A 57,671-nucleotide genomic window follows, 5' to 3' on the forward strand; every position below is an offset into this window, starting at 1 on the left:
GGTGCAACGGCCATTATTTGTTCACCTATACCAAAAAATAAATGGAACAATGGAGACAAGGTCATACGCAATGAAAAAGACTATGGATTGTGGGCAAAGGAAACAGCTGAACAGAGTGGTGCTGCCTATATCGACTTGAATAAAGGGATAGCCGATGAATATGACAAGGAGGGAAAAGCAAAAGTGGCAGCAAGCTTTTTTGTGCCTGATGGCATCCATACCACTTCAGCAGGTGCCACCCAAAATGCCGCTTTCGTTGCCCATGCAATTAAAAAACTCAGGGCATGCCCACTTAAATCCTTCCTTAATATTTAAAACCAACCCTTTCATCCGATGAGATTATCTTTCAAAACCATTACAACCTGCATCCTTTTAGGGTTTGCCACAGCCAGTATACAGGCGCAAACCTATACCATTACCGATTTTGGCGCTAAAGCCGACAAAAACATAAACAATGCCGCGGCTATTCAAAAAGCGATTGATAAGGCAACAATAGCTGGTGGAACTGTGCTGATACCTGCAGGAGTCTTCATGAGCGGAGCCATACAGCTGAAGAGTAACGTGACTTTACAGCTGAATAAAAATGCGGTGTTAAAGGGAATTGCCGACCGTACTGCTTACCCCTCCTATCCCATCACCCATAAACTGCATTCTGTTAGCGGACAGTCAGGTCACGCCTTAATCTATGCCTCCCGGGCGCAACAGATCACCATTACCGGAGAAGGTAAAATCGATGGCAATGGAGAAGATCCTGTATTTGATACAAAAGACAATATGAATACCATGCGTCCCTTTGGTTTACTGATTGAAAGCTGTCAAAACGTTACCATCAGCGGGATACGAATGGAAAACAGCGCCATGTGGATGCAGCGTTATATCAACTGCGATTTTTTAAGGATGACAGGTGTTACCGTTTTTAACCATGCCAATATCAATAACGACGGGGTAGACATCGACGATTGCCATAACGTAATCATCTCAGATTGTGTTATTGATGCGGATGATGATGCACTCTGTTTTAAATCGGAGGGTGACAGGGGGGTAAAAAATGTAGTGGTAACGAATTGTATTCTTGCTACGCATGCCAGTGCTTTTAAGTTTGGGACAGGAAGCACCGGAGGGTTTGAATCGGTTCAGTTTTCCAATACCGTAATCCGCCAGTCGCTGGCCAGTAACATGAAGCATCCCTTTAAACAAAAATCAGGATTGACAGGCATAGATATCGCCAGCGTTGACGGTGGATTGGTCAGGGACATCAACATTTATAACATCAGTATAGACAGCCTGGAGAATCCCATCTTTATGAAACTGGGCAACCGGATGCGGCGGACGGCAGCTACACCCGCGAAAAAAATGGGTGCTATAGAAGGAATTCATTTCAGTCAGATCAGCATTAAAAATGCCGGCCCCTCTCCTGTTACCCTCACGGGATTCCCGGAAAACTATATCACTGATATCAGCTTCAGGGATATTTTTATTGAGCATCGCGGAAGCGGGACAGCAAAAGATACTTCGCTGGTTGTTCCGGAAAATGCTGATCAGTATCCGGGAACCAGGGTATTCAGAAGAACGCTGCCGGCAAGTGCCTTTTATATCCGACATGTTAAAAATATCAGTTTCCATACAGTCCAGCTTGGGTTTATTGGTCATGATGAACGCGCGGCTTTTGTTTTTGATGACGTGGAAGGTTTAGAATTTACGGGATTGAAGTATAGAACTTTGAGTCCGGTACCCCATATCATGGTCCTTAAGGATAGCAAATCGGCCGTAATTTCATTTTCCCCTTTAAGTCCGGGTAAAGTTCAACAGCTCAATTCAAGTGGAATTATCCTGAATAAATAACGTTTTCAGCCCTATTTATCTGACTCAACAAATATAAAATTATGAACAAATTTATTTTAACAGTTTTAGCCCTTATGGCCATTTCGGAAGTAAAGGCGCAGGTATTTTCCCAGGATTTCAACTCCAGCACAAAGCTTAAAGATTATGTCAAAAAAACAGCACCCAACAGCGGGCAGCTGAATGCAGCCGGTGCGGATGGCGAAGGAAGTGTGGTGATTGAAAATGGTAAATTGAAGCTCAGCAAACCCGGAGCAGGTGGACGCCCTTTCCTCCTGCGCAGTACACCGCTGGATATCCCCTCTCAATTTTTATCCTTTTCATTCAAAATTGACGTGAAAGCGAAAGGAGATGCTACGGCTTACCTTGCTTTGGGCAATGGGTTTAGCCAGGAAGCACTGCCGGATGAAGTATCCAAATGCGCTGTCCGTCTGCTGATTAAACTTTTACCGAAAGGATTTTCATTGAGAAATACCAATCAGGCACAGGATGGCCCTAATCAATATACGGGTGAACAACAGATCCAGTGGTTTGTCAACAGGTCAGGAAAATCACAGACGTATACAGCCCCTGATGGATCGGTACAGACCCTTGCCGCAGAAAGATGGGATCTCTGGATCGGAACGACCAAAGAATTTGATGGGGCCGGATTTACGAATACCAAGCAGCCTATGGATAACTTTAAATTCAGCTTCCTTTCCTCAGAAGGCGAGATCCTGCTGGATGACATGGTCATCAAGGATTTAGGAAAACAACCCTCATAAATGGCAAAGTAATGAAACCATCATCACCTCTACACAACAAATACCTGCTCATGAGAACCATAAGCATTGGAATTCTGCTTTTATGCATGGTCATTGGACTTACGGCCTTTCACCAGGACAAGCCCCTGAAACTATTCCTGTTGGGCGACAGTATCTCTTTGCAATACGGGACATACCTGGAAAAGTACCTGAAAGGAAAGTTTACCATCGACAGGAAAGGTTCGCAGGAAAAAGCAATGCAAAACCTGGATATACCGGTGGATGCCAATGGCGGAGACTCAAAAATGGTACTGGACTATCTCCGTACACGGGAAAATGACCCCAGCTTTCAACCTGACCTGATGTTACTGAACTGTGGGCTACATGACATCAAACGTCATCCTGCCACGCATCAAATTGCAGTTGATTCCATCAGTTACCGTGAAAACCTGGAAGCCATCTATCAGCTGCTGTCCAGAAAAAAAATCCCGCTGGTATGGGTCAGGAGCACAGATATCCTTGATTCACTCCATGCGGCAAAAAGCAAGGCTTTTGACCGTTATGCAAAAGATATAGTGCAATACAATGCCATAGCAGACCGCGTTTTCAGCAAACACCAGGTTCCGGTGATCGACCTGTATACCTTTACCAGAAAATTCGGGGATGACCGTTTTGCTGACCATGCACATTATATTCCACGAGTGATCGATGCGCAGGCAGTATACATTGCCGGGTTTTTAAAGCAGTGGGGTGCAAAAACGAAATAATTGTCAGGCTATAACCACTCTTATTAATGGCCGGAAAATATGTTCCGGCTTTTTTTGTCAAATGTAAGCGGCTTGTACAGGACTAAAGGCCTTTTACAGGTTAAGAAGGGTGGTTAAATACGAGATATAACACTAACATATCAAAAGTGGCCCCTGCCAGCCGGGTTTTCAGGATAGCAATTCCCCGCATTTTCTGGTTGTATACCGTACTCACTTTAATATTCAGTTCATCGGCAATTTCCTGGGGTTTCATATCCTCCTCATACAACATCCGGATCACTTTCCCACATTGTTCCGGCAGGTTATTGATTTCTGTACGCAGCTCATTGAGTACCTCCGCATAAATGATTTCCCGGATAACCGGCTCATCAAATTCTTCGTTCCTGACAAACATGGCCGTTTCCCTTTTCAGTTTCCGCTGTTCCTTATCGATATAGTTCATGGAAGCATTGCGTGTACTGATATATAGGAATGCCTTAATGGAAATCAGAGAATTGAAGTCTTCATTTTTCTCCCATACCTTGTACAACACATCCTGTACAATTTCTTCTGCAGCGGCTTTGTTGCTTAACAAGCGGTTGCAGAAAAAACACAATGGTGGATAAAACTGCTTAAAAATATGGCAAAAAGCTTGTTGATCGCCACTTTTTAATTGCGACAATAAATAGTGCTCATTTCGGTAACCCGATTGTTCAGTACTCATAGCTAAAAATTAGCAGGTTATTATATATTTGGCGTATCTAATATAGATAAAAATAGTCAATAGCACATGCTATTTCAGCCTGAAATTTTCTTAGAAAAAAGGCAGATTATCTAACTAAAGCATAGATACACCGATTGCCAGTTATCAAATAAACAGTTAAAAAACAGCAGCTTATAAAAATTTATATATTTTTCAATACTGCTGTAGAGATTCTGTTGCTGAATTCTGTTTCTATAGCAAAACTAACCCAAATATAAACCATGGCTCAAAAACACAGCTTTGATCCATTCTATATCAGTACGCTTGTAGTGAAGATGATCAATAATGAATTATCTGTTGCTGAGCAGGATGAACTGAATGAATGGATAGCGGCAGATCCCAGGAATAATCTCATCATGGAGAAATTAATTGATAAGAATCTGTGGGGAAAAGAGATCGCAGAGATGAATGATATTGATTCTGAAGCCGCCCTGGAAAAGGTTTTGCAGAAAATAAAGGCGGAAGCCACAGATGAGCCTGACCAGAATAAATGGTGGTTTTACCTCTCAAAGTTTGTCGCCGCCGCAGTGATTCTCGTTACCATTGGTTCAGTTTTCTATTTTTTAAATCCTGTAGCGGTAGATCAGCAAAAAACACAGACAAAAATTCAACAAAAGACAATACATCAGGACAATGAAGTGATGCTCACCTTAGCTGATGGCAGCCAGGTAAAGGCCAATTCGGTAAGCCATGGTTCCCCATTACGCCAGGGTATGGCGGTACTGACCGATAAAAACGGGGCACTGAGTTATACGGTCCGGGAAACAACCCGATCCGGTAAAACCGGTAGCAAAATGGAGGTCGCTTATAATACCTTATCCGTCCCCAAGGGCAAACAATACCGGGTTACCCTGCCCGATGGAACAGAAGTGTGGCTCAATTCCCAGTCTTCCTTAACCTATCCTGTGGTTTTTAATGGAGAGGAACGTCTTGTCGAACTTAGCGGAGAGGGTTATTTTGAAGTCCGGCACCTGAAAAACAAACCTTTTAAAGTGAAATCAAACACACAGGTGGTCGAGGTATTGGGCACCCATTTTAACATTGAGGCGTATCCGGACGACCAGCAAACCACCACAACACTGGCAGAAGGATCAGTAAGGATCCATGACGGCAAATCTTCAGCACAACTCAAACCCGGACAAATGGTAGTCAATTCCGCCCAGCGTCCGCAACTGAAAATAAAAACGGCAGATGTCGACGGAGCTTTGGCCTGGAAAAACGGGATGTTCAGTTTTAGTGACGATCGCCTGGAAGATATCATGCGCAAAGTATCCAGAAGTTATGACGTAGACATTGAATTTCAGGGAGATATAAAGGATAAGCGATTCTGGGGCAGATTTCCAAGGGAAAAAGGACTGGCAAACCTGTTAAAGAACCTGGAACAGACAAAAACAGTTCACTTTAAAATTGTTGGAAGGAGGATCATTGCAATGCCATAAAACTATACACACCTACTTGCCTTTGATTAAATCAGAGAGCGTTCGAACCGCCCTCTGATTTCCGGTATCTGACACCGGATCAGGCAATTTTTAACCAGAACGAACCAATTTCAAATTAGACCTAACGTACAAATGTATAAATTATTTACTTCACTAAATGGAAGTGACAAACCCTGTATTGCTTTTAAACTTCTACGCGTTATGAAGATAACCACCATTCTATTAACGACCCTGATTGTTCAGGTACATGCTTCAGGCATTGCCCAGACAATCAGCATCAAGGCAGATCGTGTGCCGATGAAGGAATTTGTGAACCGGCTGCAGGAGCTAACGGGCTATAATTTCATCTTCAATTCAGAAGTACTCAGCCAGGCAGATCCGGTTACCATTGATGCAAAAGACGCAGCAATCGCCACCGTATTTCAACACTGTTTTCTCAAAAAAGGACTGGCCTATGTGATCAATGAGGATGAACACACGGTGGTGCTCAGTAAAATTCCCCCAACGCTACTCAATGCTGCACAGAAACAGGTAACAGGCACTGTTGCGGAAGAAAATGGAATAGGACTACCCGGAGTTGCCGTCACCGTTAAGGGCACAAAAACTGTTGTCATTACCAATAATGCAGGTGCTTTTTCCATTCATGTTCCCGATCATGATGCGGTTCTGGTCTTTTCCCTGGTGGGATATGAAAGTAAAGAAGTTAAAATAACCAACGGGCCGGTAAAGGTAATCCTGAAGGAAAGCAATACACGCCTAAATGAAGTAGTTGTGGTGGGGTATGGTACACAGAAACGTTCCGAACTGACGGCCCCGGTTTCCTCCCTCTCTGCAAAAGCCATTGAAGAACGCGGATTGAACAGGGTTGACCAGGCGCTTGTGGGTCAGCTGGCTGGTGTGAATGTAAAGCAAACCACGGGATTGCCCGGAAAAGGATTCAGTATACAGGTCAGGGGTATGGGCTCCATATCTGCCAATAACGAACCTTTATACGTAATTGATGGGTTTCCCTTAGGGCAATCAACAGCAGACGTTTCCGGGGGATTTTCCGGTGGAAATGCGCTGGATAATATCAATCCCGATGATATCGAGTCGATTGAAGTACTAAAGGATGCTGCTGCAGCCGCCATATATGGTTCACGTGCTTCCAATGGGGTGGTACTGATTACCACAAAAAGAGGTCAGGTAGGCAAAGCCAAGATTCAGTTTTCTTCCTCTGTTGGTGCCAGTCAGGTAACCAGAAAGGTGGATATGCTGAATGGAGAGGAATGGATAGACCGGGCAACGGAGATGATCAATGCCGCCTATGTCGGCGCCTATGGTTCAAAAGGTGCAAAGGCAACCGATGATGAGGCCACAAGGATCAGGATTATCGGAACCAGGAATGTGGCTTATGTTCCTGATCCGAGATGGGCAATGCCAGGACATCCGGGCTTACAGTTTATCGATTGGCAGGAGGAGATCTTCAGGACCGGGATTGGCCAGAACCACCAGGTATCGGCAAGCGGCGGAACAAACAATGTCAATTATTTCATTTCTGTCAATAACATCAATCAGGAAGGTGTGGTACTGGCCACCAGCAGCAAGATGTATTCGGCAAGGGCCAATGTGGAAGCAAACCTGAACCAGAAATTAAAAGTGGGACTGAATCTGTCCCCCAGCTATTCCATTATGCAGGATCCCGGGGTAGAAGGAAAAGACGTGATCTTCCATCTGGCACTCAGTATGCCCCCTGTCCAGGAAGATTCCGTAGGTGTGAATGCGAATGCCTTTAGAAACAATGCCTACAACTATTCGGTAGCCTTAAATAGTCCGGTAGCCAAGGCGCTCAACCAGGATGGACAAACCAAACGTTACCGTACCATCGCTTCTGTTTATGGCATATATAACCTGTTTAAAGGGTTAACTTTTAAAACCTCTGTGAACGTTGACAACTCCCAGAGCAACATTTCCAGATATACTCCGTATACGGTTACCGGACTGGCCAGTGTCCGCGCGGCACAGACCACACTCAACACCTCCGGAGCTTACCTAACCGCAAACTACCAGTCCTTTGTCAATGAGAATACCCTCAATTACGCCTCGGTGATCAAAAAATACCATTCCCTCAACCTGCTGCTGGGGCAATCGTACAATAATTTTTCCAGTGACAATTCTTCGCTGACCTCAAATGGCGGATATACCAATAGTACGATCAAGACCTTAAACTACGCTGCAGGTGTTCGGGGCTCCACTACGGCTACCAAAAATGTATTGCTGTCTTATTTTGCCAGGGCACAGTACAGTTACAGGAGCCGTTATCTCTTCAGTGCAAGTATCCGTACGGATGGTTCCTCACGCTTCGGCGCCAATAACAAGTATGGCGTATTCCCGGCAGGTTCTGTGGGCTGGAGAATCTCAGAAGAACAATTCATGAAAACCATTCCTGTCATCAGTGACCTGAAGCTCCGGGCTACTTATGGGGTGACGGGAAATAACAGCATTGGCGATTTCGGCTCCATCCCTACCACAGCCTCCTACGGGTATGTATTTGGCTCTACCCAGGCCGCGGTGATCGGACAGGCGCCGAACCGGGTGGCCAATCCCGATTTACGCTGGGAAAAATCAACCACCAAAGGTATTGGCCTTGATTTTGGTATCCTGAAAAACCGCATTACCGGCTCATTCGACTACTACAACAGGCTGACCTCAGATTTGCTGCTGAATGTATCTATTCCCACCGTAACCGGTTTCCAGGTGTATTTAAGCAATGCCGGATCGGTGAGGAATCAGGGCTACGAACTTGAACTGTCCAGCCGCAATATGGATGGCAAATTCAAATGGACAACGAGTTTCCAGGGCAGTTACAATGCCAATAAAGTAGTCTCCCTGGCCAATGGACAATCGCAACTGCTGCTGCCCTCGGTATACACTGCCGTGGGGAACACGGTCTTAAGGGTGGGTGAACCGTTGAACAGCATTTTTGTGGTCAAGAAAATTGGTCATTTAACCGAACAGGACATCGCCAATAAGGCCGCATTATACGGTGCACAAAGTGTTGGGGATGCCAAATATGAAGACTTTGATGGCAATGGTGTGATTGATGCCAATGACCGCCAGATTGTAGGGCATCCTAACCCTGATTTCACCTGGGGAATTACCAATACCTTCAGTTACAAAGGCTTCGATTTAAGGGTATTGCTACAGGGACAGCATGGCGGCGCGATCTTTTCCGTATTGGGCAGGGCAATTTCACAAACCGGACTGGCCTATATCTATAATGCATCCGGGGATTACAGGGACAGGTGGAGATCACCTGAGGATCCTGGCGATGGCGTGAGAGGCAAGGCTTATTCTACCTACGGCAATATCGTTAACACCGACTGGGTATACTCCTCCGATTATTTCAGGGTGCGTAACATTACCCTGGGATATAACCTGAAACAAGTGGTTAAACTTAAAAGTGTTTCTGCAGCAAGAATTTTCCTCTCTGCTGAGAACTATTTTGGCCATGATAAATATAATGGCGGTGCCAATCCGGAATCTGCCAACACAGACCTGAGCGGCAATGGCAACTACCCGCAATCGGGCGATTATGGAGGTTTACCACTTCCCAAAACATTAACCTTTGGCCTAAACGTTTCATTTTAATTTTTAACCATGAAAAAGATATTTTTATCCCTCTTCCTCGTTTGGACCCTTTGTGCCTGCGAAAAGGAACTTACCCTTACCCCTATTTCCACAGGAACAACAGAAACATTTTACCAGACACAAGAAGATTTCATACAGGGTTCCAATGCGATTTATAACAGCCTAAGAACCTATCCCGACCGTCTGATCAACTTATCAGAAACGCGGTCGGACAATTTATACGCCATATCTGTACTGGGCACCCAATTGTATGATCCCATTAATGCCTTCAGGACCGATGCCGTGAGCAATACCTATGTCAATTCCGCATGGAATGATAATTTCAATGCCATTTACAGGGCGAATATATTTTTAGATCAGCTTGACCAAAGAGGCGGAGTGATCACTTCAGTTCCCCTCAGGGACAGACTGCGGGCAGAAGCCAGGTTTTTACGTGCATTTTTCTATTTTGATCTGGTCCGTTATTTCGGCAAGGTTCCGGTAGTGACCAAACCGGTGACCACACTCGAAGCACTGGAAATTCCAAGGAGTCCGGTAACCGAGGTTTACCAGGTCATTATTGAAGACCTGCAATATGCCATTGCGAATTTGCCTGCCAGTTATACCACAACCGATGTGGGGAGAGCCTCAAAATATGCAGCAGAAAGTTTGCTGGCCATGGTTTACATGACCAGATCGGGTGCGACTTACAGTATCGACGGACCGGGATTAGGTGTAAATGAATGGAATCTGGCTTTGCCTTTATTGAATGATGTCATCAACAGCGGCCAGTTTGCGTTAAATACAAACTATGCCAACATTTTTGCCTATACCAACCAGAATCCTGCTGTCAATAAGGAAGCGATTTTTGATGTGATGTACCTCAGCGGATTAAATCCTGTTTTAGGGGCTTCATTTGTCTCATTGCCAGTTCCGGATGCCTATTTTACCAGTGTCCTGGTCAAGCCCGCACAACTGGGAGGAAGTGGAAGACCAACCTCTTACGACCTGTATAACTCTTACGAGGATGCAGACGCCAGGAAAACTTTCAATTATATCCTTTATTACACGCAGTTAGGCATTCCCGGTAACCGGCCTTTCCTGAAGAAATACATGGATATCACTAAAGTTCCCAATGTGGTGACCGACTGGGGCATTAACTTCATCGCCATCCGCTACACGGATATTTTACTGCTTAAGGCAGAATGTATATTAAGGGGATCCGGAGGGGCACAGACAGTGGCAGACCAGATCGTCAACTCCGTAAGGACACGGTCGGGTGCCAGCAGCCTGAGCAACGTCACTTTGGCTCAGCTTCTGGCTGAAAGACGCAGGGAGTTTTCAGGCGAAGGGCTTCGCTGGTTTGACTTGCAGCGGAGCGGAAACCTTGTGACGGTGATGAACGACTGGATTGCGGAAAATGACGACCTGAAACAAATCAGGCCTGTGGTAGAGAACTGGGTGATTTATCCGGTACCACAGACACAATTAGATGCAAAACCGGGATTATACACCCAAAATCCGGGCTATTAAACAACATTCCCCTGTCAGCTGTTCATGCAGCCGACAGGGGAATCAGTCGAAATTCGTATTCAACCGGCCGGCAGCTGCCGGCCTCCACCAAAGCCATTCCCATGATCTATAGTTACACGAAAATAGTACTACTCAGTTTTTTTATCTGGACACTCTCCTGCCCCCTGCTCCGGGCACAACAGACAGTTAGCCACCACCTTAGTTCACCTGATGGAGCAACAAGCATAACGGTCAGCATAGGAAAGACCATCACCTGGTCAGTAAAGAATAAATCAACGACCCTCATTACCCCCTCCGAAATTCAGATGCGCCTGCAATCCGGCGAAATTTTAGGTCAGGGGGCGAAGGTCAGCAGCATCAAGACCATGACCTCCAACTCCATCATCAATACACCTTTTTATAAAAAAAACAAGGTAAGCGACCATTACAAACAGCTCACCATCACTATAAAAGGAGGATACGGTCTCATCTTCAGGGCTTACGATGAAGGGGTGGCCTACCGGTTTTTTACGCAGCGCAAAGATTCCCTTACGGTGATGGCAGAACTCTCAGCTTTTAATTTCCCGGGGGACCAGCAGGCCTATGTTCCTTATGTGCTTTCTTCGAATAGTGATCCGTATGAACACTCATACGAAAATAAATACCGTCATATCCCGCTTTCGGCGATGGCAAAAGATTCACTGGCTTATTTACCCTTAATGGTCAGCTATGAAGGCGGAACTAAAGTCGTATTAACCGAAGCCGACCTGGAAGACTATCCCGGAATGTACCTTAAAGGAGAGGGCAATAATCTGGTTTCAGCTTTCTCCACCTTCCCTCTGGTGTATAAACAGGGCGGTTATCACATGACCCAGGAAAAAGTGACCAAAAGAGGCGATTTCATTGCCAAAACTGCCGGCACCCGTGTATTTCCCTGGCGGGTAATGGCCATCAGTCAATCGGACCGGCAGCTGCTGAACAACGACCTTGTCTTTAAACTGGCTGCGCCCTCCCGCATTGAAAATACCAGCTGGATTCAACCAGGCAAAGTAGCCTGGGACTGGTGGAATGACTGGAACCTTTCCGGAGTTGATTTTAAGGCAGGAATCAATACACAGACATACAAACATTACATCGACTTTGCAGCCGAAAATCATATTGAATATGTGCTGCTGGATGAGGGCTGGGCAGAAAAAGAGGACATCATGAAAGTTGTACCCGCTATTGATCTGCAGGAAATTATCGACTATGGAAGACAAAAGAAAATAGGCATCTGGCTTTGGGCAGGGATGTATCCCATTCATAAGAAAATGGATGAAGCATTTGGCCGGTATGCCAAAATGGGAATCAAGGGATTTAAAATAGATTTTATCAACCGCGACGACCAGCGCATGATGCAGTTTTATTACCGTGTGGCAAAAAAGGCAGCAGAGCACCGGCTAATGATCGATTTTCACGGTTCCTGTAAACCTACGGGCCTGATGCGTACGTATCCAAACGTATTGAACTACGAAGGGGTATATGGGTTGGAAATGACCAAGTTCCCTACCAAAATGAATTTTCCGGAACTGGCCGTTACCATTCCATTTATCAGGATGCTGGCCGGTGCAATGGATTACACACCCGGAGCAATGCGCAATGCCACACGAAAAGATTTCTTTCCTTCCTACAGTACACCAATGAGCCAGGGTACCCGCTGCCAGCAATTGGCGATGTATGTGGTTTTTGAAGCCCCTTTTGAGATGCTGGCCGACAGTCCGACGAGTTACCGGAAAGAACAGGAATGTACAGATTTTATCACTTCCATCCCCACTACATTTGATGAAACGGTAGCCCTCGACGGCAGTGTGGGAAATTATGCCGCCTTAGCCCGTAGAAAGGGCAACAATTGGTATACCGGAATAGTAAACAACTGGACGGCGAGGGAGCTTACGGTCGACCTTTCCTTTTTAGGAGAAGGCCGTTTCGAAGCCCTGATCTTTAAAGACGGACTGAATGCAGACCATGCGGCCAATGATTACCAAAAGGAAATCCTGACCGTCACCCAAAACGACAGTATCAAGATCCATGTAGCCCCCGGCGGAGGATGGGCAGCAAAATTCATCAAAAAATAAGAAACATATCTCCTGAAAATCCACTATTATGATACCATATTTCAAACAAAAGCCCACTGCCTTGTCACTGTTTTTCTTTGCAGTAGTAGGGTTGTTCATACCCAACCGGATTTTTGCGCAGGAAATTCCGGTCAACCCTGCATTGCTCAAACAAAAATGGACGGCAGCATGGGTCACTTGCCCCAATGTCCCTCAAAAAGCTTATGGTGTTTATCATTTCAGAAAGCAGATCCATCTGGCGACAAAACCTGCAAAGTTTATTGTTCACCTCAGTGCCGATAACCGGTATCGTTTTTTTGTCAACGGAAAGGCGGTCTGTTACGGCCCCGCCCGCGGCGATCTGTATAACTGGTATTATGAAACAATTGACCTTGCCCCTTTTCTGCAGGCAGGAAAGAATGTATTGGCCGCCATGGTTTGGAACATGGGGGAACATGCTACCGTTGCACAACTATCCAATCAGACTGCTTTTGTCCTTCAAGGCGATACCCAGGATGAACAATTGGTCAATACCAACGACAGCTGGAAAGTGGTATCCAATAAAGCTTACAGCCCCTGTTCTATGGACAATGGCCAGCGCCTGAAAACCTATATGGTCATTGGCCCGGGGGACCATGTCAAAGCAGCAGACTATCCATGGGATTGGGAAAAATTAAGTTTTAATGATGCGGCTTGGTTACCTGCAGAAAAAGTAGCGCAGCCTGAACCCTTTGGATATGGTACCGATAACAGGTGGACCATGGTACCAAGGAACATTCCCCTGATGCAGGAAACGCTGCAGCGATTTTCTCAGGTAAGGCAGGTATCCGGAATAGAGGCAGGCAGCGAATTTTTAACCGGCAAAAAACCGTTAACGATTCCCGCTGGCAAGAAAGTGAGCATATTAATTGACCAGTCGGTCAACACCCTGGCCTACCCTGAGCTGTTGGTAGGCAAAGGAAAGGGGGCAGTCATTAAAATCACCTATGCAGAAGCCCTGTTCAAAGATGGCCACAAAGGGAACAGGAATGAGATCACGGGAAAAGAAATAATTGGCAATTATGATATTTTTGAACCCGACGGCCAGCCTGAACGGTTGTTCAGGCCACTTTGGCAACGGACTTACCGGTACATTCAGCTGGATATTGCCACAAAGGAAGAACCCCTGGTGATCCATGATTTTTATGGCAGGTATACAGGTTATCCTTTCACTGAAAAGGCTTCGTTCAGCAGCAATGATGCCTCATTAAAAGACATCTGGGACGCAGGCTGGAGAACTGCCCGGTTATGTGCAGGAGAAACCTATTACGATTGTCCTTATTATGAACAATTGCAATATGAAGCCGATACGAGGATACAGGCCTTAATATCTTTATATGTGAGTGGTGACGACCGGTTGATGCGAAAGGCAATCGTAGATTTTTACAATTCCAGAGTGCCGGAAGGATTGACGCAGGGCAGGTATCCCAGTAACCGCCTTCAGGTCATCCCTCCCTTTTCACTGTTCTGGATTTCGATGTTGCATGATTACCTGATGCACCGGAATGATGATGCTTTCCTGAAAAAACACCTTGGTGCTGTCGAGGGAATTTTAAACTGGTTCGATAACCGGATTGACCCGGCTAAAAAAATGCTCGGCCCAATGACCTGGTGGAACTTTACGGATTGGAGTGCTTCATTTCCAGACATGGGTGTTCCCCCCGGTGCTACTGACGGACATTCTGCAATCATTACCCTGCAGTATATTTATACCCTAAAGCAAGCCGCAGCATTATACACCCATTTCCATCTGCCGGCCAGGGCAGAAGCTTGCCTCAGAACTGCAGAAGAACTTAGTAAAGGTACAAATCTCCATTGTTATGATAGTTCCAGGGGCTTGTTTGCCGATACGCCCGACAAAAAAACTTTTAGTCAGCATGCCAACATCATGGCGATACTGGCTGGTGTAGTCCCGGAAAAAGACAAACAGGTACTGATGAAAAAAGTGCTGTCAGACAAGTCGCTCTCACAGGCCACTTTTTACTACCGTTTTTACCTTAACCAGGCTTTGAAAGCAGCCGATTTGGGCAGCCTCTACTATGGGGAGTTGACCCCATGGCGGGAGATGCTCAAAGCCGGATTAACCACGTTTGCGGAAAATCCGGATCCAAGCAGATCTGACTGCCATGCCTGGAGTGCCAGTCCCAACTATGATTTTCTGGCTACCATTTGTGGCATCACTCCCTTGTCGGCAGGTTTTGAAACGGTACAGATTAAACCCGAATTGGGTGAACTCAGCCAGGTGTCGGGCAGCATGCCTTCTCCAAAGGGAGAAATTACCGTAGTCGTAAACAGAAAAAGTAAAAAAACAGGGGTAGCCGCAATCAGCCTTCCCAAAGGTCTAAATGGCATATTTGTCTGGAATGGAAAACAAATCCCACTGCATGAAGGTAAAAATAATATCCAATTTTAGAAATCAGATCAGGAAAGAGATGAAACAGGTATTTGTATTTCCATATGAAATAACCGGCAGGACAATCCTAATGCCCATTGTCCTGCTGATGTTACTCCTCACAGGTTTTATGGCGAAGGACTTCAACAAACAGGCAGCGGGCGAAACCACGGCTATGCCTTTAAAAAGACCTCTTAAAAGGGTATTGATTTTAGGAAACAGTATCACCATCCACTCGCCAAAACCTTCCATAGGTTGGTATGGCAATTGGGGCATGGCCGCTTCTGCGGAAAATAAAGATTTTGTTCACCTGCTGATCGAACGTTTGAATCAGATAGACCCCGCTATTCAGGTTGATGTTAAAAACATTGCCGATTATGAGCGGAACTACCGGAACTATGATTATGCATTGCTCGATAGTCTCGCGGATTTAAAACCGGACCTCGTTATTCTGAGGTTAAGCGAAAATGTCGATCCGCTCAAGGCAAAGGAAAATGATTTTGAATTGCATTTCGGAAAATTGATGGATTACCTGATGGCGAGGAGTCCCGGTACCCACCTGCTGACTGCCGCCTCCTTTTGGGACAGGCCCGTAGTGACCCAGGCCATGTACGCAGCAAGTCATATCAGAAAAGGGCAGTTCATCAATCTGGGTAAATTATCAGAAAGCCCGGGGAATATGGCCATTGGCCAGTTTGAAAATAAAGGCGTAGCCATGCATCCTTCAGACCAGGGCATGATGGCCATTACTGAAGCCATCTGGCAGGAGATCTTAAAAATCTACCCGGATTTCCAGGTCCGGAAGTGAAATTGATGCTCATTTATCCTGCGGGAATCCTCACAGGATAATGAGCATTACGTTATGATAAAGTTAAAATATCATTATATGCTATCCTTATAACCGGATGATCAATAAAAATTTCGAACTTTAGGCCTGTTGAACATATCATCAGCATAGCGCTTACAAACAGCCCATGCAAACCCGGCTTGTGAGTTCCTGAATTCAAATAACAACAATAGAAGCGCATGAGCGAGCAAACATGCAAATTCCTGAATTCAAATAGAAAACAAGAAGAACGCCGGGGTCCAGATATTTACAGATAAAAAAAAGGCTTAAAAACATACATGTTACATACACCATCCATCTCAAACGAAGAACCTCAGATCAAAGCCGTATTTTTTGATATTGACGGAACCTTAATAAGTTTCAAAACGAATGCGATTCCAGAATCCACAAAACTTGCCATTAAACAACTGCGTGAAAAAAACATCAAAATAATTATTGCAACCGGACGTTCCATCAATGCCATCGACCATGTGAAAGACCTGGAGTTTGATGGATTCATTTGTTTCAACGGGGGCTGTTGTGTAACCGTAGACGGAACGGTATTACACCGGCAGAGCATCCTACCAGCAGATATACAGGGCTTATTGGATTATAGCGAAAAGCATCCGCTCAGTTTTGCACTGATGTATGAAGACAGTATTCAAATTAATGATAATGCACCGGAAATTGTAGGGATGTATGCACACCTGAACCTTCCCGTGCCCCCTTTGATGGATAGAAAAGATACAAACATTGATCGTGTCCTCCAAGCCAATATTTTTCTAAGTCCGGATAAGGAACAGGAATTCATGGATACGATCATGCCTAACTCTGTTGCCACAAGATGGACCCCATTATTTGCCGACATCAATTGCAACGGATTGAGTAAAGAAGTTGGGGTAATCACCTTTTGTGAACATTTCGGGATTGATGTCAAAGAAACCATGTCCTTCGGCGATGGCGGTAACGACATTAAGATGCTGGAGTACACCCAAATTGGTGTAGCGATGGGCAATGCCAATCAGAATGTCAAGGATATAGCCGACTATGTCACAGATGATGTGGACAATGACGGCATTTTGAAAGCATTGTTATACCATAAAGTCATCTAATCTGAATATAGGTTTTTAAAATGATCATGGCCACCATTGTACACATCCAGATCAACAGCCCAGGGAATGCAACAGCTTCCCTTGAGGTGCTTGTTTTGTCCAGGGATAGGGTTTGCCTGGTCTGCAGCAGGTATAGAAAAGGATGCGCTATATAACGCCAACCAGAGAAGGTAACTCTTAGTCGCTGCCGCCTGCCCCGGGAAACGGCAGTATCGGGTGTATATTGAAGAGACCTGCATAAGGCCTCTACATCAGCATCCTGGCTAAGGCGACCTTCTGCCTGTAATCCATTGCTAGCTGTTTGTGTACTCATCTGTACATCCAGGTCATTTAACTGTAGGTCTCCGAGTTGATGCAGCTGGTCATTTAATATGTTAACCTGCTGCTGATGAGTTTCCGATTCGAAATGATCCATATGATGATTAATAAAGTATAAACAGTAAAAAAAGGTGTAAACAAACACCCGATTGCTTTTAAACAAAGTAAGAGGATTCACCTTATAGCTTTACCTGTAGTAGTACCTGATTTTCAAAACCAGGTACTACTACCTGGTTTTGGTCACCAGTGGATGGCGCGCTCCCGACGTTAAATAATTTTTATGAACTCCATTAGCTTCTTTTATCAAATAAATACAATATTTGATTTATCTTAAAACAACATATCAATGCAACACGAAAACGAAAGAAAAAAAAGCGAAGAATTAAAACTAGACGGGAACAGGGTTCCTGTTGCCAAAGCTGTAGAAGCCACAAGCCTGTGGAGAAAAATAGCGACCAATCATTTAGGTGATAACGTCAACGAAATCAAGTCTTTTTTTATTCCCATGGAAGACCTGAAATCGCTGGTTGACCTCTATCAGGATTTGGGGGTAACCGGGGCAAGGGCCTATATCGGAGTTGTACCAAATGCGAACTCCTCATGCTCTGATCTTAAATTATTCCTTTGTCCGGCTACCGAAGCTGAGGATTTTTATAAAAACTATCCTGGAGGGGAAGCTGAAAATTCCTCATCAATTTATGATTTCACGATGCCCTGTCCCAATAGCTGCCCAAAAGACAATGAACTTAATTCCTAATTTAACTGATTTCCTCTAATGGCATCCTTGTCGTATTTATATCAGGGGATAGTTGTTCCTTTATCGATATTAATTCCCATCGTTGCTGCGATAAGTAATACACGTTATACCAACAGTGCCATGAAAGCACTGTTGGTATATATTTTATTTGCCGGAGTTGTGAATGGCTGTGCCGCTTACCTGGCTTTTCAGCGCTTTAACAATTTAACGCTTCTCCATCTCTATACGCCTCTTGAAGTAGTATTACTGCTTCGTTTTTTTTCCAGGGTATTGCTCAGCACCACCACTTTAAAATACATCAAGGTCATGGGTTGGACATTTCCTTTGCTCTGTTTAGTCAACTACATTTTTTATGAAACTGGTGACGTCTATAATGCCTATACCAGGCCCCTGGGTGCGATCATCATCATTGTCTGCAGCATGTTTTTCCTTAAAGAAAATGAGGATAATTATTATAAAATCAGCAAAACACGTCCGGAAATGTGGGTTGTCATAGGTTTACTCCTCTATTTTTCCGGTTCTTTTTTTCAATTCACTTTCTCCAATTACATCAGCCAGAAAGCCAGTCATGAGATCATCATGCTCATTTGGAATATTCATGCCACATTGGTATTCATCATGTACTTACTGTTTACAAAAGGATTTATAGATGCAAAAAGAGACAGATAACATATACATCCTCGTTATTATTGCCATGCTAGGAAGTTTCATTCTGGTCATTTCCTTTATTCTTTTATTGTACCGCAGCCGTCAGAAATTAATGTTGCAAAGGGAAAAGGAAAGAATAAATGAGCTGGAATACCAGAAAGCACTGCTGCGTTCAGTGATTGAATCCCAGGAAGCAGAACGGACCCGTATAGGCAGGGATTTACACGACGATGTGGGCAATGCACTTTCCAATCTGCATATCATTACAGAAAGGTTTTTCAGGAGCCCGTATAATGCCTCAGGTTTTTCCGACTTTCAACTGTCTGTAAAATCAATTGTTGCCGACACGATTAAAAACGTAAGGAACATTTCGCATAACCTTTCGCCTGAGATCCTGACCTTGAACAGTACTTCAGAAGCGATAGAAGACCTTTGCCACACCGTAAACCAATCGGACAATATACAGCTGAGCTTACAGAACCATGCCAGCCAAACCCTTGATCAGCTTGAGCTCAACTCTTCCCTCTCTGTTTACCGCATTATAGAAGAACTGATTACCAATACGATCAAACATGCCGGAGCAACAGCAATCACCTTGACCTTTTCCGTCTCTCCTTCAGTCCTGACCATCAGTTATGCCGATAATGGAAAAGGATTAACCCAGCAGCCTGAACGTAAAAAAGGCAGGGGCCTCTACCATATGGAGAGCAGGGCAGAACTGTTAAATGCTACACTGGTATTTCCAGATCAACAGCAGACCGGATTTGCAGTGTTGATAGAGATCCCCATTTAAACCTTTATACCATGCAGAAAATCAATATTGCTATTGCTGAGGACCAGCATCTTTTCAGGGAAAGCCTTCACGCCTTATTGCTGAGCGAAAAACGCTTTGACGTTGTCATGAAGGAAGAAAATGGCTTGCTGTTTTTAGAAAAGCTGAAAACCGCAGATGAGCTTCCCCATATCGCCCTGATTGATCTCAATATGCCAGGAATGAACGGAATTGAACTGACTAAAATCCTTCAGGATGATTTTCCCGGGATCAATGTGATCATTCTATCCTCCTACACCCAGGACCGCATCATTGGAAAAACGATCAGTTCAGGAGCCTGTGCTTACCTCAACAAAAACTGTGATGCCGATGAGTTGTTTACGGCAATTGATGCGGTTTATAAAAACGGATTGTATTTAACCCGTGAGGTATTAAGGTCCGTGCAGGCCGCATCCGGACAGACAAAGAACTTTACGCTCCTCGAAAATAGGATGAGCCAGATTACCAAACGGGAAAAAGAAATCTTACAGTTAATTTGCCAGGAATATAACAATGCGGAGATCGCGGAAAAACTTTTCCTGAGTATACGTACAGTAGAAGGCCACAGGAATAACCTCCTGCTAAAATCCGAATGCCGAAATACAGCAGGCCTGGTACTATTTGCGATTAAACATGGTATCGTAGACTTTCCATTTTTATAATCATCTCTACTCAGCATTGGAAGATATTTGGCGACCTGGGCTATTTTTCCAACCGGATTCTTAATTTTTCCAGTTGTTCAGCAGTCTTCTGATGACCACAATTTCAGCAATGTGATAGGCATTATGGTCTGCCAGCTGAAGGGCTTCCCTTAAGATCGTCTGCCCCTCCCCATTGGGAATTGTTTCAAACCAATCCCTGTCATCGAGCAAGGTTATAAATGCTTTCAGATCTTTATCGATTTCTTCCAGTGCATTTTGCCAGTCCTTTTCGCTGGCCGGAGCAGTTTCTTTTGGCCAATACTCATCGGGCCATTGCAAAGACTGGTCAGAACCATCTTTGCTAAACTCCAGCATGTCCCATTGGGCTATACGGATATGGCTCACCAATTGCCAAATGCTGTAAGGCAGCCCATAGGGTCTCTCCCCTAATAATTCAAAAGGAATACCGGACACCGCAGCAGCAAAACCAACATGTGCGGTACCACCGTTTAGGAGTTTCTTCAGTTCCTGGATTAAAATAGCGGTATGATTTTCCATTATCTATCTATTTAATTATAAAAACATGCAAAGTGGTTTAAGTTAATCTGTTTCAGCTGCGGCATCGCTGTTTTTATTCTCTTCAGCCTGTTGGTCAGCAGAAATCACGTCGGCTCCATCATTTTCAGGATATGCCGTGTCTGCATCGCTACCGCTGATTTCATCCAGAGGAATCACCCCAACTTTAAGGTCTTTTTTTTCTTGTTCCGTTTTTGTGTCCTGGCTATTTTTCATCAGTATGTAATTGATTTTTAAAGGTGATGAAGCGATCATAAGCTTATGATGGTTTCATCAGTATATAATGGCTTCACCATTCTAGTTTTCAATACTAACAAGCCGTACCCCTTATGGTTTTAAATTTCCTCCTGGCTATGGTTTGTTTTTGGGCGGAATTCATCTGGCATTGATTTAATATGCCCCTTATGCAACAGATCGACCAGGTAGGACAATGTCAGTTCCCATAACGCCTTCGATCCTCTTTCAATCGGATTCAGTTTAAGGAGAAGCTCTTCATAGGAAACGTGATACTTTTTCCAGGTTCCACCGAAATTGTGATAATTCATCAACACCGGGGCAAACCGGTCAATGGCTTTGGCAAAATATCTTTCTTCAGAATCTCCATATTCAAATTCATACCAGAATCTGATACAGGGGCTCAGCAGGGGATGGCCACTTTAACAGCAATTTCTGAAACTACCTGCATTAAAATCTCCATTCCCCAATTCAAAGACCTCATTTCAGAAAATAAAAAGTTCAATTTACTGCTCATGCAATCGCTGGCCAGCAAAATCCGGTACAAGGCATTGAGGCATTCCTTCATACAAACCCATTCTTTAGAAGAGAATCTGATCCAGATCAAAAATACTTTTCCCGACGTATTTTCAATGATTGAAAAAAATGACCTCGCAAATTATTTAGGTATCACCCTGAGAAGCTTAAACAGGAGCCTAAAAAAAATCCAGCTCAAATAAGCAAAGGCAGCATAGGAATTACTGAGATTAAAATTTTATTTTGGCTTAAAATTAAAGGGGTTGGATAAAAATGAATTGATTGCAGTATTAGAGGTGCTTAGCCTTAACCGGGCAGTACATTTTTCTGCTATTATTGAGAATGATAACCTGGAGATAAACGACCTGATGGAACTGAGTTTTCATCATCAAAAGGAAATTGCATTCCGGGCAGCATGGATGCTGGAACATTTCCTGGCCTGCAAGCCGGAATTTTTCCATTCTTATATCCCTGATTTTCTTGCTTTACTCCCACGGCAAAAAAATCCTTCCGCCATGCGCCATTACGCAAAGATGGTCGCACTGATGACCGATAGGAAGGCCAGTGAATTCTACCGGCAATTGGTCCCGGATATCAACTTTGATTCGGTGATTGAAATCCTTTTTATCTGGTTGATTGACCCGAAGACTTTGGTGGCCGTTAAAGTACACTGTATGCAGTCGCTCGCCAATCTTTCCCCGCATTACGACTGGATAGAGGAAGAATTAATGGAAACCATTGACCATCTTACAGCGACAGAAAGTATCGCTTTTTTTGCCAGGGCAAAAATGATAAAAAAGCAACTTAAAAGAGTTGCCCGCTGAACCTGCTATTGCTGCAGGAGTACAAGGTATGCCGGTGCATCAGTCCCTATTCAAAGGAGTGCTGTTGTTATATTCTTCTATAAGTTTTAAAGACCTGTCCTGATATTCATCTGAAACCAACACAGATACCCGGTCTTCAACTCCTGCATTGACAGCAGATTCACCGGTATCATTGCTCCTTTCGTTGAAAAGGAAGGCTGGAATATCAAATTCGACCAGCAATTGCTGTATGGCCGTAGCCTGGCTCAACTCTCCTTCAAAAACCTGTATAATTTCAATTCTATGTGGTGAATCCATCATTTGATCTGTTTAAAATTCCTTTAATAAATGAACATTTTCGGTTCTGGTACAATTGTATCGTTCTTCTCCAATAAAAGCCTGCACATAAATGCTTTGATGCTTAAATAAAACGATCATATCACAGTTGCAGGTCCCGACCTGTAATCCCGTACTAGGGGAAGCGTCATCACAGACCGGTAATGGCATAATATTGGCTTCTGTTTAAAAAAATTACGTTACAATTTCAATATCTAAATTAATCAATACTATTCATTTATTGTCCATTATTTTAATAAAAAATTAATTTTCAACCTTAGTGTTTCCTCAATTATGGAATAAATTAACTCCATCTATCCAGGTGTGATTATCCCCTACCCCAATTCTTTAAATTATTTGATATCCAGGAGAGTTCGTTTTAAAGAAATTTCATTCCCAATTTTGTCGGCCCTTGTCCACTGTCTACACTGCCGATGAGATTTTCAATCTGTAAAAAAACAGTCTATTTATATTAATTCTAATCTTATATTAATCTTTGTAAAAATTTTAATGTAATATTGCGCACTGTTAGGAATTAGTCTTAATAATACAATAAACCACTAACTACCAAACACTAAGATTTACAATTTGAATTCATGATTACCAAGACCCCTCCTTTAAAAGGCATGACATTTCTGTCACCTGCCGGTTTAATCCTGTTATTTGCTCTTTTTTTCTCTTCCACTAACGTTTATTCCCAAAATACCCAGGGCACAGTTTCCGGGACAATACGCAACAGTGAGCAGCAGCCTATTGAAAATGCGACGGTAAGTTTACGTGGAACATCCGTTAAAACAACAACCAATGCTTCAGGAAGCTTCCAACTCAAAGCTTCAGCCGGAAGTTACGAACTACAGGTTTCAATTGTAGGTTACCGCAGACAAAACGTTAAGGTACAGATCCAGGCAGGACGTGAAACTCCTATGGAGCCCCTGATTTTAGTCAGTGACAATGAGATGCACGAGGTGAAAATTGCCGGAAAAACCCAGGTAAAAAAGATCAAGGAGCAGGCATTTAATGTCAATATTATTGATGCCAGGCAATTGTATAATACCTCGGCCGATTTAAATCAGGCCCTGAACAAAACTTCAGGGGTGAGGATCCGGGAAAATGGAGGTACAGGTTCAGATTTCACCTTTTCACTAAATGGTTTTTCCGGAAAGCAGGTTAAGTTTTTTCTGGACGGTATTCCCATGGATAATTTCGGATCTTCCTTAACCCTAAATAACTATCCGAGCAACATGGCGGAGCGGGTAGAAATCTATAAGGGTGTATTACCTATCACCCTTGGCGCAGATGCATTGGGTGGCGCAGTCAATGTAGTGACCAGGACAAATCCCAATTTCCTGGATGTTTCCTATGGATATGGTTCTTTCAACACCCATAAAGCTTCCGTAAATGCAGCCTATACCAATGCCAAAACAGGTTTTACCATCCGTACCAATGCCTTCTATAATTATTCGGATAACGATTATACAGTAAACGTTCAGCCCATAGTAAACAACAGCAAACTTCCTTTTCAGGACATCAAACGTTTCCATGACGGATATGAATCCGGAACCGTTCAGATGGAGGCCGGCGTAACCGGAAAAAAATATGCAGATAAACTCTTGTTCGGGATCATAACCTCTGGAAATGACAAAGAAGTGCAGACTGGTGTGACCATGGACCAGGTCTTTGGGGCGCTTCAAACAAGAAGTACCTCCACGATTCCAACCCTGAAATATAAAAAAGCCAATCTATTTACCAATGGGCTTGACGTAAGCTTGTACAGTGCGTATAACCTATCCCGGAACAGGGTGATTGACACCTCCTTGGTCAGGTATAACTGGTTACAGGAAACTACCGGAGGTTTCAGCTCAGAAAGGAACAGAACCCAAATAAAAAATAAAGACAATGAAGCACTCGTTACGGCGAACATTGCCTACAGGATTGATCACCGCAATGCCATTTCCTACAATTATGCCTTAAACGACTTCCGCAGAAAATCAAGTGATATAGAAGATCCCGACAATATTACCTTTTTATATCCCCAAAGTGTAACCAAACAGGTAATGGGACTTGCCTGGCAAACCACGGCTGATCTGTTTACGGCAACTGCATTTACCAAGCTGTATTATCAGAAGGCACGTTCATTCGAAAACATCTCAAAAAATAATACCGCAAACTACGCTGCCACTTCACAAAATACAAGCAACCTTGGTTATGGTGCTGCTGCAGCTTATTTTATTGTACCTGAATTACAGGCTAAGGTATCCTACGAGCATGCCTACCGTTTACCTGAATCCATAGAGATTTTAGGTGATGCCCTGTTCTATGCACCAAATCCGGATTTAAAACCTGAAAAGAGTAATAACCTGAACATCGGTGGAATTTATAACTTTCCGGTTAGCGGAAATAATAAATTAAGTGTTGAAGCGAACTTCATCTACAGGAATGCCAAAGATTACATTCGCCTGAATCAACTGGAATCCCAACCTACCAACCGCCAGTTTATCAATGTCGGGGCTGTAAGAACAACGGGCGGGGAAGCAGAAGTCAAATATTCATGGAAGGATAAAATTTATGCAGCGGTGAATGTCACCTATCAAAGGATTATAGATAAAACGGAATTCCTCACTGTTGAAAACCTGGTAGATACCATTACTGTGGCGAATCTGAACTATAACTACCGTCTGCCAAATATGCCCTACCTCTTTGGAAACTTTGATTTAGGTACAGTTTTTCACCGGGTAGCTGGAGAAAAAAATTCTCTGAACATCAATTACAGTCTCAACTATGTAGAGAAATACTACCTCACTCCAAGTCAGTTGGGTAATGACAATCAGGACATCATTCCCAGACAACTCGCCCATAACCTGATGGCAAACTATGTCATTGGCAATGGCAAATACAACATTTCCCTGGAATGCAGGAATTTCATGGACAACAAATTATTCGACAATTATAAGTTACAGAAACCGGGACGGTCAGTTTTCCTGAAACTGAGATACTTCATTAGCAAATAATCATAAAAACACATATCAATTAATATTATGAGTACAATCAAACAACTATTCAAAGCAGGAATTTTTGCCGGCTTAGCCATTGCCGCAGTATCCTGCAGCAAAGATAAAAACAATGAGACCGTTGGGGATAAAGTATATGCACTTGGACTTGGGGTAAGCACGACCACCAGCACGACCAATTATGTACTGCAAACCAGCGACCTGATGAGTGGGACGATCTCATTGGTCAACAATGGAATTCTGCAGGAAGGGTACCGTGATTATGCTTTTGGTGGCGGGAAATTCTTTAGCATCGGTGGTCTTGGTATCGTAGATGTAAATACCTATTCCTTAGACGCCTCAAGTAAGCTGACCGCAAAAACAGGTCTTACTTTTGCAGATGGAAATGTAGACTTCCAGGGAGATGGATCCGGCAAAACAATGGTAGGTTTGGCAGTCCCGGTGAATGCTGCTACAGGATTGAATGCCAGGTTTTATACCGTTGATATTGCCAGCAACACCATTGGAGCAAATGTACAGGTTCCAATGAACAGCATTCATCCGAGTAGAGAGGATTGGTTCCTCCATACCGGTATGCAGGTCAGAGGCAACCAGCTTTTCCAGACCTTTTATCCGATCAACAGTGCTACTTATGTGACAAAAAATACAGATACCGCTTATGTGGCGATCTACAGCTATCCTGGTTTTGTCTTAAATAAAGTAATAAAAGACGCACGTACAGGCCCTGCAGGTACTTTTGGAACAAGGTCAGGAATTTTCCAGACGGAATCGGGCGACCTGTATACGGTATCACACTCAGGTTATGGTTTTTCTCAATCTACCAAAGCCCCGGCTATTCTTAAGATTGCAGCAGGTGCAACAACATTTGATACCGATTATTACTTCGGTACGGATACCGCTGCAAACGGCGGAAAAATTATCCATGCCCTGTATATCGGCAACAATAAACTATTTGCAGAGATCACCAATACCTCCAATGCAGGCAACCAATGGGCAGATGCAGGTTTGAGATTTGCTATAGTAGACCTGGTGAAAAAAACCATTACCAATGTGAAAAATTCACCCACATTTACAGGCGACGGAGGCAGAAGTTTTGCCGCTTTACTTGATGAAGGCAAAGTGTATGTCAGTGCCAATGTGAATGGTGTGGTCAACATCTACCAAACCGATATTGCAACAGCTACCGCAACAAAAGGTGCAATTGTTAGTGCAACCTTCACAGGTGGTATCGCAAGGATGAAATAAATCATTTCCCAATAAAAAAGAAGAGGGTGTATCATCAATCATGACCACCCTCATTCTTGTTGTTTTTACTCCTACCCTCCTACGGAAGCATTTTCAAATATTCAATTCTCAGAGGTTTAGCCTCGTTAATGATACGGCTTCTTCTTTTTATCCCAATGAATTCGTTTCTTTTCGCCGGTAAATTATATTGATGGCAGATGAAGAGTTATTGAACTGTCCTGTTTTGAATTGACATACTGCTCTGCTTTAATTGCTTGCCTTTCACCTTCAACACCATTTCACCTGCTTTATTTGAAGACTGCAGGGTAACCACCAGCATGCCATGGAAAGCCTTCATATGTGGTACATGAAACAGCGCTAAACTTGTTGCATCGCCATTGGCCACTACCTTAAACTTTCCTGTTCCCGAAACAGTAAATGTCAGCTCATCACTTGCATCGGGACAAAGATTCCCATCCTTGTCTACAATTTTAACCGTCACATAACTCAGATCTTTCCCATCGGCTGACAATAGATCCCTATCGGCTTCCAGTACCAGATGATGGGGTTTGCCTGCGGTATGAACGGTTTCTTCCGCAGCAGCTTTACCATTTTGATCATAAGCCACAACCTTCATCATACCGGGCTGGTAGGTCACCTCCTTCCACATCAACCTGTATGTACTGGTATTGGAACTGTTATTCTTCGTTTGCCTGCCCATGCTTTTACCATTGATAAACAGCTCTGCTGAAGGATAACTGGTATAGGCAAACACAGGGGTAACCTGCCCTTCCCTACCGGGAAATGTCCAGTGCGGTAAAATATGTAAAGTAGGGCTCTCTGTATTCCATTTGCTCCTGTACAGGTAATACCTGTCTTTAGGCAAACCGGCAAGGTCCAGAATGCCAAAGTAGGAACTGTGGGAAGGCCATGATTCATCATAGGGAGTGGGTTCTCCAAGATAATCAAAACCTGTCCATACAAACTCCCCTGTTACAAATTCGAGTGAATCCTGTTTTGCAAACTCATCATCCGGCACCTGCGACCAGTCACAGTATTCCACATCGTAGGAAGAGCTTTGGTTATCCGCGTACTTTCTCATTTTAGCGAATTCCACTGGGAATTTATATACGCCACGCGAACTTACCGTGGATACAGTTTCGGTGCCCAATAGAAATCCCTGCGGTAAGCGTGTATTCGCACTTTCATACTTATCCGGTTTATAGTTAAATCCGGGAATATCTATGGCCGAAGCAAAGTTGTTGTCCATGACCTGGTCATAATGGTTCATTCCCATGGTGACCAGGCGGGTCGGGTCCTCCCGGTGACAGATATCCTGTAAAAACGTGATCAGTTTATTCCCATTAACGACATCCTGATCGCGAACTTCATTTCCTATGCTCCATAGGACCACAGAAGGGTGATTTCTATCGCGATGCACCATATTGATCATATCTTTCTCTGCCCATTCCTCAAACAGCGTGTGGTAGCCATTTTTTACTTTAGGTGTTTTCCACTCGTCAAAAGACTCCACCATCAGCATAAAGCCCATTTCGTCGCATAACTTGACCAGTTCCGGTGCCGGCATATTGTGCGAAGTACGAATCGCATCACAGCCCATATCCTTCAGGATCGTCAATTGTCTGCGAAGCGCGGACAGGTTTATGGCAGCCCCCAGGGGACCAAGGTCATGGTGGTTACAAACACCCTTGAACTTGCGGTATTTGCCATTAAGGGAGAATCCCTTCACAGGTTCAAATTTTATTGTCCGAAAGCCAAATGTAGTTTCATATTCATCTTTCAGTTCCTTTCCTGCGTACAATCTGGAGACTGCAGTATACAGTACCGGGCTTTCCGGCGACCATAAAACAGGAGTTTTAACAATCAGCTGCTGTTCAAACTGTGATTCATCTGTTTCCGCAAGAGAAGAGCTACCTGTGCTCAGTATTTTTCCTGAACCATCTTTGATCTCCGTAACCAGTTTCAACTCTTGCGCGGCAAGGCCATGATTTTCAACCTTTGTTTGAATGTTTACTTTGGCAAAACCTGCATTGATGACCGGTGTCGTAATGTACGTGCCCCAGACAGGAATATGCACTTCGTCCGTCACAATCAGGTGTACATTTCTATACAAACCTGCTCCGGGATACCATCTGGAAGCTTCCGGAAGGTTCTTTACCCGAACTGCCAGAATGTTCTCCTGACCGGCCTTCAGAAAAGCCGTAATGTCGACCGAAAAAGAATTGTACCCATAAGCCCAGTGCCCGGCTTGTTTGCCATTGATGAATACTGTTGGATAACTCATCGCACCATCGAACAGCAAAACTGCACGCTGTCCTGCCTTAAAAAAAGAGGCACTAAGTGGTTTGCGGTACCAGCCTGTGCCAATAAACGGCAATCCGCCTGTACGGCCGGATTTTACGCTGCTCTGTTTCTCATTGTTTTCTTTGATCTGCACTTCCTGAATATCATTATTGACCTCAAAAGGGCCTTTAATTGCCCAGTCGTGCGGAATACTAATCGTCTCCCATGTCTTCGCATTGAAATCAGGCATTGCTGCCCGGAGGGGATCACCTTTGCTGAATTTCCAGTTGTCCTGCAAAAGATATTCTTTGCGGCCCTGTGAAAATGCGGTAAAGGAAACCAGCAGAAAAATAAAAGGAAGGGCTAAACAGGTTGCCATTTTGAAAACCATATGCTTCATATCTTTAGAAAGATCTTGTTTTTATATAAAAAGTACAACAGGGCCAATTGTGTACACACCACACCCAATGCGGCCAGGGTATCCTGCCATGTGGCACAAGCCAGATTGATCAGTCCGCCGAATACAAAATTGCTGGTTTGTTTAAAGTCTATCATTCCTTCGGCTGCCAGGTAGATCAGGATAGAATTCACACCGATCAGGACAAAAGGGAAAGCCCATTTCCGGTATCCCGCAACATCAATAATCAGGTAAAAAACCGACAGAAAAACCATGCTCCATCCACCTACCAGAAGGACGAAAGAACTGGACCATAAACGCTTGTTGACAGGAAAATTCAGGTCCCACAACATCCCTAGCGCAATCAGCAACAGTCCCGCAACAAACAAGGCGATACCCTTTTTATACATCGGCCATTTTTCGCTGTTCAGCTTTAAAAACTGACCGGTAAATACCCCCAGCAAGGCAGAGCCAATTGCAGGAATAGTAGAAAGAATCCCTTCAGGATCATGGCCCGGATCGTGTAACCGGCCAGGCAACAGCAACTGATCTACATACGACTCCAGACTGCCCTGCATGGTCAATATCCCCGCCCCATAACCCGGAACCGGGATAAATAACATCGCTGCCCAGTAAGCGACCAATATTCCGGAAAACCAGTACAACTGTGCGCGAAGATTAAAGTTCATATAAATCAGTCCCGCAAAAAACCAGGCCAGGCCGATACGTCCGAGTACACTTGCAAAACGTGTATTCTCAACCCCATCAAACCTGAACAGCCCATTGACAACCCATCCCAGAAAAAGAAGGATAAGTGTACGGCGAATCATAGCCACATAGATTTTCCTTTTATCTGTTCCGGGGAGGTCCATGGGATCAGTTACCCCTGCCTTTTCCATCTTGTGATGGAAAGAATAAGGCATAGATACCCCAGCAATGAACAGGAACAGCGGAAAGATCATATCATAAAAGGTAATGCCATTCCATTCTGTATGGTGTAACTGACCTGAAAACCAGAGCAACACAGGCCAGTTGGTCGCTTTGGCAGCAGCATGAACCACATGCTCGCCACTCATGATCCAGAACATATCGAAGCCCCGTAAGGCATCGAGCGACAATAAACGGGGTAATTTTGCTGCAGGAAAAATATTCTCCGCAGCAACTGCAGAACCTTTGGCGGGTATCAATGTCTTGTCCATACTCAACCAATTATAAATCCTGTCCCATCACCGTTCTGTATTTTTTATAGAGGCGCTGTGACACGGCTACACTATTTCCTTTTTCGGTAATCGGATAAGCTTTTTGTGTATTCACCCAGCTCCATTCCCAGGCAGCAATTGACTGATCAAAAGCCTTCAGGTCCATCTCTTTATTCGCCTTTAGCGATTGGGAGGCCAAACTGAAAAACTTCTGCCAGCGTACTTTATAAAAGTCGTTCAGCAAACCGCTCCATTGTCTGCAGGAATACTCCCTCAGCGGACTATCTGCACCGCCCCATAGCGTAATCAGGTCGCGTGCATTTTTCTCATATAGGGCCTTCTCTGCTGCTGTTGTTCCGCAATTTCTCGCATCGGCAAGCCATGGCCCCAGTAAAAAGTCTTTGCGGGTAGCCAGCAATTCGTCCATATCGGTCATCAGCTGCAGGTATTGCGCTGAATAGTTTGCAAAGTCAGTCGTATTTTTTTGCTGGTAGGCTTTCAGCCACTTCTTCTGCAATGGTCTGGCATAATTGGCCAGTGCCTGTCTCGAAACATCGACCAGATCATAGTTAAACCCATCACTTTTAGCGCATAGGGGTGCTGCTTTGATCAGCTCATCCCAGGCGGGCAGGAAATCTTTACGTTCATAATTCAGCTTCGTTTTAGTCCATACGGTAGCAGAGTCGAACGTTGGTCTGCCGGTCAGAATAGATTCCGCACCATCACGGATAGCCTGCCCATTATAAGCGGTTTTTTTCAGCACATCCCAGGCCTTTACCGTATGTTCATTAACTTTGCCATAGCGGTTCAGTATGTACTTCCTGAGCCACTGACTGGTATTGATCTCTTCATCCTGCCATACATGCTGGGTCATCAGTTCATAGAGTACCGGGGTCTGTTCTATCGCCTCCATGGTAAGTCCTATCCCCTTCAGTTTACCCGCAGCAGGATCATGTAAAGCTTTCGCAGGACCTTCTGCCACACCTTCCATCCGGCCGAACATAGAGATATTGCCTCCGAAATTGTGCAGCATATTCCAGATCCATGGTTTGCCATAATAAGATTCTGTACGTTTCCATACCGGTTCAATCTCGGTCGCCAGGTCCAGCATGATCATGTGTTCATTGGGTACCGATTCCAGTAAAGCCTTAATCTGCGGAGTTTTCCAGAACTTACGGTCGCTATAAAACAACCAGCCCTGCATGACCCAGATGGCCTTTGGATCAGCCTTCACCATCGCCTGGTGAATCCTTAAACTCAGGGCCGATAAATAAGCGGGATCATCTGTGGGCGGCTCATTCTCATTGAAAGTATCTGCAGAATACAAATGATCGGTGCCATACAGTTTGGTTTGTACCGCTAAAAACTTACGTCCGATCTGTTCGAACATCGGATCTTCAGTATCCAGGATATACGTATCATCGAATCCGTTGGTCCAGTTGGTCTGTTTCAGTTTAGAGCCAGGATAACGTTGTTTAAAAGCCGAGGGCACATGGCCGGTGAACGACTGCAATACGGGCTTCATTCCCAGTTCACGTTCCCGTTTTAAAATCTGCTGCTGCAAATCGCGGTGGCTGGTCATCCAGCTCATCGGCAAAGGACCACCCCAGCCATCCAGGTTGCCCATCCAGAACCAGCCGAAGTAGGCTGGTCCGCAGAAAAAAGTACTCAGCTCCTGATCAGTGAATCCCATATCCTTATATACTTCATACCAGGTATACTCCTGACCGGTCAGTGCCAGTGGCATATTGATGCCATGCAAGGCCATCCAGTCAATTTCTTTCTCCCAGCGTTCCCAGTCCCACCAGCTCATGCTGTAATTGTAAGTACAGTAATTCAGGTAATACCGGTATTCATAAGGCGTAGTTTTGTGTACTTTCTCCCTGACCAGGGGCAACACTTTGGGAATATTTAAATTGGTACCATTCCAGGTAATCTGGCAATGGGCATATTCAGTAAGGTAATGGTACAGAGCAGAAGCCACGGCTACGCCATTATTCCCCCGCAGAACAATTTTCCCTTTCGAACTTTCTACTTCAAAAACATCCTGTGGCTCGGTAGAGGGCAACTCTTCTACGATAAAAGAACTGGCACGGGCGGGGATTACCCGTTTAATCAGCGCATAGGAACTGGCCACCTGATCTTGCGCATAGGTACATACAGGTAAAAACCAAAACAGTAAAAACACTAACTTCTTTCTCTCTTTCATATCAATGGATTGATGAACCAGCCTATTGCGCCAGTTTCAATGTATGGTTCAGTTTCGTTTAAGGTTTAAAAACACCCTATGCAAAAGTTATTTGCACAGGGTGTTGGAGATTTTTTAATATCCAGGGTTCTGAACCAATTTAGGGTTCAGTTGAATTTCACCTTTCGGAATAGGGAAAATACGGCGTTGGGGATCGGTATTGGTTTTGATACCCCAGGTTTTTTCATACTGACCGAATCGGATCAGGTCATTTCTGCGCCACATTTCCATGGCCAGCTCTCTTCCTCTTTCATCCAATATCACGGGAAGTGTTACCGCCGTTAAAGCTCCGGCATTTGCACGTGCTCTTACTGCATTGACAAGGGACAGTGGAGTATCTCCATTTGTGGCCGTACCGCCACGCAGGATCGCTTCTGCTTTGGTCAGCAGGATATCTGCATAACGGAACAGCGGAAGGTCATTACTCTGATTCCTCGTGGTAGAAGTACTATCCGGATAGAACTTGATATTTCTGTAGCCCTGTTCGTTCGCCAGTTCATCATTGCCAATATCGAAAGTAGCGTTGTTCCTCCAGATAATATCAGGAGTAAATTCCAGCTGGTGCAGAACCGTAGCTGTTGGATTGGGACCGCTATAACTGTCATCCAGCCCCTTATTGGTTGTGGTAATCATAATCGGCTCACCGGTATGGGTATACTGTTTTCCGGTTAAGTATTGTTTACTTCTGATATCATTCGGGTCGGTATACAAAGCATAATAACTGGAGAAGGAATAAATCGGTCCGGCCGGAGAATAAGGCATGCTGTACTTTGCACGCAACGCGGGGTGCATGGTAAACCTCGCGTAATACTGGTTCAGTGCCTGTATATTATCAAATGGAACAGCGAAGATAAAATCCTTGATCTGGGGGCCGTTGTTCGGTTTAAACATGCCGAGGTAATCTGCATCCAGGGCATACTTTCCGGCAGTAATAATTTGATCACACATCGCTACGGCATCATTGCTTCTGTCTGTACCTACATAATAAGCAGCGTTAATGTACAGCTTAGCCAGTAAGGCATAGGCAAGGTATTTGGTAGGACGGCCATACGTAGTCGCGTCTACGGCAGTGCTTAAATTTGGAACCTGCTCCAATAATTCGCTCTCAATAAAGGCAAACACCTGGGCGCGGGACTGTGTACCCAGGTTAGTCGTATCTCCGAAAGTCTTGGAAATAGGGATATTACCAAACATATCCATCATATAAAAATACGACAAGGCACGCATGGTTTTGATTTCAGCCACTGTTTGTGACTTAGCGGCACTTTCCTCCACGGTACTGAACAGTGATAAAACCTGATTGCAGGTACTGATCGTAGAAAATCCCCAGCTCCAGTCTGCCTGTACCAATGAATTATCCTGGTCGTACGTATGGAGGTTCATGGCTGCATATATCCCGCCATCAAACCAGTTGCCACCCCTGGCCACCATCACATTTTCATCCGCAGCAAGATTTGCGGTTAACCAGTAAGCCCTGTCCGGCCCCCCGCGGAATGTGGTATATATCGGCCCTGTTGCCGCAATAAACTGCGCTTCTGTTTTAGGGAAATTGGCAGGGGTAAGTGAAGAAACCGGATCAATATCAAGCTTGGTACATCCTGTAAGGCCAGCGATACATCCCGTGAAGGCCATTAAGCCCAATACTATATGTTGTTTGAAATGAGTCATTTTGTTTGATTTTGAAGGTTAAACTATAAATCCAATTGAATACCAGCCAGGAAGCTTCTAGTTTTAGGATAGAAGTTATTGCTGTCAACCCCGATAAACTGGCCGCTGGCCTGATTATTCAGGCTCAAATTAAGTTCAGGATCAACACCTTTATATTTCGTGATCAAAAACAAATTGGTTCCTGTTACATAAAAACGGATGCCATGCACATAATTTCCCGGAACTTTAAATTTATAGGCCAGCGTTGCATTGGCCAACCGGATAAATGCACCATCTTCCAGATATCTCGTGGAATAACGGTGTGCATTGATATCTGTCACAGGCTCTGATAAAGTCAACACCGGCACGTTGTGCGTAGTTACCTGTGTAGGCTGGTTGTAACTTGCCAATGAAGCATTCATAATCTTATTGCCTCCCTGACCGCGGAAAAAGAAGTTAAAGCTAAAATTCTTATACGTGAAATTATTACCCCATCCAAAAATATAGGTGGGCTGGGCATTCCCTGCATACGTCTGGTCTGCACTGGTTGGTGTGGTGGTTGGATTTCCATCTGCCCCCATATAGGTCGATACCCCGTTGGTTAAACCTATATATTTCAGGGTATAAAATTCGCCCAATGGATATCCCGCTTCAATAATAGACACACTCACCCCACTTTGTCCAGGGCCTTCAGGAATACCGGCATAGATCTCTGAAATATTTGTACCGAGTGAAGTGATTCTGTTTTTATTAAAAGATATGTTTCCATAACTCTCCCAGCTGAAATCGGCAGATTTCAGGGGTGTTCCGTTCAGGCTGATCTCCACTCCTTTATTGTCCATACTCCCCACATTCGCCGTCAGTGTAGATACCAGGTTGGTCACTGTAGAAACCGGGATCACAGAGATCATATCGGTGGTTTTTTTCTGGTACACATCTACGGAACCGCCCAGTCTTCCTTTTAAAATGGAGAAATCAACCCCGGCATTTACTGTACCCGTAGTTTCCCACTTCAAATCCGGGTTTGGATTTTGCGTAGGTCCTATAGCCCCTATAAACGCACCGTTGTAATAAAAACTACCGGTAGTACCATATTGTATGAGTGGGGTATAAGCCGGGAACCCCTGTGAGTTACCTGTTTTACCATAACCAATACGCACTTTCAAATCATCAAATAAAGATTGTGATTTCATGAACGACTCATCAATGATTCTCCATGCAGCGGAACCGGCAGGAAAATAACCCCATCTGTTATTTGCACCGAAAGCATTCGACCCATCACGACGGATGGAAGCCTGAAAGATATACTTCCCTAAATAACTATAATTCAGACGGGAGTAAAAGGAGATTAAACGTAAAGTTTCCACCTGAACCGTACCGTAATTCACTCTGTAACCTGCCGGGGCAGTACCTAAAGCCAGGTTATTGTAACTGGTTTCATCAGAAATAAAATTCTGGTTGGTAGACTGAAAGCCGTTACCCGTAGTCGTCTCATCTATTGAGTAACCTAAGAGTGCTTTAAAATCATGGTTAGTCCCCCATTTATGGGAATAGCTCAGGTAATTTTCAAATAACTTTTTCGTATCCTGATAAGTAGAGCGGATAGCCGAACCATTCAGGTTTTGGGCAAGCTCAGAATTTGAATCGTAATAAGTATTGTTATCCGTGGTCTTGTTCTGATAAGCAAGGTTGAAATTATATAAGATGTTTGCTGGTAATTTCAATTCCCCCTTGATGTTACCCAGTAACAAATTAATCTTCTGCTGATACGTATCGTTGGTGATTAAACCGAGTGGGTTGTAACCCAATACCAGGGTAGGGTCTACATTCAAGGAACCATCGGGGTTGTACACCGTACGGGTAGGCAGGTATTGAATAATCGATTTAAAGAAACCCGGGTCTTTACCATCCAGTTTGGTTAAAGGAATATCATTCACCAGCAAGTCGGAGCTGGTCACTGAATTACTTAAAGAGAAATCCAGTTTCAATTTATCATTCAGGGTCTTCTGTGATAAATTTAACCTTCCTACAAAACGGTCGAAACCAGTATTCTTAATGATCCCCTGGTTTTCCAGGTAGTTGATACTTCCACCAAAAGTGGTCTTCTCTGTACCGCCGCCAAAAGAAAGATTATGATTTTGTGCAAAACCGCTGTTGCGCTGGGTTTCTTTCTGCCAGTCTGTTTGGCCACCGTTGTCATTCTCAGGTGTAAAACTCTGTCCGTTAGCGGCTGCATAAGCCCTCAGCTGATCTGCTGTAGCCAGCTCAAACTGGTTGGCTATCTTTTCCATGGAGGCATAAGCATCATAGTTCATCCTTAACTGGCCAGGCTTAGCTTTTTTGGTGGTTACAATAATCACCCCATTGGTAGCCCTTGTACCATAAATAGCTGATGCAGAAGCATCTTTCAGCACATCAATAGAAGCGATATCGGAAGGAGCAACAAGGTTAAAGTCTGCGCCGGGAACGCCATCAATAATATAAAACGGTGATGATGCCGCACCTGCCCTTAGGGAAGATGGTCCCCTTAAGGTGACCGTTGCCGTTCCGTTCGGGTTTCCATCGCTGGTAATATTTAAACCTGCCACTTTACCTTCCAGTAATGCCGCGGGACTGGTTACAACCCCAGCATTGAAATCCTCTGCCTTTACCGTGGTGATGGCACTGGTCAGTTCTTTTTTGGTAGAGGTACCATAACCAACCACGACCACCTCATTTAAAGCTTTCTGATCCTCCGTCAGCGTAACTTTCAGGTTATTTTCATTGCCAACAGTAACTTCCTTCGCTTCGAAACCAATATAGCGGAAAACCAATACCGCACCTTTTTCTGCGCTGATTGAAAAAGTACCGTTATTGCCTGTAGCTACAGTTTTAGTCGTTCCTTTAATTTGTACAGATACGCCAGGTAAAGGGGCACCTTTATCGTCTACTACTGTTCCGGTGACGATGATCGCATTGATATATTCTTTGATACGCTCAAATATTGTCCTGTCCTTCTCGCTGACCACTACGCTTTTATCATCAATAGAATATTCCAGTGGCTGATCTTTAAAGCAGATCTCCAGTGCCTCTTCCAGGGAGATGTCCTTAAAGCTCACAGTCACAGGCTTTGCTTTTTCCAGTGTTTTTGCATCCACAAGAAAATCATATCCTGTTTGTTTGGCCAGCTCATTAAACACGACTTTTAAAGGCGCATTCTTCTTATACAGGTTAACTTTTTGAGCCAGGGAAGCAGCACTTACCTGAAGTAAAGAAATGGTCATTATGAGTATGGTTATTTTCATAATTCGCAATAATTGTTTGGGACAGCAGATATCATATCCGCTACCGGGATGGTTGTAAAATTTCATTACCTTTGGTTGATTTTGGGTTGAGATTTAGTGAGTTCACATCATAATTTGATACGCCCGGAATTTTTACCGGATTGCTTCGACTCAATCCGGTATTCTTTCTTTAGGACGTATTTCTGTGGCAATTATGAATCCTTCTGGTAGATTTTTTTCATGGTTGTTGGGTTTTAGTTTTTGGTGTTATGAATTGGTGTGTTGATTGTTTTATGAATCGATCTTCCTGTTGAATACCCAGGCTGGCTTAACAACTACTGCTTGCTGAGCACGATTATCTTTCTGCCTTCTATTTTAAAATGTACTTTTTTGGTCCGTTCCATAAGCTTTAAAACACCGGAGACATTTCTGGTGCTGGAGATTACCCCCACAAACTTCAGATCCTGCGGTTTGTCTTCATAAACGATGTCGACATCATACCAGCGGGAAATTCTTCTCATTACACTTTGCAGCTCCTCCTCATTGAAAATAAACTGTTTGTTCTTCCAGTCCATCACTTCATCGGTATTGACCTGCTTCACTTGAATATCCCTGTCGCCTGCGCTGATTCCCTGCTCACCTGGTATCAGCCTGGTGCGGCCATTTAATTTCACACTTCCTTCCAGGAGTGTCGTTTTTGTCAGCTGCTCATCGGGATAGGCATTGATATCAAAATGGGTTCCCAGGACTTCCACCTCCTGTTTTGCTGTTTTCACGATAAAAGGACTTTTTTTATTCGGTGCCACTTCGAAATAAGCTTCTCCATTGAGTTCCACCCTGCGCTGTCTACTGCCGGCGAAAGACAGCGGATATTTCATGGATGAACCTGAGTTCAGCCACACTTGTGTACCATCAGGAAGGCGGATCTGGTACTGTCCTCCTTTAGGGGTTTCAATCGTATTGTAAGCCGAGGGACTGGCCGATTTGGAATCGGCGATGGTATAGATCAGCTGACCATCAGCAGTCTTGGTGATCTTGATGCCGGTTTGTTTCGCCAAAACACCATTTTTCGCTCCATCCAGCACAATCTTACGGCCATCGGCCAGGGTAAGGGTGGCTTTAATGCCGCCGGGTTGGATATCCTGTTTGTAGCTTTCTTGTGCAAGGCTATCCACTTTCTCCGTTTCGCTTCTGTTCTGGAAGAACACTAAAGCTGCTCCAACAGTCAGGAGTACAACTGCAGCGGCAGCTATGCGTGGCCACAATTTATAAACAGGTACCTCAGTGGTTTGTGCTGAAACGACATTCCACATTTCTTCAGTGGTTTCGTCGAGTGCTGCCCTTGACATTGATTCTTTCCGTGATTCATTCCATTGCAGGTACCATGATTCAAGCCATGCCATTTCCTCGGATGTGCACAAGCCCTCATTGTATTTTTGCAATAACAATCTGAATTTTTCTGCTTCTTTATCCATTAGATTTCCAGGCTCCATATCAGTAAGACTTTTCAGAAAGAGCGATTGGGGATATGGTTTTTAAAAAAAATTCATGAAGGTGGAATACGGGGGATAAATGGATTCTGGGCATTAGCGCAATAAATACCCGGCAATCGCAAGAACAAGTCCCATGCGGAGCCTTAATTGCCGGAGGGCTTTCTTCATCTGGTCTGAAACTGTTAATTCAGAAATGTTCAATCTTAGTGCGATTTGTTTGTTACTCAGATGCTCTTTTCTTCTCAGTTCAAACACCTCACGCATACGGGGTGGAAGGGCTGCAATTTCAGCTTCAATAATCTTTGCCAGTTGTTTCTCCCGGATCAGGTGATCCGTAACCGCCTCTCCTTCCAGCCTGAACTTGCAGAAGGCGGCAGAATAATTATTGATCACATTTTTATGGCTGATCAGGGAAAAGATGCTGTTCCTCACCATCACATATAAGTATCCGGAAAGATTACTTTTTATTTCAAGCTGGCCATGTTTATCCCATAGTTTTATAAATACATCCTGCACCATATCCTTTGCCTCTTCCTTGTGACGAAGTTTATTGTATGCATGTACATACAACAGGTCACTGTAGCGGTCAAAAATTTCAGCAAATGCAGCACGGTCGCCCAGTTTTAAGGCAGCGATGAGTTCAACATCTGAAAATTGGCCATACAACAACATAAACCGACTGTATTTTGCTTTGTTTATGCAATATCATATAAATTATGACCATTATCACAAAATAATTACAAAATTCATTCTCCAAAGACTACTAAACAGAACATTCAGTCATAAAATGAGCGTATAAATTCTCAAAAAATCATTTTCAACAGCTCTATACACCTGAAAAAAAAACATTAATTATATGCTGCCAACGGATCGTCAACAGTATGATCAATGAACACCTCATCTTCATTTGTACGATCGCCTATATTACCCTCTAAAATACTTTGTCCGGTCACCGCAGGATTATTTCCCCTGCCAAAAGGCCACTTGCCAAAAGTATCGCCAATATGGATACCTGCAAGACCGGCAGCCTGTAAACCGAAATCGGTACAGTTCTGGTCATTCAGGTTATAAGTCATTCCCTCAAATTTTCTGGTCAGCTCCAGGATATTTTGAAAAGTATGGTGTGAAATAAACTTACCCATGATTTCGTCCCACAGATGAGCAGCATCATCCTTAAATACCGCAGAGGTAGTTGGCGCAACAGGAGTTGCCGAAAGTAGCTGATCCTTGTCCGGATAAAAACCGAATGATGCAGAGGCGAAAGTCGAATCTGTATTGTATTTGATCAGTGTGATAAAGGTATGTCCTGTATTTGTCCATACAAATATTTTACGTTTGCCCGGGGCAGGTTGTTTGACATGTAGCAGCAAAGCATAGGCTACGGCCTTTTTTCCATCGTCAAAATTACCGCTGATCTTCGAAAAGCTTGTGGGCCGGCTTTTTCTCCCCTTTTGTTTCCGCTGCTTTAATTGATCTTTTAGTGCCTGTGTTTTCAGCCCCACCATAGCATCATCTGCGGAACAGATGGCCAAAGCTCCATCCTGAATGGGATGCAGGCCGGAAACTTTTAAGGTAAGGCTATCCGTACTTCCCGTATTCGACTTTATAGCCTTGAAGAAACATTTCATCGCCAGGGGGTACAACCTCAGGCGGACAAATACATTGGCTAAATGGTAGTAAAACTTCTTTTTCGATTGATAGTTATACTGCTGGCCGGAGAGGCCAAGGTCTTGAAGGTAGTGCTGCAGCTTTTCTTCCTGTTCCGAACTTCCAGTTGCCGCAGCAGTGTCTACAAGGGCATTTTTTTTCAACCGATCCGGATTGGCTGATAAGAATCTTTCTGCCGAACCATAGGATGATGCGGACAACTGTCCGTGATGTACTACTTGTGCTACGGAAGATTGGCTGAAAATAAGGATAACGACAAAAACAGCGGCTTTAAATAAAAGCGATAAAGGGGTAGCCATGCAATAAAAATTATAGGAACACAATAAATCGACTGAGGAATAGAAGGGTTAACCACACACCATACGGCAACTTAGGACAACCTCTCAGCTATTACCTGAATAGTATACAGCGTTACAGACAACAACAATACTTCAGGACATGAGATGAAATGCCCTTGATAAAGTGATGCCCGGAGACAAGGCCCGAACGGGCTTGGATGCTGCTGACTACTGTTATTTTCATGTGATATCACAAACATAAAAAATTAATATTTAATCTACCAATCCAGTCGACTTAAGATTTTAATGTGATACCTTTATTACATTTCATCACAGCCCAGGGATAGTATCAATTCATCACTCAGCTTTTATTATTTAACAGATAAAACGGTAAAAAATAAATATTAACTATACTAAAAAAGAGATCATATCTGATGTTGCCTACACATCTTATGATCTCTTTCTTTTGGTATTTATCCCTGCTATGCATAGCGGGACAATTATCCGGGAATTGTACCTTGACGCAACTAAAGTATTCGCTGATGCTATTTCGCCAGTAAAGCTAATTTGATCTTTCCATCAAGGGTTTGATTAGCCCTTGAACCCAGAAATTCGCCAAATTTCACATTTTTCATGTTACTCGCCATCAGTGTATGTTCAGCAGCAGAGCCATTTATTTTCAGTGTGGCATCTTCAGTGATGACCGTATACAAACTTTCTATTTTTGCGTTTACTTTCACTTTGGCCTGCTGACTTAAAAACAACTGCAGATTTTTCACATCGAAGCTTTTATTCATCACGACAACAGCATTTCCTGCAGCCTGTATCCTGTACAGATCTTTTACGGCAACATGAATGGTTACCTGTCCTTCAGTGGTGGAATTGACATACAAGGTTTGTCCTGAACGCTGAAGAGAAGTTTCTTTGGCATTGAAATCCTCCCCTACTGTAATCCCTTCTTTCTCACTTTGGGTAAGTATAATTTTCACATTACCAGCAACCCAGATCCTGTTGAAACTTTGCGTGGTTACCGGAACTTCTATACCACTTTCAACCATCGGATTGCCGATTGCCGCTACCGGATTACTGAATGCTGAACTTGTTGCTACTGTTGCTGTTAATAATAAAGCGAATACTGTTTTTGTCAAAGTTTTCATAATCTATTTTTTAAGGTTTTTATCTTTTTTTTGTAAGTAAGACAACACGATCATGGAAACGTTTCAGCGATTTTCCCTGCTTTATACCATCAATACAGCGCTCTCGACAAACGCCTGAAATTATTCGACCAACCCGAACAATTTTTTTGTAACAGGATTGAAATTCTTGGAATCTGTGCAGATGATTGAGGTAAAAACAGGCGGAGAGATAACTAGCCACTGATGACCATTATGACAATGACCCAATTTAAAAGTTGGAAATACTGCTACAGGGAGTAACTGAACTGTTATCCTATAATCGGCAATTGAAGAGCCATCACCGTCCGCCTTACTATTGCCTGGAATTTTAATTAGTGCTTTGCTTCATGAGTAGCCATATAAAAATGGGTAAGATGAATTATTTCACATAGAATCAATATATTTTCCTACTATTGTTTTACACAAATGAAATCTATCAGATGAAACGATCATAAGCTTACCGCTGACAAACAGCAATAAATACGCTGATGATCGCTTCATCACCTTTAAAAAACAATTGTATCCTAATGAAAAAGATCTTCTTCCTTTTACTGCTGTACATCGGCAGTCACACGCTTGTTAAAGCGCAAACCTACTCCAGTCCTGCTCTCAAAGAGGCAGTAACGAAGCATAAGATTGTTGCGATATTACCGTTTGAAACGAGAATATCCTACAAGATTCCTGACAGGCGCCTGGATATGGAACTCAATGCGAACAATGAAATAAATCTCCAGCAAACAGTTCAGTCTTCCTTATATAATTTCCTTCTTGACCGTTCAGATAAAAACACCGTAGAGTTCCAGGATATTGACAAGACAAATATTCTGTTAGAAAAAGCTGCGGCTTTAAACAACCTTCATCAGCTTACCAAGGAAGAAATTGCCCGTATTTTAGGTGTAGATGCAGTCATTTCAGGAAAATACGAGATTGAGCACCGTAATCAACTCAATGTCAGCACCAAAGGTGGACGTGGAGATTCGAAGTCGGGCGATAAAAAACCAGCTGAGCAATCAACAAAATTACCGGAACCCACTGGATTGGCAGCTACAACCATCACCCTTCATGATGCCAGTACGGGAAGTTTGTTATGGAGATATACTGTCAGTACCAATGACTATGAATATTCTACAAAACTACTGGTGGATGATTTGATGAAAAAAACGTCTAAAAATTTTCCTTACAGTAGTAAAAAATAATTATAAACCCTACTAAAAAAGAGATCATATCTGATGTTGCCTACACATCTTATGATCTCTTTCTTTTGGTATTTATCCCCGCTATGCATAGCGAGCGGGACAATTATCCGGGAATTTTACCTTGACGCTACTAAAGTATTCGCTGATGCTATTTCGCCAATAAGGCTAACTTGATCTTTTCATCAGGGCTTTGATTAGACCTTGAGCCCAGAAATTCGCCAAATTTCACATTTTTCATGTTACTCGCCATCAGTATATGTTCAGCAGCAGAGCCATTTATTTTCAGTGTGGCATCTTCAGTGATGACCGTATATAAACTTTCTATTTTTGCATTTACTTTCACTTTAGCCTGCTGACTTAAAAATAACTGTAGATTTTTTACTTCAAAGCTTTTGTTCATCACAACCACAGCATTTCCTGCAGCCTGTATCCTGTGCAGATCCTTTACGGCAACCTGAATGGTCACCTGTCCTTCAGCGGTGGAATTGACATACAAGGTTTGTCCTGAACGCTGAAGAGAAGTTTCTTTGGCATTGAAATCCTCCCCTACCGTAATTCCTTCTTTCTCACTTTGGGTAAGTATAATTTTCACATTCCCGGCAACCCAGATCCTGTTGAAACTTTGCGTGGTTACCGGAACTTCTATACCAGTTGCAGTCATCGGATTACCGATTGCCGTTACCGGATTGCTGAATGCTGAACTTGTTGCTACTGTTGCTGTTAATAATAAAGCGAATACTGTTTTTGTCAAAGTTTTCATAATCTATTTTTTTAAGGTTTTTATCTTTTTTTGTAAGTAAGACAACACGATCATGGAAACGTTTCAGCGGTTTTCCCTGCTTTATACCATCAACACAGCGCTCTCGACAAACGCCTGAAATTATTCGACCAACCCGAACAATTTTTTTGTAACAGGATTGAAATTCTTGGAATAAAATATATTCAAAAGCAAGATTATGGATATTCAACTTATACCCTAATTGATGGTTTGATGAAACCATCATAAGCTTACAGCTTACAAACCGTAATGAATAAGCTTATAATGGCTTGATCACCTTTAAAAAGGATCATCTATTCAGCAACCACTACCATCACAGGAAAATGGTCTGATGGATAGTGTCCCATGAAGGAATTAGTCAGCACACCATAACGCTGCGCTGTAAACTGTTTACTTAAGAAAACATGATCTATCCTCTCTTCAGATAATTTTGCCTTAAACCCGTTAAAGGTTCCGTTCTCGCTTAGCTTAATGGCAGCTGTTTCGAAGGCATCTTTAAGAAATCCGGAATTATTAAACAGATGATAACTTTCATTATCCTGTGAAACATTGAAATCACCTGTTAATATCATGGCCGAATTCCCGGCAATTTCCTTCATCTTACGCATGATCAGTTTTGAACTCTCCCTTCTCGCCTCTACCCCTACATGGTCGAAATGGGTATTAAAATGATAGAACTTAACACCTGTTTTCTTATCTTCAAAACTCGCCCAGGTACAAATCCTTGGCAAAACAGCATCCCAGCCTTTGTTTGGTTTCCTGGTATCTGTGGCCGACAACCAGAAAGTACCACTGTTGAGCAGCTTTAGCTTCTCTTTCTTATAGAAGATTGCAGCATATTCCCCCTTTTCTTTACCATCATCCCTGCCTACGCCCACATAACTATACGCATCCATTGCTGAAAGATCTTTTATTTGTCCCGCTAATGCTTCCTGAACCCCGAAGAGGTCGAAATCATAAAACCGGACCATATTTTTCAGCATGTCTTTTCTATGCGGCCAGGCATCCAGAGAATCGCCCGGATTATTGTATCGGATATTGTAACTGGCAATATTCAGCTGCTGCGCATGCAGTTCTAATTTACCAATACATAAAATGACCATGACGATCAGTATTTTTTTTAAGTTCATTATGTGTGTGTTTGCGATAGTAAAATCAACCATCAATTCTTTATTTACTCAGTTTGTCTCTATTCACTCCGATTAATTTTACCCTATCGGGTAAAGCCTTCCTCTTCATGAGTGACACGCTTGCAGGCATAGGATAAAGTCCTTCTTCTTTGCCGGTTCAGCCGCTGTAAGCGAACCTTCCAGTTCTGCTCCTTTTTTTTGTTTATTTCCCTGAAAAAGAAAAGGGATAATCCTGTTTCCTGATCCCTCTATTTTTCTCTGGTACAGGTGACATGTCAATATCCAGTACAGCCCCCTGGCTAAGTTCTTTGTGACTTAACCAGTTAAACGGGTAAACTTTACCATTTAGCGTTAACTTTTTGATATACCTGTTATCGGCATTGTTTTCAGGAGCAGAGATAACGATGTGCTTCCCATTTTCAAGGGCTATCGTTACTTTTTTAAACAACGGACTTCCCATGACATACTGGTCTGTTCCCGGAGTGACAGGATAAAATCCCATAGCAGAAAAAACATACCAGGCAGAGGTTTGCCCATTGTCCTCATCGCCACAATACCCATCAGGCGTAGGCAGATATAAACGGTTCATGATCTCACGCACCCAGTATTGGGATTTCCAGGGCTGGCCGGCATAATTATACAGATAAGGCATATGTTGAATCGGCTGGTTACCATGCGCATATTGTCCCATTCCTGCCACCTGCATCTCCCGCATTTCATGGATCTGCCCTTTACGGCCACCCAGTCCCACAATAGGCGGCAGTGTAAACACCGTGTCCAGCCTGGCTACAAACTTTTCATTCCCGCCTGAGAGTTGTTTCAGTCCCTCAATATCATGAAATACACACCAGGTCCAGTGCCAGCTATTTCCTTCAGTAAAAGAAGGTCCCCAATCGAAGGGATCAAAAGGGGAATAAAACACACCTTTCTGGTTTTTCCCCCGTACCAGTCCGCTTTCCTTATCGAACACATTCCGGTAATTTTGCGCACGCTTGGCAAACAAACGCGTTTCCTTCTCCGGACGTTTCAATGCTTTCGACAGCTGAAGCAGCGTAAAATCATCATAGGCATATTCTAAGGTACGGGCCACATTCCCCCTGATTTCCACATCATTGGGCACATACCCAAGGCGGTTATAAAATTCAGCACCTTTACGGCCGACAGAGCTTATAGGCCCCTCATTCCCCGCATTTTTCAGCAATCCCTCATAAAGCAGGTTGATATCAAATCCCCTTAGCCCTTTCAGGTAAGCATCAGTAATGATCGATGCCGAATTCGAGCCGATCATACTTTCGCGGTGTCCGGGACTTGCCCATTCGGGCAGCCATCCGCTTTCCTTATAGGTATTTTCCAGCCCCTTCATCATTTTGGCATTCATAGATGGATACACCAGGTTCAGAAAAGGGAACAGAGAACGAAAAGTATCCCAGAAGCCGGTATCTGTAAAAAGATATCCTGGGGTAACTTTACCATTAAAAGGGCTGTAATGAACCACCTGACCCGCTGAATCTATCTCATAAAACTTTCGCGGGAATAATAAGCAGCGGTACAGGCAGGAATAAAAAGTACGCTGCTGGTCTATACTTCCACCTTCTACCTTGATTTTGCCCAATTGTTCATTCCAGGCCGACCTGGCACTTTCTTTTACCTCATCAAAAGTTTTGTTGCCTATTTCTTTGCCATTCAGGGAAGCCTGCGCCTGGCTGATAAAAGAAGAAGCTACATTTACATTCACGGTCCCTCCTTTAGGCAGCTTAAAATAGACAGCCACCATCACATGCTCTCCTGTTGCGCTATTTACTTTTTGGTCTGCCTTGCCATTACGCGAGATCACCGACTTTACGATGGGCTGGTCAAAGTTGAGTTCAAAGTAGTTCTTAAAGTTATCGGGTACGCCACCGCTGTTCTTGGTGCTGTAGCCAATCACTTTCCTGCCTCCGGGTAATACCTCGATAAAAGAACCTTTATCAAGTGCATCAATAACGAGGTAGGAAGAATCACCTGCAGGAAAAGTAAACCTGAAAGCCGCTGCCCTCTCCGTGGGACTCACTTCGGCGGTGACATTATGGTCGGCCAGGAAAACGCTGTAATAATAGGGATGTGCGATTTCAGCTTTATGCGAAAACCAGCTTCCGCGTTCTTCTTCGGAAAATTTCAGTGTTCCCGTTGCCGGCATCAAGGCAAACTGGCCGTAATCATTAATCCAGGGACTGGGCTGATGGGTCTGTTTCAGTCCTTTAATTTTATCAGCACTGTAGGTGTAGATCCAGCCACTCCCCATCTCTCCTGTCTGTGGTGTCCAGAAATTCATTCCCCAGGGCATGGCGATTACCGGATAAGTATTTCCGTTGGAGAGGCTATACTTAGAGTCGGATCCCACCAAAGGATTGACCAGGTCCTCATATTTTATATCCTGATTTTTTTGTTGTGCAAAGCAGATACTACTCATGCACAGGCAGGCAATCCACAAGTACTTTTTAATACTGTTATTCATCAGAAAATTATTTGTTTTTTCAGTAGTTATTAATCTATTTACTGTGTTCTCCATAGGTTTTCAAGAATTCACTAGAGATCGGTTTAAAGGGATGAAGCTACCACGGGCTTGTATTTCCGCTAGCGCGGAACTGTAGGCCCATGATAGTTTCATCGGTAAATGTCAATTACAACCAGCAGCTCAATTACCAGCCCGCATTCTGTGTAAGTTTGGTATTCGTATCACGCTCATTTTGTGGCAAAGGCCATAAAAGATAGCGTTCAGTAAAACGAACGGCACTTTCATTCGTAAAAGTAAGTGCATCGGTAAACACATTATTCTTCAGGTCGTATACCTTGCGGGTACGCTGGATATCGAAATAGGCTTTATTCTCGAAAGACATTTCATGGTAACGTTCCTTCCAGATCTCTTCTCTGAAAGATGCTTTGGTCAGCGAAGCCAGGGCTGGTGTAACAATTTCCGCCCTGTCGCGGATCGCCTTCAGCTGCTGCCTTGCTTTATCTGTAGGCCCGCTTAGTTCATTCGTCGCTTCTGCATAGATCAGCATCACTTCCGGAAGGCGTAAGAAAGTCCAGTTCATATCCGAGTTTGCATCACCCGTAGGGCCTGCAGCTTCTTCCACCCAGTATTTATAAATCGCATACTGACCGAATTTTTTTATCGAAGAACCATCACGGGAAAGGTACTCTGTAAAATAAAATTGTTTCTCACGGATTCTCTTGTCGGCCGCATCATAAGATTTCACAAACTCATCCCTGGCCATGATTGCACCCTGTTCTTCGGAAAGTTTGGAAATACCAATATTCGCCGGAGTAATCATAGAGATAATCCTGTTTCCTGCCACGGTACCGGAGAACTGTGCCTGAAAGATAAGCTCTTCTTTATTCTTGTGCGCACGGTCATGCAGGAAATAGTAATCAGAAAATAAAGTGTACCATTTGGCATCAAGCACTTCTTCTGCCTTAGCGGCTGCAAGGGTATAATATTCTGCTCCCTTATTCAGTGGAAAACCAGCCATGGTAAGGTATACACTTGCCAGCAATGATTTTGCGGCACCGATTGACACCCTTCCCGATTGGTCCACATTCGCCAGTCCGGATTGCTCTACCATTTTAAGGTCGCTGACAATCAAATCATAAACGGACTGTGAAGAACTGCGTTCAGGATACAGAAAAGGGCTATTTGCATCTACGGGAACCGTAATTAAAGGCACATCTCCATACAACCTCACCAGGTGATAATAATAGAACGCACGCAGGAAGTACGCCTGGCCCAGCAAAGATTTCTTTCTGGCTTCATCCATCGTGATCCCAGGAATCTTTTGCAGCGAAAGGTTAGCATTTGATATTCCTTTATATAAATTATTCCATACCGAACTGAAAACCGGATCACTTGTGGAAGCATTGTGGTTAATCATGTTGATGTTGTACAGACTCTGTGCGGTTGTGGCATGTCCCACAAGGAATTCCATAGATGCCCAGGGCGCTTCGCCAATCCCATCACGGTTCTGGAAGGCACTTCTTACATAATCATAAATACCATCTACGGCCGACTGTGCCTGTGTAGGGGTAGTAAAGTAATTCTCCTGGGTAATGGAAGTTTTATTCTCTTCATCCAGGAACTTTTTACAGCTCCAGTTTAGCGAAGTGACCAGTGGCAATAGCGCAACAAATAGTATATTTTTTATCTTATTCATGTCTTAAATTTTAAAGGATGCTCAACAGCATGGTTAGAGTAATACACTGATGATTAAAGGGATACATTAATACCAAAAAGGAAAGTTTTAGCTTTAGGATAATCGTGGAAAACTATGCCCTGCGAGAAAGTATCATCGAAGGTAGTAGATTCAGGATCATACCCTTTATACTTCGTAATCAGGAACAGGTTCTGTCCGGAAACAAAAAGCCTGAGGTTACTTACGCCCAATTTCTTCACGAGCTGCGGGGTAAAAGTATAGCCGAGCATGATGTTTTTTCCACGGATGAATGAACCATCACTCACTTTACGCGAATCCAGTTTGGTATCATATCCTGCACCTGTAGGTCTCCATTGGGCAATAGGTGTATTCTGATTTTCAGGTGTCCATCCGTTCAGCACATCGGCAAAACTATTCGCAAGTCCGGTACGGTCGAGCGAGGAATGCTCAGAAAGACGGAATACATCATTTCCCTGTGAATATTGCAGTTCAACCGTAAAATCAAAATTACTGTACCTCAGTGTATTCGTCAATGTTCCATAAAAATCAGGGATACCCTTACCTAAAATCTGACGGTCGGCATCATTGATCTGTCCATCGCCATTGATATCCTTATATTTAATATCTCCGGGTCTTTTATTGTATTTAGCGGCCTGTGCTTCTTCAGCAGTACCCCAGGTACCTTCAGCGACCAGTCCATAAAATGAACTTACCGATTCACCTACACGCAGGATATTGGTACGTCCAAGGAAATCCGGGGTCATCAGGATATCCGCATTATTGGTTCCCAGTGCCGTAATCTCATTCTTCAGCCAGGCAAAGTTGAAGCCTGTTCTCCAGGAGAAATTCTGGCCTTCAATGTTTAAGGTATTGATATTGAACTCAAAACCGGTATTCTTCAGACTGCCGATGTTACGGGTAAGCGTCGTGTAACCGCTACTGGCAGGCACTGGTGCAGCCAGCAATAAATCCTTGGTCTTTTTCACATAATAATCGGCTTCCAGGGTAACCCTGTTTTTAAACAGGCCTAAATCAACTCCAAGGTCCAGCTGACTTGTTTTTTCCCATTTCAGCTCCGGATTAGCCAGGGAGGAAATGATCGTTCCCGAAGCCAGGGTGCCATTAAAGATATAAGAGTTGGTACCCAGGTTCGCCTGAGAGCGGTATTCACCGATTTCAGAGTTCCCGGTAAGGCCGTAGCTCAAACGTAATTTCAGGTTACTGATCTGGCTGTCTTTGGCTATAAAATTCTCTTCAGACACCCGCCATGCTAACGCAGCAGAAGGGAAAAATGCGTATTTGTTATCCTTTCCAAATCTGGAAGAACCATCATACCTGCCTGTCGCAGTAAACAAATATTTCCCTTTATAACTGTAATTCAAACGGCTGAAGTAGGAAGCCATCTGCCATGCCGTAGAACTTGATGAAGAAGGCTGCAAGGTTGCTCCTGCGCCCAGATTGTTCCATTTATAAAAATCGTCCGACATATCCTGGGCTGCTGCCGACCAACCCAGATAGTTATAATTCTGGTATTCAGCACCTACCAGCGCATTCAGGGTATGGTTTTCTTTAATCGTTTTGGTATAATTCAGTCGGTTAGTCCATTGCCAGAACTTCGACTGGTCGCTGGAGATCCTTGCGTAATTTCTACCCAGACCTACCGAAAGATCGGATAGCGTACTGTTAAAATATGGCGCATACTGGTTCCTTACATTGGCACCGATGGTACTGTTAAACTCCAGTCCCGGAATCAGTTTCACGTTCGCATAGGCATTCCCGGTAAATGCATTCACATTATAGGTACTGATGTTTTCATCCAGCTGGGCCAGCGGATTATCTCCTTTTTCCAGTCCTTCATAATCAATCCTTCTTCCATAAGTCCCGTTCGGATATTTATAAGGAATAAAAGGCACCATCTCAATAATCTGTCGGGTGACATTATTTCCACCCTGAGAATCATCAGCACGGCGTTCTTCAGTACTGGAATAACTGATTGTTCCACCAACTTTCAGCCAGTCTTTCATCTGCCTGTCCACCACCGCACGCGCGCTGTAGCGTTTCAGGAAAGTACTCCGGATAATACCATTGTCTTTCGCATAGCCCATATACAGGCCGTAATTTGATTTATCATCACCTCCGCTCCAGGCCAGGTTGTGTCCCTGACTAAGGGCGTCATGGGTAACTTCGTCCTGCCAGTCTACATCATATAGAGGTTTGGCAAGGCCCTGGGCATCCAGGTAAAACAATTCAGCCCTTCCGGCAGTATTCCCTTCCAGGTATTGCATTCTCTTCACTGCGGGATCCTTATACTTTCCGGAGGCAAAACCTGCGGGATCAAACTTCTGCGCATTGATATAAGCCTGATCTTCGATATAAAGAAACTCTTCAGCATTCAGTACCTCCTGTTTTCTTGCCAGGGAACTCATGCTAAAATAACTGTCGTATGTAATTTTACCATCCTTGCTACCGCGTTTTGTGGTAATGATAATTACACCATTTGTTCCCCTTGTACCATAAATAGCCGTTGCAGAAGCATCCTTCAGCACATCGATCGTTTCAATGTCATTTGGGTTGATACTGGAAATTCCAGAAGTAAGGATCACTCCATCCACCACATACAAAGGATCTGTCGCTGCATTAATGGAACTGAATCCCCTGATACGAACTCTTGTTCTTCCGCCCGGGCGACCGGAATTGGTAGAGACATTCACACCGGCTATTCTTCCGGCTATTCCTTGTTCAACATTGATTGCAGGTCGCTCCAGCAACTGGCTGGCTTTGATACTTCCCACAGATCCGGTTAAGTCAGATTTCTTTTGTGTACCGTAACCGATCACCACCACCTGGTCAAGCGATGAGTTCACAGGACGAAGGGAAACATCGATGACACGTTTAGCCCTGACAGGAATTTCAGCTGTTTCATAGCCGATATAGCTATACACCAAAACAGCATTTTCATCAGGGATCACAATGGAGTATTCTCCTGTCTGGCTGGTCATTGTTCCTGCACTTGCCCCTTTCAGTTTAACAGAAACACCAGGCAAAGGCTGCCCTGTTTCATCCAGCACCTTTCCTTTAATCCGTAAAGGCTGTTTTTTGAGCAGGAGCGTAATAAATCCATCCGACTCCTTATAAGTCACCTCGGTATGGCTGAACAGATAATTAAGCACCTCTGCAACAGTCTTTTGTCCGAAGGTTTTATCGGCTATTTTCTTTTTGCTCAGGTCGAATAAACGGGTATCATAGGCTATTTTTATATTTTGTTCTTCCAGACGGCGTAAAGCCGACCAGGCATTGTCATTTTTAAAACTGACGTCCACCTGCTTTTGCAGGTATTGGGCTTCCACCGGTTCAGCAACCAGTATGTCTGTCAGCGTGACTAGAATTAAAACGATTATTGCAGATATTCTCATAACTTGCTGCAGTGGCAGAAAGAATAATTTCATAAATTTGATTCTTGATAATGGGTAAACACTTGTTATTGGGTTAAAAACAGGATAAGCCTTGAGAACGCTCCTGTTCTAACATTTCCGGTTTCCGATTCATTCGGGGACCGGTTTATTTTAGTAGATAACTATTTCATCGCCGTGCCTCCTATATTTAGATTGGTGAATAGAACAAATGGCTTTTACAATATGCTCAATAGGTGTGGTCTGATCCAGTTTAATGCTATACCGGTACTCTTTCACGGCTTTGTTTCCTGCGATAAGGGTGATATTGTATTTATTCTTAAAGCTGAGTGCCAGTTCGTTGAATGATGCCTGTCTCAGGTAAGTCTCCCCGTTGATCCAGGCATTGCTCTGGCTGGCATTCACGCTACCTGTAGTTGCGGAATCTGTTTTTTTATGGTAAACAATTTCCTGCCCCGGCAGCAGGACGCCCAGCAATTTGTTTTTATGGTTGACCTGTACCCTCCCGGTAAGTACAGTAACTTTTACTTCGTCAATTTCTTCATAAGAGCGGATATTAAATGAGGTTCCCAAAACCCTGGTCTGTAGGGCGGCCGCATGAACAATAAATGGTTTGTTTTTATCCGGTTTCACTTCAAAAAATACCTCGCCACGATCCAATATAATAACCCTTGATTTTCCTTTGGTAAAGGCAGCATTGTAATGCAGGGTACTGCCCGCATTCAGCCAAAGTTCACTGCTGTCGGGAAGGGTCAGCTTTTTCATTTTTCCCTGTCCCGCAGAAACGTAGGTATATTTAACCAGTTCTTCCACCGGTAAAAAGAAATTCTGATAGCAATAGGCAGCGACAGTACCGATGAGCAGAAGCACCGCCGCAACTTTCAGGTAAGGGATCATCCGGATCCTGATTCCAGGTCCCGAATTTATTTTTTTAGTGATATGCGCATGCATACTGTTGCGCAGCTCACGCTTTTTAGTACTGTCCTGCAACGGTTCAATATCCTGGTCTTCGCCAAACGATGCATACCAGCTGTCGACCAGTTCCCTCTCTGCCTCATTTGCTTCCTGATGATGATAGCGGTTCAGTAGTTTTTTAAAAATTTTTAGCTTCACGTATTCTATTGCTTTTATACAATGAAGTCAGTGAAAAGCCCGAAACCTACTTCTATTTAGTGTTAAGTGTTTGTTAAGAATAGATAATCAACTGAAAGCGCATTCGGGACACTGCACGGGCAAAACCAATACAGTTACCTGGAGGAGGCGATCAGTTCAATAATGCAGACCAACATGCCCAGCTGACCATTATTGAACCGGTGGGCCAGATTTTTACGCAGCCGTTTACCAGCTTCGGTGAGGTTATTGTTTACGGTCTGTTCGGCCAGGTTTAACCTTGCTGCGATTTCTTTGATAGAGAAGTTATCCAGGCGCATCAGGAATGAATTCTTCATGTTCTCCGACATTTCTTCCAGCTCTGCCCCCAATGCTTCCTCCAGTTCCTTGTACATCGAAAGATCATCCATGGTATTGCTGATCTCAGTCATCCGCCGGAAAACTTTTTCAAAAACCGTATGTTTCACCTTTTCCGACTGGTAGTAGCTAATTAACCTGTATTTAAGTGCTCCTGCAAGGTATTGTCCGAAGGTAGTATGGATCACTATTTCAGCCCTGCGCTGCCATATGCTAATGAAAAGATCCTGTATGATATCTTTGGTTAAATCCTCATCACCGGTACGGTGCCAGGCGATGCTGAACATTTTTTCCCAATACATGAGGTAAAGCTTATCAAATGCCTTACGGTCGTCATTTTGCTGTACTGCCTGGAAAAGTATACTGTCCGTTGCGAGATCCATAGTTTGTGTACCGGCAAAAATAATTCCTTTCAGGTTAAGACAGTATTAAGAAATTCAAAAAAGCAGGTTTATCCGCTTCCCTTTGAATAGATTCAAGGGCAACAGTAATTAATTTTTCATAAGGCCTGGCCCTGGTGATGAAAAAAAAGCAGACGACTGACCGGATAGCTCTATCCTGTTATCTTTATTGTTACATTCAACTAATTTTCAACCTCTTATAGATAAGAAATCCATTTATAATTTATATTAGCAGAAAAGAGCAGTACAATTTTTCCAAAGAATAAAGCCAGCACTATATATACGATATCCATTATGCTTAAACACCTGAAGTATTACCTGCTATCCTGTTCCCTGTTATGCAGTTTGACTCCCCTTTTTTCACAGGAGGCAAAAAAAGCCACCGCTTCCATCAAGGTAGACCTTAAGCAGGAAATAGCCCCCATGGAGCCGGTATGGTCCTGGTTTGGATATGATGAACCGAATTATACTTACATGAAAGACGGTAAAAAGCTGCTTTCAGAAATTGCTGCTTTGAGTAGCGTTCCTGTGTATGTCCGCACCCATAGTCTGCTGGTGAGCGGTGATGGTATTGCCGCCTTAAAATGGGGTTCTACCAATGCCTATACGGAAGATGCAGAAGGGAAGCCTGTTTATGACTGGAAAATTATAGACAGTATTTTTGACACCTACATTGAGCGGGGCATGAAACCCTTGGCACAGATCGGGTTTATGCCTGAAGCCTTATCTTCCCATCCTCAGCCTTACAGACATCACTGGAAACCGGGCGATCCCTATACGGATATTATAACAGGATGGGCATATCCCCCTAAGGATTATGACAAATGGCGCAACCTGGTTTATGAATGGGTCAAACATTCAGTAGCACGTTACGGCCAAAAAGAAGTGGAGAGCTGGTACTGGGAGGTATGGAACGAGCCGAATGGGCATTACTGGAAAGGTACCCCCGATGAGTTTCTTAAACTGTATGATTATGCGGCGGACGGGGTTAAACGTGCTTTGCCTACAGCAAAAATAGGAGGTTTAAACATTGCAGGAACTTCTTCCAAAGGGGCACAGGAATGGATGAATAAATTTATCAGGCATTGTATTTCAGGGACCAACTATGCTACCGGGAAAATAGGATCGCCACTTGATGCAATACTTTTCCATGCCAAAGGCTGGCCGAAATTAATTGATGGAACAGTGCGTATGAATATGTCGCCACAAATGAGGGACATCCAAACAGGTTTTAAGATCACCAGATCTTATCCCGAGACCAAAGATTTACCCATTATTATCGGAGAGTCTGATCCTGAAGGCTGTGCAGCATGTGGCATGGCTACAAACCCTGAAAATGCTTACCGGAATGGTACGATGTATTCGAGTTATACCGCAGCAACATTCGCAAGGAAATATTTACTTGCTGACCAGACCCATGTCAACTTCCTTGGGGCGGTATCCTGGTCTTTTGAATTTGAAGATCAGCCCTGGTTTTACGGTTTCCGTGACCTGGCAACAAATGGGGTCGATAAACCGGTGCTCAATGTATTCAGAATGTTCGGCATGATGACCGGAAAGAGGGTATTCACCGAAAGTAACCGTATGTATCCTCTAGAACATGTGCTCGATTCCAGTATACGCGGTGCTCAGTCTGATATAGGTGCACTGGCAACAAATGATCCAAAACATGCAGCGGTGATGGTCTGGAACTATCATGATGAAGATAAACCCGCAGCAGCAGAAACGGTAAATGTAACGATCGAGCATATCTCAGCAAAAAAAGCGACCCTGAACATTTACCTGATAGACAAGGACAACAGCAATTCCTATGAAGTCTGGAAAAAGATGGGATCGCCACAAAAGCCCAGCCCGCAACAAATAGCAACGCTTGAAAAAGCGGGGAAGCTAAAACTTATCCTGACGAAAAAAACAAGTATACAGTCGGGCAAACTTACTGTCCCATTAACCCTAATGAGACAGGCTGTTGCGCTGATTAAAGTGGATTGGTAAATAACTGATGCATTACACCCTTCCCATAAACGGATCACTGAAACTGTGCTTCCCGGTCTCCACCCTGCCGGCAAACCGCTGTTCAAAGACCTGGTCTCCTTCTATATGCACACTGAAATCATACCAGCCATAACTGGAATGCAGGTCCATAATCACATTGGAAGCCGCACCCCCTTTTAAGCTGATATTTTTGGGTTTAGCCCGATACGCATGGTCAGTTACCCGAACCCCGTAATGTTTACCCGGATGGAGATTGCGCAATTTGAGTTCTATATTGCCGCTCAGCTGGTTTTTATTCCACCTGTCTGCCTGATAATTGCAGGTCAATTCAATAGACGGATCGGCACCACTTCCTTTAAATTCACGCATAAAACCATTAGGGCCATACACCTGTACATGATACTGCTGGTTTTCGAATATATGGAGCGGCAAATGGTCCGTAATACGGTC

Annotated in this window: 44 protein-coding genes (2 of these 44 only partly in view); 21 read left to right on the forward strand and 23 right to left on the reverse strand. The window is 43.8% G+C overall.

Annotated features, from left to right (window positions below; translation table 11 throughout):
* The 4 genes in view from ACSBL2_RS18950 to ACSBL2_RS18965 are tightly spaced (at most 41 nt apart) and all read left to right on the forward strand, a layout consistent with a single transcriptional unit that may run on beyond the window.
* On the forward strand, positions 1 to 315 hold the 3' end of the coding sequence (locus ACSBL2_RS18950; protein WP_442588126.1) for a rhamnogalacturonan acetylesterase. Its footprint begins 492 nt before the window's first position; the window shows 315 of its 807 coding nt (coding positions 493–807); its start codon lies beyond the left edge, outside the window; its stop codon occupies positions 313 to 315.
* A gap of 18 nt (positions 316 to 333) precedes the next feature.
* Positions 334 to 1,842 carry a glycoside hydrolase family 28 protein gene (locus ACSBL2_RS18955; protein WP_442588127.1) on the forward strand — a complete coding sequence of 503 codons (1,509 nt, stop codon included), beginning with the start codon at positions 334 to 336 and terminating at the stop codon, positions 1,840 to 1,842.
* Positions 1,843 to 1,883: 41 nt separating this feature from the next.
* On the forward strand, positions 1,884 to 2,603 hold the full coding sequence (locus ACSBL2_RS18960) for a hypothetical protein (protein ID WP_442588128.1): 720 nt from the start codon (positions 1,884 to 1,886) through the stop codon (positions 2,601 to 2,603).
* 11 nt (positions 2,604 to 2,614) lie between these two features.
* Positions 2,615 to 3,349, forward strand: a complete 735-nt coding sequence (locus ACSBL2_RS18965) for an SGNH/GDSL hydrolase family protein (RefSeq protein ID WP_442588129.1) — start codon at positions 2,615 to 2,617, stop codon at positions 3,347 to 3,349.
* Between the two features lie 100 nt (positions 3,350 to 3,449).
* Here ACSBL2_RS18965 and ACSBL2_RS18970 read toward each other — a convergent pair whose 3' ends face one another.
* Positions 3,450 to 4,052, reverse strand: a complete 603-nt coding sequence (locus ACSBL2_RS18970) for an RNA polymerase sigma-70 factor (RefSeq protein ID WP_442588130.1) — start codon at positions 4,050 to 4,052, stop codon at positions 3,450 to 3,452.
* Between the two features lie 260 nt (positions 4,053 to 4,312).
* On the opposite strand from ACSBL2_RS18970, the gene ACSBL2_RS18975 reads away from it, so the two are divergent.
* The 7 genes from ACSBL2_RS18975 (at position 4,313) to ACSBL2_RS19005 (ending at position 17,113) form a co-directional block, all read left to right on the forward strand.
* A complete protein-coding gene (locus ACSBL2_RS18975; protein ID WP_442588131.1) occupies positions 4,313 to 5,530 on the forward strand; it encodes a FecR family protein in 1,218 nt (405 codons plus the stop codon).
* A gap of 201 nt (positions 5,531 to 5,731) precedes the next feature.
* Positions 5,732 to 9,160, forward strand: coding sequence for a SusC/RagA family TonB-linked outer membrane protein (locus ACSBL2_RS18980; protein ID WP_442588132.1), 3,429 nt, complete (start codon positions 5,732 to 5,734; stop codon positions 9,158 to 9,160).
* Between the two features lie 9 nt (positions 9,161 to 9,169).
* The gene (locus ACSBL2_RS18985; RefSeq protein ID WP_442588133.1) at positions 9,170 to 10,672 is read left to right on the forward strand and encodes a RagB/SusD family nutrient uptake outer membrane protein; all 1,503 of its coding nucleotides are present in this window, start codon (positions 9,170 to 9,172) and stop codon (positions 10,670 to 10,672) included.
* 101 nt (positions 10,673 to 10,773) lie between these two features.
* Positions 10,774 to 12,765, forward strand: coding sequence for a glycoside hydrolase family 97 protein (locus tag ACSBL2_RS18990; protein WP_442588134.1), 1,992 nt, complete (start codon positions 10,774 to 10,776; stop codon positions 12,763 to 12,765).
* 28 nt (positions 12,766 to 12,793) lie between these two features.
* Entirely contained in the window at positions 12,794 to 15,196 is a 2,403-nt protein-coding gene (locus tag ACSBL2_RS18995) for an alpha-L-rhamnosidase-related protein (RefSeq protein ID WP_442588135.1), read from the forward strand.
* Entirely contained in the window at positions 15,168 to 15,983 is an 816-nt protein-coding gene (locus ACSBL2_RS19000; RefSeq protein ID WP_442588136.1) for a hypothetical protein, read from the forward strand. The genes ACSBL2_RS18995 and ACSBL2_RS19000 overlap by 29 nt, the downstream gene beginning before the upstream one ends.
* A 317-nt stretch (positions 15,984 to 16,300) precedes the next feature.
* Positions 16,301 to 17,113, forward strand: coding sequence for a Cof-type HAD-IIB family hydrolase (locus ACSBL2_RS19005; protein WP_442588137.1), 813 nt, complete (start codon positions 16,301 to 16,303; stop codon positions 17,111 to 17,113).
* On the opposite strand, the gene ACSBL2_RS19010 is transcribed toward ACSBL2_RS19005, so the two are convergent.
* On the reverse strand, positions 17,106 to 17,528 hold the full coding sequence (locus ACSBL2_RS19010) for a hypothetical protein (protein ID WP_442588138.1): 423 nt from the start codon (positions 17,526 to 17,528) through the stop codon (positions 17,106 to 17,108). The two genes, ACSBL2_RS19005 and ACSBL2_RS19010, sit on opposite strands and share 8 nt — an antisense overlap.
* Positions 17,529 to 17,777: 249 nt before the next feature.
* Here ACSBL2_RS19010 and ACSBL2_RS19015 point away from each other — a divergent pair, with 249 nt between their 5' ends.
* Genes ACSBL2_RS19015 through ACSBL2_RS19030 form a run of 4 tightly spaced genes read left to right on the forward strand, consistent with a single transcriptional unit; the run spans position 17,778 to position 20,309 of the window.
* The gene (locus tag ACSBL2_RS19015; protein WP_442588139.1) at positions 17,778 to 18,188 is read left to right on the forward strand and encodes a hypothetical protein; all 411 of its coding nucleotides are present in this window, start codon (positions 17,778 to 17,780) and stop codon (positions 18,186 to 18,188) included.
* Positions 18,189 to 18,206: 18 nt separating this feature from the next.
* Positions 18,207 to 18,857 carry a hypothetical protein gene (locus ACSBL2_RS19020; RefSeq protein ID WP_442588140.1) on the forward strand — a complete coding sequence of 217 codons (651 nt, stop codon included), beginning with the start codon at positions 18,207 to 18,209 and terminating at the stop codon, positions 18,855 to 18,857.
* The gene (locus ACSBL2_RS19025; protein WP_442588141.1) at positions 18,838 to 19,629 is read left to right on the forward strand and encodes a sensor histidine kinase; all 792 of its coding nucleotides are present in this window, start codon (positions 18,838 to 18,840) and stop codon (positions 19,627 to 19,629) included. The genes ACSBL2_RS19020 and ACSBL2_RS19025 overlap by 20 nt, the downstream gene beginning before the upstream one ends.
* Before the next feature lie 11 nt (positions 19,630 to 19,640).
* Positions 19,641 to 20,309 (forward strand): response regulator, encoded by a 669-nt coding sequence (locus tag ACSBL2_RS19030; RefSeq protein WP_442588142.1) that lies wholly within the window; start codon positions 19,641 to 19,643, stop codon positions 20,307 to 20,309.
* 60 nt (positions 20,310 to 20,369) lie between these two features.
* Here ACSBL2_RS19030 and ACSBL2_RS19035 read toward each other — a convergent pair whose 3' ends face one another.
* The 3 genes from ACSBL2_RS19035 to ACSBL2_RS19045 form a co-directional block, all read right to left on the reverse strand.
* Positions 20,370 to 20,846, reverse strand: coding sequence for a DinB family protein (locus ACSBL2_RS19035; protein WP_442588143.1), 477 nt, complete (start codon positions 20,844 to 20,846; stop codon positions 20,370 to 20,372).
* 42 nt (positions 20,847 to 20,888) lie between these two features.
* The gene (locus ACSBL2_RS19040; RefSeq protein WP_442588144.1) at positions 20,889 to 21,080 is read right to left on the reverse strand and encodes a hypothetical protein; all 192 of its coding nucleotides are present in this window, start codon (positions 21,078 to 21,080) and stop codon (positions 20,889 to 20,891) included.
* Positions 21,081 to 21,199: 119 nt separating this feature from the next.
* Positions 21,200 to 21,508 carry an HD domain-containing protein gene (locus tag ACSBL2_RS19045; protein ID WP_442592245.1) on the reverse strand — a complete coding sequence of 103 codons (309 nt, stop codon included), beginning with the start codon at positions 21,506 to 21,508 and terminating at the stop codon, positions 21,200 to 21,202.
* Positions 21,509 to 21,511: 3 nt separating this feature from the next.
* On the opposite strand from ACSBL2_RS19045, the gene ACSBL2_RS19050 reads away from it, so the two are divergent.
* The gene (locus tag ACSBL2_RS19050; RefSeq protein ID WP_442588145.1) at positions 21,512 to 21,817 is read left to right on the forward strand and encodes a Crp/Fnr family transcriptional regulator; all 306 of its coding nucleotides are present in this window, start codon (positions 21,512 to 21,514) and stop codon (positions 21,815 to 21,817) included.
* Between the two features lie 60 nt (positions 21,818 to 21,877).
* Positions 21,878 to 22,438 (forward strand): hypothetical protein, encoded by a 561-nt coding sequence (locus ACSBL2_RS19055; protein WP_442588146.1) that lies wholly within the window; start codon positions 21,878 to 21,880, stop codon positions 22,436 to 22,438.
* A 39-nt stretch (positions 22,439 to 22,477) separates the two neighbouring features.
* Here the strand turns inward: ACSBL2_RS19055 and ACSBL2_RS19060 are convergent, their stop codons facing one another.
* A complete protein-coding gene (locus ACSBL2_RS19060; protein ID WP_442588147.1) occupies positions 22,478 to 22,738 on the reverse strand; it encodes a hypothetical protein in 261 nt (86 codons plus the stop codon).
* Between the two features lie 611 nt (positions 22,739 to 23,349).
* Between ACSBL2_RS19060 and ACSBL2_RS19065 the strand changes: the two genes are divergently transcribed.
* Both ACSBL2_RS19065 and ACSBL2_RS19070 read left to right on the forward strand, forming a co-directional pair.
* Positions 23,350 to 25,761 carry a TonB-dependent receptor gene (locus ACSBL2_RS19065; RefSeq protein ID WP_442588148.1) on the forward strand — a complete coding sequence of 804 codons (2,412 nt, stop codon included), beginning with the start codon at positions 23,350 to 23,352 and terminating at the stop codon, positions 25,759 to 25,761.
* Between the two features lie 27 nt (positions 25,762 to 25,788).
* Complete coding sequence (locus tag ACSBL2_RS19070) at positions 25,789 to 27,006, forward strand: DUF4374 domain-containing protein (RefSeq protein WP_442588149.1); 1,218 nt, start codon at positions 25,789 to 25,791, stop codon at positions 27,004 to 27,006.
* Between the two features lie 205 nt (positions 27,007 to 27,211).
* On the opposite strand, the gene galB is transcribed toward ACSBL2_RS19070, so the two are convergent.
* From galB to ACSBL2_RS19115, 9 genes are all read right to left on the reverse strand, one after another.
* Positions 27,212 to 29,668, reverse strand: a complete 2,457-nt coding sequence (galB, locus tag ACSBL2_RS19075; RefSeq protein WP_442588150.1) for a beta-galactosidase GalB — start codon at positions 29,666 to 29,668, stop codon at positions 27,212 to 27,214.
* A gap of 17 nt (positions 29,669 to 29,685) precedes the next feature.
* Positions 29,686 to 30,885, reverse strand: coding sequence for an acyltransferase family protein (locus ACSBL2_RS19080; RefSeq protein ID WP_442588151.1), 1,200 nt, complete (start codon positions 30,883 to 30,885; stop codon positions 29,686 to 29,688).
* Between the two features lie 10 nt (positions 30,886 to 30,895).
* A complete protein-coding gene (locus tag ACSBL2_RS19085) occupies positions 30,896 to 33,094 on the reverse strand; it encodes an alpha-N-acetylglucosaminidase (RefSeq protein WP_442588152.1) in 2,199 nt (732 codons plus the stop codon).
* Between the two features lie 114 nt (positions 33,095 to 33,208).
* On the reverse strand, positions 33,209 to 34,801 hold the full coding sequence (locus ACSBL2_RS19090; RefSeq protein WP_442588153.1) for a RagB/SusD family nutrient uptake outer membrane protein: 1,593 nt from the start codon (positions 34,799 to 34,801) through the stop codon (positions 33,209 to 33,211).
* A 23-nt stretch (positions 34,802 to 34,824) separates the two neighbouring features.
* Positions 34,825 to 38,043, reverse strand: a complete 3,219-nt coding sequence (locus ACSBL2_RS19095; RefSeq protein ID WP_442588154.1) for a TonB-dependent receptor — start codon at positions 38,041 to 38,043, stop codon at positions 34,825 to 34,827.
* A 335-nt stretch (positions 38,044 to 38,378) separates the two neighbouring features.
* Positions 38,379 to 39,518, reverse strand: coding sequence for a FecR family protein (locus ACSBL2_RS19100; RefSeq protein ID WP_442588155.1), 1,140 nt, complete (start codon positions 39,516 to 39,518; stop codon positions 38,379 to 38,381).
* A 111-nt stretch (positions 39,519 to 39,629) separates the two neighbouring features.
* Positions 39,630 to 40,208, reverse strand: a complete 579-nt coding sequence (locus ACSBL2_RS19105) for an RNA polymerase sigma factor (RefSeq protein ID WP_442588156.1) — start codon at positions 40,206 to 40,208, stop codon at positions 39,630 to 39,632.
* 176 nt (positions 40,209 to 40,384) lie between these two features.
* A complete protein-coding gene (locus tag ACSBL2_RS19110) occupies positions 40,385 to 41,503 on the reverse strand; it encodes a hypothetical protein (protein WP_442588157.1) in 1,119 nt (372 codons plus the stop codon).
* Between the two features lie 524 nt (positions 41,504 to 42,027).
* On the reverse strand, positions 42,028 to 42,639 hold the full coding sequence (locus ACSBL2_RS19115) for a GIN domain-containing protein (RefSeq protein WP_442588158.1): 612 nt from the start codon (positions 42,637 to 42,639) through the stop codon (positions 42,028 to 42,030).
* Between the two features lie 545 nt (positions 42,640 to 43,184).
* Here ACSBL2_RS19115 and ACSBL2_RS19120 point away from each other — a divergent pair.
* A complete protein-coding gene (locus tag ACSBL2_RS19120; protein ID WP_442588159.1) occupies positions 43,185 to 43,853 on the forward strand; it encodes a hypothetical protein in 669 nt (222 codons plus the stop codon).
* 148 nt (positions 43,854 to 44,001) lie between these two features.
* On the opposite strand, the gene ACSBL2_RS19125 is transcribed toward ACSBL2_RS19120, so the two are convergent.
* The 7 genes from ACSBL2_RS19125 to ACSBL2_RS19155 form a co-directional block, all read right to left on the reverse strand.
* On the reverse strand, positions 44,002 to 44,613 hold the full coding sequence (locus tag ACSBL2_RS19125; protein WP_442588160.1) for a GIN domain-containing protein: 612 nt from the start codon (positions 44,611 to 44,613) through the stop codon (positions 44,002 to 44,004).
* 311 nt (positions 44,614 to 44,924) lie between these two features.
* Positions 44,925 to 45,761, reverse strand: coding sequence for an endonuclease/exonuclease/phosphatase family protein (locus tag ACSBL2_RS19130; RefSeq protein WP_442588161.1), 837 nt, complete (start codon positions 45,759 to 45,761; stop codon positions 44,925 to 44,927).
* Positions 45,762 to 45,963: 202 nt separating this feature from the next.
* Entirely contained in the window at positions 45,964 to 48,255 is a 2,292-nt protein-coding gene (locus ACSBL2_RS19135; protein WP_442588162.1) for a GH92 family glycosyl hydrolase, read from the reverse strand.
* A 184-nt stretch (positions 48,256 to 48,439) separates the two neighbouring features.
* Positions 48,440 to 49,951 (reverse strand): RagB/SusD family nutrient uptake outer membrane protein, encoded by a 1,512-nt coding sequence (locus ACSBL2_RS19140; RefSeq protein WP_442588163.1) that lies wholly within the window; start codon positions 49,949 to 49,951, stop codon positions 48,440 to 48,442.
* Positions 49,952 to 50,004: 53 nt separating this feature from the next.
* On the reverse strand, positions 50,005 to 53,397 hold the full coding sequence (locus ACSBL2_RS19145; protein WP_442588164.1) for a SusC/RagA family TonB-linked outer membrane protein: 3,393 nt from the start codon (positions 53,395 to 53,397) through the stop codon (positions 50,005 to 50,007).
* A gap of 117 nt (positions 53,398 to 53,514) precedes the next feature.
* Positions 53,515 to 54,474 (reverse strand): FecR family protein, encoded by a 960-nt coding sequence (locus tag ACSBL2_RS19150; RefSeq protein WP_442588165.1) that lies wholly within the window; start codon positions 54,472 to 54,474, stop codon positions 53,515 to 53,517.
* Positions 54,475 to 54,608: 134 nt separating this feature from the next.
* Positions 54,609 to 55,211 carry an RNA polymerase sigma factor gene (locus tag ACSBL2_RS19155; RefSeq protein WP_442588166.1) on the reverse strand — a complete coding sequence of 201 codons (603 nt, stop codon included), beginning with the start codon at positions 55,209 to 55,211 and terminating at the stop codon, positions 54,609 to 54,611.
* A 312-nt stretch (positions 55,212 to 55,523) separates the two neighbouring features.
* Here ACSBL2_RS19155 and ACSBL2_RS19160 point away from each other — a divergent pair, with 312 nt between their 5' ends.
* Positions 55,524 to 57,221 carry a GH39 family glycosyl hydrolase gene (locus ACSBL2_RS19160; RefSeq protein ID WP_442588167.1) on the forward strand — a complete coding sequence of 566 codons (1,698 nt, stop codon included), beginning with the start codon at positions 55,524 to 55,526 and terminating at the stop codon, positions 57,219 to 57,221.
* A 12-nt stretch (positions 57,222 to 57,233) separates the two neighbouring features.
* Here the strand turns inward: ACSBL2_RS19160 and ACSBL2_RS19165 are convergent, their stop codons facing one another.
* A protein-coding gene (locus ACSBL2_RS19165) for an alkaline phosphatase family protein (RefSeq protein ID WP_442588168.1) crosses the window boundary here: on the reverse strand, positions 57,234 to 57,671 show its end. It continues 1,416 nt past the right edge of the window; 438 of the gene's 1,854 nt are visible here — the last part of the coding sequence; its start codon lies beyond the right edge, outside the window — the gene reads right to left on this strand; its stop codon occupies positions 57,234 to 57,236.

The sequence above is a fragment of the Pedobacter sp. AW31-3R genome, assembly GCF_052180285.1.
In the GTDB taxonomy this organism is placed as follows: Bacteria; Bacteroidota; Bacteroidia; order Sphingobacteriales; family Sphingobacteriaceae; genus Pedobacter.

Bases quoted from the DNA above. Each gene is read 5' to 3' on its own strand.
- ACSBL2_RS19115 (WP_442588158.1), bottom strand. From the start codon at position 42,639: ATGAAAACTTTGACAAAAACAGTATTCGCTTTATTATTAACAGCAACA.
- ACSBL2_RS18980 (WP_442588132.1), top strand. From the start codon at position 5,732: ATGAAGATAACCACCATTCTATTAACGACCCTGATTGTTCAGGTACAT.
- ACSBL2_RS19065 (WP_442588148.1), top strand. From the start codon at position 23,350: ATGATTACCAAGACCCCTCCTTTAAAAGGCATGACATTTCTGTCACCT.
- ACSBL2_RS19050 (WP_442588145.1), top strand. From the start codon at position 21,512: ATGGCCACTTTAACAGCAATTTCTGAAACTACCTGCATTAAAATCTCC.
- ACSBL2_RS19085 (WP_442588152.1), bottom strand. From the start codon at position 33,094: ATGAAAGAGAGAAAGAAGTTAGTGTTTTTACTGTTTTGGTTTTTACCT.
- ACSBL2_RS19135 (WP_442588162.1), bottom strand. From the start codon at position 48,255: ATGAATAACAGTATTAAAAAGTACTTGTGGATTGCCTGCCTGTGCATG.
- ACSBL2_RS19005 (WP_442588137.1), top strand. From the start codon at position 16,301: ATGTTACATACACCATCCATCTCAAACGAAGAACCTCAGATCAAAGCC.
- ACSBL2_RS18995 (WP_442588135.1), top strand. From the start codon at position 12,794: ATGATACCATATTTCAAACAAAAGCCCACTGCCTTGTCACTGTTTTTC.
- ACSBL2_RS19155 (WP_442588166.1), bottom strand. From the start codon at position 55,211: ATGGATCTCGCAACGGACAGTATACTTTTCCAGGCAGTACAGCAAAAT.
- ACSBL2_RS19070 (WP_442588149.1), top strand. From the start codon at position 25,789: ATGAGTACAATCAAACAACTATTCAAAGCAGGAATTTTTGCCGGCTTA.
- ACSBL2_RS18975 (WP_442588131.1), top strand. From the start codon at position 4,313: ATGGCTCAAAAACACAGCTTTGATCCATTCTATATCAGTACGCTTGTA.
- ACSBL2_RS19060 (WP_442588147.1), bottom strand. From the start codon at position 22,738: ATGATGGATTCACCACATAGAATTGAAATTATACAGGTTTTTGAAGGA.
- ACSBL2_RS19125 (WP_442588160.1), bottom strand. From the start codon at position 44,613: ATGAAAACTTTGACAAAAACAGTATTCGCTTTATTATTAACAGCAACA.
- ACSBL2_RS19105 (WP_442588156.1), bottom strand. From the start codon at position 40,208: ATGTTGTTGTATGGCCAATTTTCAGATGTTGAACTCATCGCTGCCTTA.
- ACSBL2_RS19040 (WP_442588144.1), bottom strand. From the start codon at position 21,080: ATGAAAAATAGCCAGGACACAAAAACGGAACAAGAAAAAAAAGACCTT.
- ACSBL2_RS19095 (WP_442588154.1), bottom strand. From the start codon at position 38,043: ATGACCATTTCTTTACTTCAGGTAAGTGCTGCTTCCCTGGCTCAAAAA.
- ACSBL2_RS19140 (WP_442588163.1), bottom strand. From the start codon at position 49,951: ATGAATAAGATAAAAAATATACTATTTGTTGCGCTATTGCCACTGGTC.
- ACSBL2_RS19110 (WP_442588157.1), bottom strand. From the start codon at position 41,503: ATGGCTACCCCTTTATCGCTTTTATTTAAAGCCGCTGTTTTTGTCGTT.
- galB (WP_442588150.1), bottom strand. From the start codon at position 29,668: ATGGCAACCTGTTTAGCCCTTCCTTTTATTTTTCTGCTGGTTTCCTTT.
- ACSBL2_RS19130 (WP_442588161.1), bottom strand. From the start codon at position 45,761: ATGAACTTAAAAAAAATACTGATCGTCATGGTCATTTTATGTATTGGT.
- ACSBL2_RS19100 (WP_442588155.1), bottom strand. From the start codon at position 39,518: ATGGATAAAGAAGCAGAAAAATTCAGATTGTTATTGCAAAAATACAAT.
- ACSBL2_RS19160 (WP_442588167.1), top strand. From the start codon at position 55,524: ATGCTTAAACACCTGAAGTATTACCTGCTATCCTGTTCCCTGTTATGC.
- ACSBL2_RS19090 (WP_442588153.1), bottom strand. From the start codon at position 34,801: ATGACTCATTTCAAACAACATATAGTATTGGGCTTAATGGCCTTCACG.
- ACSBL2_RS18965 (WP_442588129.1), top strand. From the start codon at position 2,615: ATGAAACCATCATCACCTCTACACAACAAATACCTGCTCATGAGAACC.
- ACSBL2_RS19145 (WP_442588164.1), bottom strand. From the start codon at position 53,397: ATGAAATTATTCTTTCTGCCACTGCAGCAAGTTATGAGAATATCTGCA.
- ACSBL2_RS19015 (WP_442588139.1), top strand. From the start codon at position 17,778: ATGCAACACGAAAACGAAAGAAAAAAAAGCGAAGAATTAAAACTAGAC.
- ACSBL2_RS19000 (WP_442588136.1), top strand. From the start codon at position 15,168: ATGAAGGTAAAAATAATATCCAATTTTAGAAATCAGATCAGGAAAGAG.
- ACSBL2_RS19010 (WP_442588138.1), bottom strand. From the start codon at position 17,528: ATGGATCATTTCGAATCGGAAACTCATCAGCAGCAGGTTAACATATTA.
- ACSBL2_RS19030 (WP_442588142.1), top strand. From the start codon at position 19,641: ATGCAGAAAATCAATATTGCTATTGCTGAGGACCAGCATCTTTTCAGG.
- ACSBL2_RS18955 (WP_442588127.1), top strand. From the start codon at position 334: ATGAGATTATCTTTCAAAACCATTACAACCTGCATCCTTTTAGGGTTT.
- ACSBL2_RS19080 (WP_442588151.1), bottom strand. From the start codon at position 30,885: ATGGACAAGACATTGATACCCGCCAAAGGTTCTGCAGTTGCTGCGGAG.
- ACSBL2_RS19035 (WP_442588143.1), bottom strand. From the start codon at position 20,846: ATGGAAAATCATACCGCTATTTTAATCCAGGAACTGAAGAAACTCCTA.
- ACSBL2_RS18990 (WP_442588134.1), top strand. From the start codon at position 10,774: ATGATCTATAGTTACACGAAAATAGTACTACTCAGTTTTTTTATCTGG.
- ACSBL2_RS18970 (WP_442588130.1), bottom strand. From the start codon at position 4,052: ATGAGTACTGAACAATCGGGTTACCGAAATGAGCACTATTTATTGTCG.
- ACSBL2_RS19120 (WP_442588159.1), top strand. From the start codon at position 43,185: ATGAAAAAGATCTTCTTCCTTTTACTGCTGTACATCGGCAGTCACACG.
- ACSBL2_RS19020 (WP_442588140.1), top strand. From the start codon at position 18,207: ATGGCATCCTTGTCGTATTTATATCAGGGGATAGTTGTTCCTTTATCG.
- ACSBL2_RS18985 (WP_442588133.1), top strand. From the start codon at position 9,170: ATGAAAAAGATATTTTTATCCCTCTTCCTCGTTTGGACCCTTTGTGCC.
- ACSBL2_RS19025 (WP_442588141.1), top strand. From the start codon at position 18,838: ATGCAAAAAGAGACAGATAACATATACATCCTCGTTATTATTGCCATG.
- ACSBL2_RS18960 (WP_442588128.1), top strand. From the start codon at position 1,884: ATGAACAAATTTATTTTAACAGTTTTAGCCCTTATGGCCATTTCGGAA.